The organism is Rhizobium sp. SVR5-2C (assembly GCF_056755115.1).
Genome location: NZ_JBNDHT010000030.1, coordinates 1 through 53,065 on the forward strand (window position 1 = coordinate 1; position 53,065 = coordinate 53,065).

General features: G+C 61.8%; 61 protein-coding genes and 2 tRNA genes (1 of these 63 cut by a window edge). 30 read left to right on the forward strand and 33 right to left on the reverse strand.

The features are described from left to right. Positions 1-763 (forward strand): cytochrome c oxidase subunit 3 (locus tag ACPYOI_RS11125; RefSeq protein WP_481422866.1); only part of this gene is annotated, 763 nt, incomplete at its 5' end. A gap of 55 nt (positions 764-818) precedes the next feature. On the opposite strand, the gene ACPYOI_RS11130 is transcribed toward ACPYOI_RS11125, so the two are convergent. Continuing rightward, positions 819-1,460, reverse strand: a complete 642-nt coding sequence (locus ACPYOI_RS11130; protein ID WP_481417805.1) for a chloramphenicol phosphotransferase CPT family protein — start codon at positions 1,458-1,460, stop codon at positions 819-821. Positions 1,461-1,590: 130 nt separating this feature from the next. On the opposite strand from ACPYOI_RS11130, the gene ACPYOI_RS11135 reads away from it, so the two are divergent. The 6 genes from ACPYOI_RS11135 to ACPYOI_RS11160 all read left to right on the forward strand — a co-directional run bounded on the left by ACPYOI_RS11135 (position 1,591) and on the right by ACPYOI_RS11160 (position 6,318). Next, positions 1,591-1,974, forward strand: coding sequence for a DUF983 domain-containing protein (locus ACPYOI_RS11135; protein WP_481417806.1), 384 nt, complete (start codon positions 1,591-1,593; stop codon positions 1,972-1,974). Beyond that, positions 1,967-2,722 carry an SURF1 family protein gene (locus ACPYOI_RS11140; RefSeq protein WP_481422867.1) on the forward strand — a complete coding sequence of 252 codons (756 nt, stop codon included), beginning with the start codon at positions 1,967-1,969 and terminating at the stop codon, positions 2,720-2,722. Before ACPYOI_RS11135 ends, ACPYOI_RS11140 begins: the two co-directional genes overlap by 8 nt. Positions 2,723-2,784: 62 nt before the next feature. Then, on the forward strand, positions 2,785-3,786 hold the full coding sequence (gene ispH, locus ACPYOI_RS11145; protein WP_481417808.1) for a 4-hydroxy-3-methylbut-2-enyl diphosphate reductase: 1,002 nt from the start codon (positions 2,785-2,787) through the stop codon (positions 3,784-3,786). 230 nt (positions 3,787-4,016) lie between these two features. Beyond that, positions 4,017-4,982: a homoserine kinase gene (locus ACPYOI_RS11150; RefSeq protein WP_481417809.1), complete on the forward strand. Its 966-nt coding sequence runs from the start codon at positions 4,017-4,019 to the stop codon at positions 4,980-4,982. Beyond that, positions 4,979-5,419, forward strand: coding sequence for a ribonuclease HI (gene rnhA / locus ACPYOI_RS11155; protein WP_481417810.1), 441 nt, complete (start codon positions 4,979-4,981; stop codon positions 5,417-5,419). The genes ACPYOI_RS11150 and rnhA overlap by 4 nt, the downstream gene beginning before the upstream one ends. Positions 5,420-5,514: 95 nt before the next feature. After that, entirely contained in the window at positions 5,515-6,318 is an 804-nt protein-coding gene (locus ACPYOI_RS11160) for an endonuclease/exonuclease/phosphatase family protein (protein ID WP_481422879.1), read from the forward strand. Positions 6,319-6,363: 45 nt separating this feature from the next. Here the strand turns inward: ACPYOI_RS11160 and ACPYOI_RS11165 are convergent, their stop codons facing one another. Then, the gene (locus tag ACPYOI_RS11165) at positions 6,364-6,609 is read right to left on the reverse strand and encodes a DUF6894 family protein (RefSeq protein ID WP_168828642.1); all 246 of its coding nucleotides are present in this window, start codon (positions 6,607-6,609) and stop codon (positions 6,364-6,366) included. Positions 6,610-6,811: 202 nt separating this feature from the next. Between ACPYOI_RS11165 and ACPYOI_RS11170 the strand changes: the two genes are divergently transcribed. Next, positions 6,812-7,120 carry a Dabb family protein gene (locus tag ACPYOI_RS11170; RefSeq protein WP_168828643.1) on the forward strand — a complete coding sequence of 103 codons (309 nt, stop codon included), beginning with the start codon at positions 6,812-6,814 and terminating at the stop codon, positions 7,118-7,120. A gap of 34 nt (positions 7,121-7,154) precedes the next feature. Here the strand turns inward: ACPYOI_RS11170 and ACPYOI_RS11175 are convergent, their stop codons facing one another. From ACPYOI_RS11175 to ACPYOI_RS11195, 5 genes are all read right to left on the reverse strand, one after another. Continuing rightward, positions 7,155-8,054: a metal ABC transporter substrate-binding protein gene (locus tag ACPYOI_RS11175; RefSeq protein ID WP_481417811.1), complete on the reverse strand. Its 900-nt coding sequence runs from the start codon at positions 8,052-8,054 to the stop codon at positions 7,155-7,157. 16 nt (positions 8,055-8,070) lie between these two features. Next, positions 8,071-8,943 (reverse strand): metal ABC transporter permease, encoded by an 873-nt coding sequence (locus ACPYOI_RS11180; protein WP_481417812.1) that lies wholly within the window; start codon positions 8,941-8,943, stop codon positions 8,071-8,073. Further along, positions 8,940-9,680 carry a metal ABC transporter ATP-binding protein gene (locus ACPYOI_RS11185; RefSeq protein WP_481417813.1) on the reverse strand — a complete coding sequence of 247 codons (741 nt, stop codon included), beginning with the start codon at positions 9,678-9,680 and terminating at the stop codon, positions 8,940-8,942. The genes ACPYOI_RS11180 and ACPYOI_RS11185 overlap by 4 nt, the downstream gene beginning before the upstream one ends. A 251-nt stretch (positions 9,681-9,931) precedes the next feature. After that, a complete protein-coding gene (locus tag ACPYOI_RS11190) occupies positions 9,932-10,417 on the reverse strand; it encodes a redoxin family protein (protein ID WP_481417814.1) in 486 nt (161 codons plus the stop codon). Positions 10,418-10,486: 69 nt separating this feature from the next. Next, on the reverse strand, positions 10,487-11,329 hold the full coding sequence (locus tag ACPYOI_RS11195) for a protein-disulfide reductase DsbD domain-containing protein (protein WP_481417815.1): 843 nt from the start codon (positions 11,327-11,329) through the stop codon (positions 10,487-10,489). Positions 11,330-11,471: 142 nt separating this feature from the next. Here ACPYOI_RS11195 and ACPYOI_RS11200 point away from each other — a divergent pair, with 142 nt between their 5' ends. Further along, a complete protein-coding gene (locus ACPYOI_RS11200) occupies positions 11,472-12,077 on the forward strand; it encodes a YqgE/AlgH family protein (protein WP_481417816.1) in 606 nt (201 codons plus the stop codon). A gap of 18 nt (positions 12,078-12,095) precedes the next feature. Here ACPYOI_RS11200 and ACPYOI_RS11205 read toward each other — a convergent pair whose 3' ends face one another. Genes ACPYOI_RS11205 through thrC form a run of 4 tightly spaced genes read right to left on the reverse strand, consistent with a single transcriptional unit; the run spans position 12,096 to position 18,361 of the window. Beyond that, the gene (locus ACPYOI_RS11205) at positions 12,096-15,008 is read right to left on the reverse strand and encodes an EAL domain-containing protein (RefSeq protein WP_481417817.1); all 2,913 of its coding nucleotides are present in this window, start codon (positions 15,006-15,008) and stop codon (positions 12,096-12,098) included. Then, a complete protein-coding gene (locus ACPYOI_RS11210) occupies positions 15,005-15,619 on the reverse strand; it encodes a GNAT family N-acetyltransferase (RefSeq protein ID WP_481417818.1) in 615 nt (204 codons plus the stop codon). Before ACPYOI_RS11210 ends, ACPYOI_RS11205 begins: the two co-directional genes overlap by 4 nt. A 26-nt stretch (positions 15,620-15,645) precedes the next feature. Beyond that, positions 15,646-16,944 carry a M16 family metallopeptidase gene (locus ACPYOI_RS11215; RefSeq protein WP_481417819.1) on the reverse strand — a complete coding sequence of 433 codons (1,299 nt, stop codon included), beginning with the start codon at positions 16,942-16,944 and terminating at the stop codon, positions 15,646-15,648. A 25-nt stretch (positions 16,945-16,969) separates the two neighbouring features. Then, on the reverse strand, positions 16,970-18,361 hold the full coding sequence (gene thrC, locus ACPYOI_RS11220; RefSeq protein ID WP_481417820.1) for a threonine synthase: 1,392 nt from the start codon (positions 18,359-18,361) through the stop codon (positions 16,970-16,972). Between the two features lie 205 nt (positions 18,362-18,566). On the opposite strand from thrC, the gene ACPYOI_RS11225 reads away from it, so the two are divergent. Continuing rightward, entirely contained in the window at positions 18,567-19,244 is a 678-nt protein-coding gene (locus ACPYOI_RS11225) for a hypothetical protein (RefSeq protein ID WP_481417844.1), read from the forward strand. Positions 19,245-19,275: 31 nt separating this feature from the next. On the opposite strand, the gene ACPYOI_RS11230 is transcribed toward ACPYOI_RS11225, so the two are convergent. Then, complete coding sequence (locus ACPYOI_RS11230) at positions 19,276-19,965, reverse strand: HAD family hydrolase (RefSeq protein WP_481422868.1); 690 nt, start codon at positions 19,963-19,965, stop codon at positions 19,276-19,278. Positions 19,966-20,145: 180 nt separating this feature from the next. Between ACPYOI_RS11230 and ACPYOI_RS11235 the strand changes: the two genes are divergently transcribed. Genes ACPYOI_RS11235 through ACPYOI_RS11245 form a run of 3 tightly spaced genes read left to right on the forward strand, consistent with a single transcriptional unit; the run spans position 20,146 to position 21,461 of the window. After that, positions 20,146-20,817, forward strand: a complete 672-nt coding sequence (locus tag ACPYOI_RS11235) for a GntR family transcriptional regulator (RefSeq protein WP_481417822.1) — start codon at positions 20,146-20,148, stop codon at positions 20,815-20,817. Between the two features lie 21 nt (positions 20,818-20,838). Beyond that, positions 20,839-21,033 (forward strand): hypothetical protein, encoded by a 195-nt coding sequence (locus ACPYOI_RS11240; protein ID WP_481417823.1) that lies wholly within the window; start codon positions 20,839-20,841, stop codon positions 21,031-21,033. 2 nt (positions 21,034-21,035) lie between these two features. After that, positions 21,036-21,461, forward strand: a complete 426-nt coding sequence (locus ACPYOI_RS11245; protein WP_481417824.1) for a DUF1284 domain-containing protein — start codon at positions 21,036-21,038, stop codon at positions 21,459-21,461. Here the strand turns inward: ACPYOI_RS11245 and ACPYOI_RS11250 are convergent. After that, complete coding sequence (locus ACPYOI_RS11250) at positions 21,458-22,144, reverse strand: ArsR/SmtB family transcription factor (RefSeq protein ID WP_481417825.1); 687 nt, start codon at positions 22,142-22,144, stop codon at positions 21,458-21,460. The genes ACPYOI_RS11245 and ACPYOI_RS11250 overlap by 4 nt on opposite strands. Before the next feature lie 71 nt (positions 22,145-22,215). Here ACPYOI_RS11250 and ACPYOI_RS11255 point away from each other — a divergent pair, with 71 nt between their 5' ends. Next, the gene (locus ACPYOI_RS11255; RefSeq protein ID WP_481417826.1) at positions 22,216-22,545 is read left to right on the forward strand and encodes an NIPSNAP family protein; all 330 of its coding nucleotides are present in this window, start codon (positions 22,216-22,218) and stop codon (positions 22,543-22,545) included. Continuing rightward, positions 22,542-22,889 carry an antibiotic biosynthesis monooxygenase family protein gene (locus tag ACPYOI_RS11260; RefSeq protein ID WP_481417827.1) on the forward strand — a complete coding sequence of 116 codons (348 nt, stop codon included), beginning with the start codon at positions 22,542-22,544 and terminating at the stop codon, positions 22,887-22,889. The genes ACPYOI_RS11255 and ACPYOI_RS11260 overlap by 4 nt, the downstream gene beginning before the upstream one ends. Here ACPYOI_RS11260 and ACPYOI_RS11265 read toward each other — a convergent pair whose 3' ends face one another. Together ACPYOI_RS11265 and ACPYOI_RS11270 are read right to left on the reverse strand one after the other, a co-directional pair. Continuing rightward, entirely contained in the window at positions 22,890-23,237 is a 348-nt protein-coding gene (locus ACPYOI_RS11265) for a HepT-like ribonuclease domain-containing protein (protein WP_481417828.1), read from the reverse strand. Beyond that, a complete protein-coding gene (locus ACPYOI_RS11270; protein WP_481417829.1) occupies positions 23,237-23,533 on the reverse strand; it encodes a nucleotidyltransferase family protein in 297 nt (98 codons plus the stop codon). The genes ACPYOI_RS11265 and ACPYOI_RS11270 overlap by 1 nt, the downstream gene beginning before the upstream one ends. A gap of 141 nt (positions 23,534-23,674) precedes the next feature. On the opposite strand from ACPYOI_RS11270, the gene ACPYOI_RS11275 reads away from it, so the two are divergent. Further along, positions 23,675-24,805, forward strand: coding sequence for a DNA methyltransferase (locus tag ACPYOI_RS11275; RefSeq protein ID WP_481422869.1), 1,131 nt, complete (start codon positions 23,675-23,677; stop codon positions 24,803-24,805). Between the two features lie 118 nt (positions 24,806-24,923). Here ACPYOI_RS11275 and ACPYOI_RS11280 read toward each other — a convergent pair whose 3' ends face one another. The 4 genes from ACPYOI_RS11280 to mutY form a co-directional block, all read right to left on the reverse strand. Then, positions 24,924-25,838, reverse strand: a complete 915-nt coding sequence (locus tag ACPYOI_RS11280; RefSeq protein ID WP_481422870.1) for a hypothetical protein — start codon at positions 25,836-25,838, stop codon at positions 24,924-24,926. Positions 25,839-26,037: 199 nt separating this feature from the next. Further along, complete coding sequence (locus ACPYOI_RS11285; RefSeq protein ID WP_481417832.1) at positions 26,038-26,403, reverse strand: nuclear transport factor 2 family protein; 366 nt, start codon at positions 26,401-26,403, stop codon at positions 26,038-26,040. Between the two features lie 2 nt (positions 26,404-26,405). After that, positions 26,406-27,020 (reverse strand): HAD family hydrolase, encoded by a 615-nt coding sequence (locus tag ACPYOI_RS11290; protein ID WP_481417833.1) that lies wholly within the window; start codon positions 27,018-27,020, stop codon positions 26,406-26,408. Between the two features lie 3 nt (positions 27,021-27,023). Further along, on the reverse strand, positions 27,024-28,115 hold the full coding sequence (gene mutY / locus ACPYOI_RS11295) for an A/G-specific adenine glycosylase (RefSeq protein ID WP_481417834.1): 1,092 nt from the start codon (positions 28,113-28,115) through the stop codon (positions 27,024-27,026). A gap of 97 nt (positions 28,116-28,212) precedes the next feature. Here mutY and ACPYOI_RS11300 point away from each other — a divergent pair, with 97 nt between their 5' ends. After that, positions 28,213-28,701: a DUF721 domain-containing protein gene (locus ACPYOI_RS11300; RefSeq protein ID WP_481417835.1), complete on the forward strand. Its 489-nt coding sequence runs from the start codon at positions 28,213-28,215 to the stop codon at positions 28,699-28,701. Between the two features lie 62 nt (positions 28,702-28,763). On the opposite strand, the gene ACPYOI_RS11305 is transcribed toward ACPYOI_RS11300, so the two are convergent. Further along, positions 28,764-29,504: a class I SAM-dependent methyltransferase gene (locus tag ACPYOI_RS11305; RefSeq protein ID WP_481422871.1), complete on the reverse strand. Its 741-nt coding sequence runs from the start codon at positions 29,502-29,504 to the stop codon at positions 28,764-28,766. A gap of 257 nt (positions 29,505-29,761) precedes the next feature. On the opposite strand from ACPYOI_RS11305, the gene ACPYOI_RS11310 reads away from it, so the two are divergent. The 3 genes from ACPYOI_RS11310 (at position 29,762) to ppdK (ending at position 37,223) form a co-directional block, all read left to right on the forward strand. Beyond that, complete coding sequence (locus tag ACPYOI_RS11310) at positions 29,762-30,454, forward strand: DsbA family protein (RefSeq protein ID WP_168828668.1); 693 nt, start codon at positions 29,762-29,764, stop codon at positions 30,452-30,454. Between the two features lie 234 nt (positions 30,455-30,688). Beyond that, positions 30,689-34,153: a chromosome segregation protein SMC gene (gene smc / locus ACPYOI_RS11315; protein WP_481417837.1), complete on the forward strand. Its 3,465-nt coding sequence runs from the start codon at positions 30,689-30,691 to the stop codon at positions 34,151-34,153. A gap of 397 nt (positions 34,154-34,550) precedes the next feature. Then, positions 34,551-37,223, forward strand: a complete 2,673-nt coding sequence (gene ppdK, locus ACPYOI_RS11320) for a pyruvate, phosphate dikinase (RefSeq protein WP_168828670.1) — start codon at positions 34,551-34,553, stop codon at positions 37,221-37,223. Here ppdK and ACPYOI_RS11325 read toward each other — a convergent pair. Then, positions 37,211-37,468 (reverse strand): hypothetical protein, encoded by a 258-nt coding sequence (locus tag ACPYOI_RS11325; protein WP_481417838.1) that lies wholly within the window; start codon positions 37,466-37,468, stop codon positions 37,211-37,213. The two genes, ppdK and ACPYOI_RS11325, sit on opposite strands and share 13 nt — an antisense overlap. A 90-nt stretch (positions 37,469-37,558) precedes the next feature. Further along, positions 37,559-37,948 (reverse strand): hypothetical protein, encoded by a 390-nt coding sequence (locus tag ACPYOI_RS11330; RefSeq protein WP_481422872.1) that lies wholly within the window; start codon positions 37,946-37,948, stop codon positions 37,559-37,561. 214 nt (positions 37,949-38,162) lie between these two features. Between ACPYOI_RS11330 and ACPYOI_RS11335 the strand changes: the two genes are divergently transcribed. Next, positions 38,163-39,068, forward strand: a complete 906-nt coding sequence (locus tag ACPYOI_RS11335; RefSeq protein WP_481417840.1) for a DUF1499 domain-containing protein — start codon at positions 38,163-38,165, stop codon at positions 39,066-39,068. Positions 39,069-39,094: 26 nt separating this feature from the next. On the opposite strand, the gene ACPYOI_RS11340 is transcribed toward ACPYOI_RS11335, so the two are convergent. Together ACPYOI_RS11340 and ACPYOI_RS11345 are read right to left on the reverse strand one after the other, a co-directional pair. Next, on the reverse strand, positions 39,095-40,003 hold the full coding sequence (locus ACPYOI_RS11340; RefSeq protein ID WP_481417841.1) for an MBL fold metallo-hydrolase: 909 nt from the start codon (positions 40,001-40,003) through the stop codon (positions 39,095-39,097). Positions 40,004-40,006: 3 nt separating this feature from the next. Further along, positions 40,007-40,303 (reverse strand): cupin domain-containing protein, encoded by a 297-nt coding sequence (locus ACPYOI_RS11345; protein WP_481422873.1) that lies wholly within the window; start codon positions 40,301-40,303, stop codon positions 40,007-40,009. 157 nt (positions 40,304-40,460) lie between these two features. Between ACPYOI_RS11345 and ACPYOI_RS11350 the strand changes: the two genes are divergently transcribed. Next, positions 40,461-40,535: transfer RNA gene (locus ACPYOI_RS11350), tRNA-Gln, on the forward strand. On the opposite strand, the gene ACPYOI_RS11355 is transcribed toward ACPYOI_RS11350, so the two are convergent. The 3 genes from ACPYOI_RS11355 to ACPYOI_RS11365 all read right to left on the reverse strand — a co-directional run bounded on the left by ACPYOI_RS11355 (position 40,536) and on the right by ACPYOI_RS11365 (position 41,564). Then, a complete protein-coding gene (locus tag ACPYOI_RS11355) occupies positions 40,536-40,793 on the reverse strand; it encodes a BrnA antitoxin family protein (RefSeq protein WP_481417625.1) in 258 nt (85 codons plus the stop codon). Beyond that, on the reverse strand, positions 40,759-41,046 hold the full coding sequence (locus tag ACPYOI_RS11360; RefSeq protein ID WP_481417626.1) for a BrnT family toxin: 288 nt from the start codon (positions 41,044-41,046) through the stop codon (positions 40,759-40,761). Before ACPYOI_RS11360 ends, ACPYOI_RS11355 begins: the two co-directional genes overlap by 35 nt. Positions 41,047-41,150: 104 nt before the next feature. Beyond that, positions 41,151-41,564: a hypothetical protein gene (locus tag ACPYOI_RS11365; protein WP_168828677.1), complete on the reverse strand. Its 414-nt coding sequence runs from the start codon at positions 41,562-41,564 to the stop codon at positions 41,151-41,153. 268 nt (positions 41,565-41,832) lie between these two features. On the opposite strand from ACPYOI_RS11365, the gene ACPYOI_RS11370 reads away from it, so the two are divergent. Together ACPYOI_RS11370 and ACPYOI_RS11375 are read left to right on the forward strand one after the other, a co-directional pair. Further along, a tRNA-Pro gene (locus ACPYOI_RS11370) sits at positions 41,833-41,909 on the forward strand. 464 nt (positions 41,910-42,373) lie between these two features. Further along, positions 42,374-42,535, forward strand: a complete 162-nt coding sequence (locus tag ACPYOI_RS11375; RefSeq protein WP_481417627.1) for a DUF3309 family protein — start codon at positions 42,374-42,376, stop codon at positions 42,533-42,535. Positions 42,536-42,619: 84 nt separating this feature from the next. On the opposite strand, the gene cysN is transcribed toward ACPYOI_RS11375, so the two are convergent. The 3 genes from cysN to ACPYOI_RS11390 all read right to left on the reverse strand — a co-directional run bounded on the left by cysN (position 42,620) and on the right by ACPYOI_RS11390 (position 45,915). Beyond that, the gene (gene cysN, locus ACPYOI_RS11380) at positions 42,620-44,104 is read right to left on the reverse strand and encodes a sulfate adenylyltransferase subunit CysN (protein ID WP_168828679.1); all 1,485 of its coding nucleotides are present in this window, start codon (positions 44,102-44,104) and stop codon (positions 42,620-42,622) included. A 1-nt stretch (position 44,105) separates the two neighbouring features. Further along, positions 44,106-45,059 carry a sulfate adenylyltransferase subunit CysD gene (gene cysD, locus ACPYOI_RS11385; protein WP_481417628.1) on the reverse strand — a complete coding sequence of 318 codons (954 nt, stop codon included), beginning with the start codon at positions 45,057-45,059 and terminating at the stop codon, positions 44,106-44,108. Between the two features lie 115 nt (positions 45,060-45,174). Continuing rightward, complete coding sequence (locus ACPYOI_RS11390) at positions 45,175-45,915, reverse strand: phosphoadenylyl-sulfate reductase (RefSeq protein WP_481417629.1); 741 nt, start codon at positions 45,913-45,915, stop codon at positions 45,175-45,177. A 16-nt stretch (positions 45,916-45,931) separates the two neighbouring features. Here ACPYOI_RS11390 and ACPYOI_RS11395 point away from each other — a divergent pair, with 16 nt between their 5' ends. Then, entirely contained in the window at positions 45,932-46,132 is a 201-nt protein-coding gene (locus tag ACPYOI_RS11395; protein WP_481422874.1) for a hypothetical protein, read from the forward strand. 210 nt (positions 46,133-46,342) lie between these two features. Then, on the forward strand, positions 46,343-46,792 hold the full coding sequence (locus tag ACPYOI_RS11400; protein ID WP_481417630.1) for an RrF2 family transcriptional regulator: 450 nt from the start codon (positions 46,343-46,345) through the stop codon (positions 46,790-46,792). Here ACPYOI_RS11400 and ACPYOI_RS11405 read toward each other — a convergent pair. Next, complete coding sequence (locus ACPYOI_RS11405) at positions 46,789-48,138, reverse strand: chloride channel protein (RefSeq protein WP_481417631.1); 1,350 nt, start codon at positions 48,136-48,138, stop codon at positions 46,789-46,791. The two genes, ACPYOI_RS11400 and ACPYOI_RS11405, sit on opposite strands and share 4 nt — an antisense overlap. Positions 48,139-48,287: 149 nt before the next feature. On the opposite strand from ACPYOI_RS11405, the gene ACPYOI_RS11410 reads away from it, so the two are divergent. Genes ACPYOI_RS11410 through ACPYOI_RS11425 form a run of 4 tightly spaced genes read left to right on the forward strand, consistent with a single transcriptional unit; the run spans position 48,288 to position 49,802 of the window. Beyond that, positions 48,288-48,692 (forward strand): DUF6152 family protein, encoded by a 405-nt coding sequence (locus ACPYOI_RS11410; RefSeq protein WP_481417632.1) that lies wholly within the window; start codon positions 48,288-48,290, stop codon positions 48,690-48,692. A 4-nt stretch (positions 48,693-48,696) separates the two neighbouring features. Further along, the gene (locus tag ACPYOI_RS11415; protein WP_481422875.1) at positions 48,697-49,173 is read left to right on the forward strand and encodes a DUF6644 family protein; all 477 of its coding nucleotides are present in this window, start codon (positions 48,697-48,699) and stop codon (positions 49,171-49,173) included. A 39-nt stretch (positions 49,174-49,212) separates the two neighbouring features. Beyond that, positions 49,213-49,443 (forward strand): ribbon-helix-helix domain-containing protein, encoded by a 231-nt coding sequence (locus ACPYOI_RS11420; protein ID WP_481417634.1) that lies wholly within the window; start codon positions 49,213-49,215, stop codon positions 49,441-49,443. After that, the gene (locus tag ACPYOI_RS11425) at positions 49,437-49,802 is read left to right on the forward strand and encodes a PIN domain-containing protein (protein WP_481417635.1); all 366 of its coding nucleotides are present in this window, start codon (positions 49,437-49,439) and stop codon (positions 49,800-49,802) included. Before ACPYOI_RS11420 ends, ACPYOI_RS11425 begins: the two co-directional genes overlap by 7 nt. A gap of 1 nt (position 49,803) precedes the next feature. Here ACPYOI_RS11425 and betA read toward each other — a convergent pair whose 3' ends face one another. Further along, positions 49,804-51,453 carry a choline dehydrogenase gene (gene betA, locus ACPYOI_RS11430; RefSeq protein WP_481417636.1) on the reverse strand — a complete coding sequence of 550 codons (1,650 nt, stop codon included), beginning with the start codon at positions 51,451-51,453 and terminating at the stop codon, positions 49,804-49,806. Between the two features lie 159 nt (positions 51,454-51,612). Continuing rightward, positions 51,613-53,065 carry the 3' portion of a betaine-aldehyde dehydrogenase gene (gene betB, locus ACPYOI_RS11435; protein ID WP_481422876.1) on the reverse strand. 11 nt of this gene lie beyond the right edge of the window, so only the last 1,453 of its 1,464 coding nucleotides appear in the window; the start codon falls outside the window, past its right edge; it ends in the stop codon at positions 51,613-51,615.

Genomic DNA, 53,065 nt, shown 5'->3' on the forward strand with positions numbered 1-53,065 from the left:
CTTTCTGAATGGCGGGTCGCTGCACCTTTTCGGCATCGAATGGGCTCAGCCCTGGCTGTTCTTCATCGGCCTCGCGCTGATCCTTTACGTCATGTATGGCTGGTGGGCCGACACCGTGAAGGAAGCCCACGAGGGCGCGCATACCCGCGTCGTGTCGCTGCACCTGCGCTACGGCATGATCATGTTCATCGCTTCGGAAGTGATGTTCTTCGTGGCCTGGTTCTGGGCCTATTTCGACGCGAGCCTCTTTCCGAATGAAGCCATCCAGGCCTCGCGCGTCGCCTTCACCGGTGGCCAGTGGCCGCCGAAGGGCATCGAGGTTCTCGATCCCTGGCACCTGCCGATCTACAACACCGTCATCCTGCTGCTCTCCGGCACGACGGTCACCTGGGCCCACCACGCCCTCCTGCACAACGACCGCAAGGGGCTCATTCAGGGGCTGACGCTCACCGTTCTGCTCGGAGCGCTGTTCTCTGGCGTTCAGGCGTTCGAGTACCTCCATGCGCCGTTTGCCTTCAAGAACTCGATCTACGGCGCCACTTTCTTCATGGCGACTGGCTTCCATGGTTTCCACGTGCAGATCGGCACCATCTTCCTGCTGGTCTGCCTGCTCCGGGCAATCCGTGGCGACTTCACGCCGAAGCAGCATTTCGGCCTCGAAGCCGCCGCCTGGTACTGGCATTTCGTCGACGTGGTCTGGCTCTTCCTGTTCTTCTGCATCTACGTCTGGGGCAGCTGGGGCGCACCGGTCGCAGCAGGCTGATGGATTGAAAGAGAAACAGAAAAGCGGGTGCCATCGGCGCCCGCTTTTTTGTGGCTCACCTTGAAGCGGCGATCCGTTCGAAGGCGGAGGGTTCGGGAATTCCGAGATCGAGCTGCTGCCGGATGGCTTCGGCGCATTCGTGCGGCGTCAGGACCGACGTATCGAGCTCGAGATCGTAGATGCCCGGCTTGTGCACCTCCTCCTGCCAGCGCCGCACAGCGTCCGGAATTGGTTCCTCGCCACTGCCCTTTTCGTATAGATCCTCACGCTCGGGTTCGTCGATGTTGCGGCGCTGCATGATCACGTCCAACGGGCAATGTACGCCGACGAAAAGCACCGGGAAGCCTTCGAGCCGGCGGGCGCAGTCGGTCAGAATGCCGAGCGGCTGCGAATAGGCTTCGTGATGCCCAAGATCGGCGACGATATTCAGTCCCAGTCCGGCATGGATGGCGATCGACTCGTAGAGCGCCGCATAGAAAAACGGCACCCATTCCTCCAGATCGGGACGCTCGCCGCCGGGGCGAAGGCCTATGCCCGGCAGGTAACGTTCCGGCGTCATGCCGTTATAGGTATCGACGCCGAGGTTCATCCACGGCCCGTCGAGCTCCTGCTGAATGGTTCTTGCGATCGTTGTCTTGCCGCTCCGCGGCGCGCCGTTCAGGATCACGATCTGCCCGGCATAGCTATCGGTGTTCATCAGTGTTCTTCTTCTGCTTGGCGCGGAATCGAACAGCGAATCGCGCAGGTAATTTCCTTTCGTCCTGGGGATGCTTTATGGGAGACTTAAGGCACGGTCGAAAAAAGACACTGTGCCCGAAAGGAGTAGCATGAGCGAAGACACAGCCCATTTCCCTCCCGTCGATCCGGTTAAAACCGGCTTCAAAGGCTGCTGCCCGCGCTGCGGACAGGGAAAATTGTTTTCTGGCGTGCTCTCGCTGAAACCGCGCTGCGCCGCCTGCGGTCTCGATTATGGTTTTGCCGATTCGGGCGACGGCCCCGCGGTTTTCGTCATTCTCATCGTCGGCTTCATCATCATCGGCATGGTGCTCTGGCTGGAGGTGAACTATTCGCCGCCGATCTGGCTGCACATTCTGCTTTTCGCCCCGTTGACGATCGTGCTTTCACTGCTGGCGCTGCGCTGGTGCAAGGGCATCCTGATCGCCATGCAGTACCGCCACAATGCTCGTGAAGGACGCATTTCCCGTGACTGACATCCAGACAGCGGCCGCCCGCCGCAAGCTGCCGGTCTTCACCGGCTTTGCGGTGCTGATTGCGCTGGCCATCCTGATTTCGCTCGGCACCTGGCAGGTGGAGCGCCTGCACTGGAAGGAAGGCCTGATCGCCGATATCGCGGCGCGCCGCGGGTCGGCGCCGGTGGCGCTTGCCGATATCGAGCAGATGCTCGCATCGGGGGAAGACATAGAATACCGCCCCGTTACTGTGTCCGGCCACTATGTGCATGACAAGGAGCGCCACTTCTTCGCGACCTGGCACGGCGAGACCGGCTACTTCGTCTATACCCCGCTGCAGCTTGCCGACGGTCGCTACCTTTTCGTCAATCGGGGCTTCGTTCCCTATGAGAGCAAGGCGCCGGAAAAGCGGATGCAGGGGCAGGTGACGGGCGTGCAGACTGTCACCGGCCTGGCGCGCAACAAGCTGCCGGGGAAGCCTTCCTCACTCGTGCCGGAAAACGATGTCGCCAAGAACATCTTCTACTGGAAGGACCTCGATGTGATGGCCGCGAGCACGGCCCTCGACAAAGGAAGTGTCGTGCCGTTCTTCGTAGATGCCGATTCGACGCTAAACCCAGGCGGTTTGCCCGTCGGTGGCGTCACCGAGATCGACTTGCCCAACAACCACCTGCAATATGCCTTCACCTGGTACGGGTTGGCGGCAGCGCTGGTCGCCGTTGTCGCGATCGCGTGGTTCCGCAAAGGCGGCACGCCGGCCTCGCAATAGTATCGCTTCAATTCCCTCTTATATTGGGCTAGACACCCGAGACGATGGATACCGGACGTAAGATGAACATTGCAGCGAAACCTCCTTTGACGATCAGGCTTTGCGGCCCGCGTGGCTTCTGCGCCGGCGTCGACCGAGCGATCCAGATTGTCGTGCTGGCGCTGAAGGCCTACGGCGCGCCCGTCTATGTCCGCCACGAGATCGTGCATAACCGCTATGTGGTCGAGGGATTGGAGGCCAAGGGCGCGGTCTTTGTCGAGGAGCTGGACGAAATTCCGCCGGAGCACCGCGCCCAGCCGGTCGTCTTTTCCGCGCACGGCGTTCCGAAGTCCGTTCCGGAAGATGCAAACGCCCGCAATCTTTTCTATCTCGATGCGACTTGCCCGCTGGTCTCCAAGGTCCACAAGCAGGCGATGCGGCATAACCGCCTTGGCCGTCATGTCGTGCTGATTGGCCATGCCGGCCATCCGGAAGTCGTCGGCACGATGGGACAGCTTCCCGAAGGCTCTGTCTCGCTGATCGAGACGGTTGAAGATGCCGATTCCTACCAGCCCGCCGATCCCGACAACCTCGGCTATGTAACCCAGACCACGCTCTCGGTGGATGACACGGCAGGGGTAATTGCACGCCTCGAACAGCGTTTTCCGAATCTGACGGCGCCTGCCGCCGATTCCATCTGCTACGCGACGACCAATCGCCAGGAAGTCGTGAAGCAGGCAGCACCCGGCTGCGACCTCTTCATCATCGTCGGCGCGCCGAACTCCTCGAATTCCAAGCGCCTTGTCGAGGTCGCGCTGAGGGCAGGGGCAAAGAAGTCGATCCTGGTGCAGCGCGCCGCCGAACTCGACTGGGACGAGATCGGCCCGATTTCGACGCTGGGCCTTTCCGCCGGCGCCTCCGCGCCGGAAGTGATCGTCAACGAGATCATAGAGGCCTTCCGCACGCGTTTTGATGCCAAGGTCGAGCTGGCCGAAACCGTCCAGGAAAACGAGCATTTCCTCGTCAACCGGGAACTGCGCAGCATCGAACTGACGGCGGCCGACATGGCTTTCGTCAACGGTTGAGCTAGAGGAAGAGCGTACATCAGGAACTCCCTCATTCCTGTGCTTGTCACAGGAATCCAGTGTGCCCAAGTCCTTGGGCACGAAAGACTCTTGATTAGCGGGCGCTTATCGCTTTATTCACGGCGCAGACGCGCCGTGGCTGGATTCCTGTGACAAGCACCGGAATGAGGGACAACGGGAAGCCGTCGAGACGCCCACCTTCTAGTGCCCACCGATTGTGAGACCGCACCTTGGCCGTTTACACCGATATTTCCGAAGACGATCTGAAGTGGTTCCTGACGGAATACAATACCGGCGAGCTGCTATCCTACAAGGGGATCGCCGAGGGCGTCGAGAACTCGAATTTCCTGCTGCACACCTCGAAGGATCCGCTGATCCTGACGCTTTACGAAAAGCGCGTTGAAAGAAACGACCTGCCTTTCTTCCTCGGGCTGATGCATCATCTGGCCGACCGCGGCCTGTCCTGTCCGCTGCCGCTGCCGCGCAAGGACGGCGCGCTGCTCGGCAGGCTTTCGGATCGTCCTGCGGCTCTCATTTCCTTTCTCGAGGGCATGTGGCTGAGAAAGCCGGAAGCAAAGCATTGCCGGGAAGTCGGCAAGGCCTTGGCGAAGATGCATGTCGCGGGGGAGGGTTTTGAGCTGAAGCGCCCGAATGCACTTTCACTTGAAGGCTGGAAAGTGCTTTGGGACAAGTCCGAGGCGCGTGCCGACGAGGTCGAGAAGGGTCTGTCCGCCGAAATCCGTGGCGAGATCGATTTCCTGTCCGCCAACTGGCCAAAGGAGCTGCCGGCCGGCGTCATCCACGCCGATCTCTTTCCGGACAACGTCTTTTTCCTCGGCGCCGAACTCTCCGGCCTGATCGATTTCTATTTCGCCTGCAACGATCTGCTCGCCTACGACGTCTCGATCTGCCTCAATGCCTGGTGCTTCGAGAAGGACGGCGCCTATAACATCACCAAGGGCACGGCGATGCTGGAAGGCTATCAGAGCGTGCGGCCGCTCAGCCCTGCCGAGCTTATCGCCCTCCCGATTCTCGCGCGCGGTTCCGCGCTCCGGTTCTTCCTGACCCGCCTGTACGACTGGTTGACGACGCCGGAGGGCGCGATGGTCACCAAGAAGGACCCGCTGGAATATCTGCGGAAGCTGCGCTTCCACCGCCAGATCGCATCGGCCGCCGAATACGGGCTGTCGGCATGAAGCACGTCGATATCTTCACGGACGGCGCCTGCTCTGGCAATCCCGGCCCCGGCGGCTGGGGCGCGATCCTGCGTTACGGCGACGTCGAAAAGGAGCTTTCCGGCGGCGAGCCGGAAACAACCAACAACCGCATGGAACTGATGGCTGCGATTTCCGCGCTGGGGGCATTGAGGCAGCCCTGCGAGGTCGATCTTTATACCGACAGCGCCTATGTCAAGGACGGCATTTCCAAGTGGATTTTCGGCTGGAAGAAGAATGGCTGGAAAACCGCCGACAAGAAGCCAGTGAAGAATGCCGAACTGTGGCAGGCGCTGGAGGAAGAGCGCAACAAGCACAAGGTGACGCTGCACTGGATCAAGGGCCACGCCGGCCATCCGGAAAACGAGCGGGCCGATGAGCTCGCCCGCATGGGAATGGCGCCCTTCAAGAAACGCTAGAACTTCCCTACCAAAATTTCGTAGAAACAAACACATGAGGCGTTTCCATGAATCAGTCGGGAAACGCCTTCGTGCGGAACACGAGAGGGGATGTCGTGCGGATTGTCTCGTTGAATGCCTGGGGCGGCAAGCTGCATCGGCCTTTGATGGACTATCTCAGCACCGTCGAGGCCGATGTACTTTGCCTGCAGGAAGTCACCCGTTCCGTGACCGTGAAGAGCGGCTGGCTGGAATATCGCGACGGCAGCCATATCCTGCCCCAGCGCGCCAACCTCTTCGAGGAGATCAGGGCTGCTCTGCCGATGCATGACGCTTTTTTTGCCCCGACGGCGAGAGGCGAACTTTTCGAGGGCGATGAAAGTGTGCCTTCGGAATTCGGTCTCGCGACCTTCGTGCGCCGGTCCTACGCGGTGATCGGCCACGCAATGGATTTCGTGCATGGCGACTTTTCCGAAGATGGCTACGGCTCCCATCCGCGGGCGCGCAACGCGCACGCCATCCGCCTCTTCGACTATGAGGCGGGGTCTGCGGTCACCATCACCCAGCTGCACGGGCTGCGGGATATGAACGGCAAGGGCGATACGCCTGCCCGCCATGGCCAGGCTGACGCGTTGGTCAAGCTGATTGAGCGCATCTGGCGCAAGAGCGAGCGCCTCGTCGTCTGCGGCGACTTCAATGTCCTGCCGGGAAGCGTCATGTTCGAAGCCCTCGGCAGACTCGGCTTAGCCGACCTGGTCACCTCCCGTGGCTTTACGGATACGCGAACATCGTACTACGCCAAAGAGGGGCGCTTTGCGGACTACATGCTCGTAACACCGGATGTCGGCGTCGTCAGGTTCGATGTGGTCGCGGAACCGGAAGTGTCGGATCATCGTGCGCTTCTGCTGGAAATTGATTAATCGCGGCCAGGGCATGTGTCGGCGGTTCTGGCGATGCATCCGCGCTTACCGGCCGATCAGGCTAAAGATGACGTCATGAAAACGGACCTCGGCCAGCACTGACCCGTCAGCATCGGTCACTTCTATGACGTGTGGCTCGATCATCTCTCCAGCCGCCACTCGCTCTGCGATCAGCGTAAGAGCATCTTCGTTTGCTTCATCAATCGCCGCCACCAGATCGTCTAGTTCCGAACCATCTGGATCATCGATCAGGTCCGCACCTTTACGGATGTGAAAGTAGAATACCGGCATAAGTTCTCAACCAACGGTCGGGCTGAATGTTCCGGTCCGAAAGCGTACACGCGGCACCCCTATATCAGTGTTTTTGGCGGTGATCGCTTGAGGCCGTGGGTACTTCGTCGATTCAGGCAACATACGACCGCTCCGCGATCCTCCCTTGCTCTCGGCCTCATTCCCTCTATTGTGCCGGCAACGAAATTACGGAGACCACAATATGATCCTGCACTGCGTATTGCTGCGGCTCAAGGCCGCGACAACGGGCGAGGAGAAGCAGGCGCTGTTCGAATCGGTGGTCGCGTTGAAGCAGGTGATCCCAGGCATTCTCGATGTCAAACATGGACCCAACATCTCTCCGGAGGGCTTGCATGGCGGCTTCGTCGATGGTTTTGCGGTGACCTTCGAAAGTGCCGAAGCACGCGATGCCTATCTCGTGCATCCCGAGCATGTCGCCGTCGGTGAGCGAATCGTATCCTCGCTCGACGGAGGCCTAGCTGGCCTGCTCGTCTTCGATCTCAGCCTCTGAGAGGGCCGCGGATCTCTCCGCGGCCTCTCGTCGGTCAGCTCGACCTCGCCATGGCCGCGGCGATCTGGTCGACATTGTAGCGAAACATCTTTTCGTAAGTCGGCGCCGGGCCCTTCGCATCCGAAAGGGATTCGACGTAAAGTTCGCCGCCGGGTTCGGCGCCCGTCGCCTTGGCGACCTGCTTGACAAGGCGCGGATCGTTCGAGTTTTCGAAGAAATAGGTCTTCACATGCTCGGCCTTGATCTGCTCGATGAGCTTGGCGACGTCGGCAGCGGAAGCTTCCGTCTCCGTCGAGAGGCCAACGGGTGCGAGGAAGCTGACGTTGTATTCCCGGCCGAAGTAGCCGAAGGCGTCATGACTGGTCAGCACCTTTCGCCGGTCATCCGGAACCGCGTCGAACTTCGAATGCGCATAGGCGTCGAGCTTGTCGAGCGTCTTCGTGTAGCGCTCGGCATTCGCCTTGAAGGCTACGGCATCCGCCGGATCGGCCGCTGAAAGGGCTTTCTCGATATTCGCGACCCAGATTTTTACGTTGACCGGGCTGTTCCAGACGTGAGGATCGGTCACGGTCTGCCCGTCCTCTTCCATCGTGCGGGTATTGACGCTATCGGAAACGGTGACCGGCGTTCCCTTGTAGCCCGAGGCAGCAATCAGCCGGTCCATCCAGCCCTCAAGGCCCTCGCCGCTGACGAAGGTCACCTGCGCCGCCTTCAGGTGCTTGGCGTCGGTGGGCGATGGTTCGAACTCGTGTGGATCGCCATTCGGCCCGACTAGGGTGGTTACCTTCACATGGTCGCCGCCCACTTGGCTGACGACATCGGCGAGGACGGTAAACGAGGCAACGACATTCAGTGTTTCCGCCGAGGCGGGCATGGCCGAGAAGGCGAGCAGCGCGGGAAGGGCCGCGGGCAGAAGCAGTCTGGGGGCAAGCATTGAAGTCTCCTTGAGGTCAGCCCTTGAGATGCGGGCGGGGGAAGATGCGCCAGGCAAGGCCTGATGGCGCGAAGAAGATGGACAGCCCGTAGATCACCGCCGCCGTCATGATGATTGTCGGGCCGGAGGCGAGCTCGAGATGGTAGGAAGCAATCAGGCCGACATAGCCGGAGGCGGTGGCGCTGATCGCGGCGATTGCGATCATCGACGGCAGGCTACGTGACCAGAGCTGGGCGATTGCCGCCGGCAGCATCATCAGGCCGACCGCCATCAGCGTGCCGAGCGCCTGGAAACTGGCGACAAGGTTGAGCACGACCAGCAGCAGGAAAAGCACATGATAGACCGGCCCTCGACCGCCTACGGCCCGCAGGAATCCCGGGTCGAAGCATTCCGCAACTAGCGGCCGGTAGATGACGGCAAGAACGACGAGCGTCACCGAGGAGATCGTGCCGATCTGGAAAAGCGCCGGGGCGTCGATCGCAAGGATGGTGCCGAAGAGCACATGCAGCAGATCGATGTTCGATCCGCGCAGCGACACGATCAGCACGCCGAGAGCAAGCGAGGCGAGATAGAAGCTTGCGAAGCTTGCATCCTCCTGCAGTACCGTCGTCCGGCTGACGAAGCCCGAAAGCAGCGCGACCGAGAGGCCGGCGACAAGGCCACCAATGCCCATGGCGGTGAGCGACAGCGAGCCCGCAACGAGATAGCCGATCGCCGCCCCCGGCAGCACGGCATGGCTCATCGCATCGCCCATCAGGCTCATGCGCCGCAGCATCAGGAAGACGCCGATCGGGCCTGAGCCGAGGCTGAGGCAAAGGCAGGCCACCAGCGCGCGGCGCATGAAGCCGAAATCGGCGAAGGGCGCAAGGAAGATGTCGTAAGCCGTCATGCCGCGGGCTCGCAGGCTTGCGCATCCTCGTCCCAACGCTCGGCCATGGCGCGCGCCTTGAGAAGATTGGCCGGCGACATCACGTCGCCGGTCGGTCCCCAACCGATCAATGTTCGGGCAATCAGCAGCGTCTCGGGGAAGTGCGCCCGCACCTGATCGAAGTCATGAAGCACCGCAACGACGGTCCGCCCGTCGCCGTGCCAGCGGGCGACGATCTCCAGCAGGTCCCTGGTCGTACGGGCGTCGATGGCGTTGAACGGCTCATCGAGCAGTATCACCTTGGCATCTTGCAGCAGCAGCCGGGCAAAAAGCACGCGTTGAAACTGCCCGGCCGACAGCGAGCCGATGTGGCGCTTTTCGAAGCCTTCGAGCCCGACGGCGGAAAGTGCTGCGCGGGCCTTGTCCGTATCCTGGCTCGAGACACGTCCGAAAGCGCCGCTATTTGGCCATGCGCCGAACAGAACCGCGTCGAAGACAGAGATCGGAAAGCGGCGGTTGATCTCCGCAGCCTGCGGCAGGTAGCCGAAATCCGTCCGCTTGAGCTGGTGGGAAATGCGCCCTTCGGCCGGCCGCAGCTCGCCCATGATGGCTTTCAGCAGCGTCGATTTTCCGGCCCCGTTGGGCCCGGCGATCGCCGTCAGGCTGCCGGAATGAATGGTTCCGGAAACATGGTGCACTGCCGGGTGACGCTCATAGGCGACGGTGAGATTGTCGAGCCTGATCAACGGGTCGCTCATGGCAGGACAACCGCCCAATGGATCGCTGCCCAGAGGGCCGCGACGACAACAGCCACGCAAGCGACGCGGAATCCGGCGGAGTGCCGGAGGACACCCGAAGCGAAATGGAATCTGTTCATAATCGACATCACTCTTATAAATGTAATAACATTACAAGTTATGTTATAACGATTACGGCAATTTCGCGGCGGCGTCTAGGGCTGCCGCAACAAAAAAAGGGCGGCTCGACGGCCGCCCTTTGGTAACTCGTCTCAGAGCTGTTCCATCATCGTGGCCGCGCCGGAGACGGTAGCCTGACCGGGGCTTTCCTCGACGTTGAGCGACTTGACCACGCCGTCCTCCACCAGCATCGAATAGCGCTTGGAGCGCACGCCGAGGCCGCCGCCGGAAAGGTCGGCATCCAGGCCGAGCGCCTTGGTGAAGCCCGCATCCCAATCCGCAAGGAAGTGGATCTTGCCCATGCCGCCTGATTGTTGTGCCCAGGCACCCATGACATGCCAGTCGTTGACGGCAAGTACGGCGATATCGTCGACGCCCTTGGCAAGGATGGAATCGCGATTTTCGAGGTAGCCCGGCAGATGGTTCAGCGAGCAGGTGGGCGTGAACGCGCCGGGTACAGCGAAAAGCACGACGCGCTTGCCCTTGAAGAGCTGATCGGTCGTAACCTCGACCGGGCCGTCGGCTGTCTTTTCCTTGAATGTGGCGGCGGGAAGCTTGTCGCCGATCGCGATAGTCATGGGGGCTCTCCTTGGTTTTGATGCAGCGGCGGGGGCTGCCGCGAGGTCGGGACCGACTATAAAAGCCGGTCAGTCAAAGGCAAGCGTCGTCTCCATGGCGCGGTCGCCGTCAATGATGAGAGCGCTCCAGCTATTGCCGCTGATCTCATAGTTCTTCGGCAGCTTGTGGATCGCGACAGCGGTCGAGAAGGTCTTCCCGTCGCGTTTGCTCATCAGCTTCTTGGTGAACACATAACCGGCGGGGCCGGTGAGGATCACCTCCGGCGCGGTATCGCCAGCGGCGGGCAGGGCGATCTGCAGCCAGAGCTGCTTTTTATCCTCCGAAACCTTGTAGGACGTCACCTTGAACTGTGACGAAGGTTTTTCCGGCAGCGATGCCTCGGCGTTCTTCAGGATCGCTTCCTCTTCCGGCCGTGACTGGTTGGCGCTCCCAATGGCGAGCGAGAACTCGCCCTGGAAGGGGATGCAGATATCCTTGCAGATGCCGATGAAGGCGCTTGCTTTTAGGGTGAGCGGGCCGGAGGCGTCTTTTGCCGAAAATGTCAGAGGCAGCGAAACGGCGGCGTCATAGGCGATGTCGTCGATCCTGCCGTCGGAGAGATGCTTCGGCACCGGAAAGCGGATCGCCTTCAGCGTGACGCCGCTCTCCGGCGCAACGGAAATCTGCGGTGGTATGCCGCTGTTGCCGGGCTCGCGCCAATAGGTGATCCAGCCGGGTTTCGGTTCGATCTGCAGCGCTCCCCGCATGGTGCCGTCGCTGTCCGGAGGCAATGCGATCAGGCGCATCCGGCCGCCGGCATTGTCGACCCAGTCGCTCATCTCGGCATGCGCCATCCCGAAGGAGGCGGCCAGGGCGGCGCCGCAGATGGCCGTCTTTAGAAGCAGGCGAAACCTGGAAGAAATAATTGCCATGGAACAAGCATTTATCGAAAATCGCCTTTCGCGGCCAGAAGCCGCGACGACTTAATTCTTCATTTTCAGTTGATTGATATGTGACATTGCCCCATGTTTATTTTGTCGGGGCCATTGGTGCGGTCTGGCAGCAGGAGGCAACATGTCCTTTTCCACGCTGAAAAACAGACGGGAACGCGGCTTTTTTGACGGACAGTTCCTCATTGCCATGCCCGGTATGGAAGACAGCAACTTCTTCCGGACGGTCGTCTATATCTGCGCCCATTCCGATGCCGGCGCCATGGGCTTCGTGATCAACCGGGCCCAGAGCCTCACCTTCACCGATGTGCTGCTGCATCTCGAGATGATCAAGGACCATGAGCCGATCGTCCTGCCGGATCATGCCCTGAATTTCCCGATCCAGACGGGCGGCCCGGTGGAAAGCGGCCGCGGTTTCGTGCTCCATTCCGATGATTATATCAGCGACTCCAGCATCCCGATCAGCGACGATATCTGCCTGACCGCGACGCTGGACATCATCCGCGCGATCTCCAAGGGCACTGGGCCAAAGCGGGCGACTATGATGCTCGGTTACTCCTCCTGGGGCGCCGGCCAGCTGGAAATGGAAGTCGCCGGCAACGGCTGGCTGACCTGCGCGGCCAACGAAGCGCTGATTTTCGACCGCAGCCTCGACGACAAATACGAGCGCGCCCTTGCAGGGATGGGCATTACCGCCGCCATGCTCTCCGCCGAAGCCGGCCACGCCTAGCATCCGCTGTAGAGAGGCCTAAGCCCGCTTCGTCAGCGGAAAGCGTTCCTTCAGCAGGCGCAGAACCGAATCGGCGGCCATCGGCGGGCCGAAAAGGTAGCTCTGGCCATAGCGGCAGCCCATCTTGGCAAGCTCGATGGCGTCCTCGTTGGATTCGATCCCCTCGGCCACGACCTGCATCTCAAGCTCGCGCGCCATGGAAATGACCGACCGGAGGACGATGGCCTTCTTGTCGCTGTTGTCGCGAACCAGCGCCTTGTCGAGCTTGATGGTGTCGAACGGGAAGCGGGTGAGATAGGCAAGCGACGAGTAGCCCGTGCCGAAGTCGTCGAGCGCGAGGCCGAGCCCCGCTTCCTTGAGCTTCTGTAGCACCAGGCGCGCCTGCTCGGGATTTTCCATGACCATGGATTCCGTCAGTTCCAGCTTCAGGCGGGACGGGTCGCAATGTGTCTTGGACAGAACCGAACGCACATCCTCATAGAGTTCGTTGTTGAGAAGCTGCACGCTCGACAGATTGATGGAGACGTAGATCGGCAGATCGCCGGTCTGGTGCTGCCAGGCCATGAAGTCGTTGGTTGCCTGTTCGAGCGCGAACATGCCGAGCGGGCCGATGAGGTCCGAAGCTTCGGCAATTGGAATGAATTCCGAGGGCGGGATGTTGCCGCGCTTCGGGTGCTCCCAGCGCATCAGCGCCTCGAATCCGGCAATCTCGACATCCTCAAGCCGGGCGATGGGCTGATAGACCATCGACAGCTCCTTGCGCTCGATGGCGCGGCGGAGGTCCGATTCGAGCTGCAGCCGGTCGGCGCCGAAATCGCGGAAGGCGGGGCGGAAAGGTTCGACCCGGTTTCCGCCGGCGCGCTTGGCGCGATACATCGCCAGCTCCGCGTCGCTCAGCATGCCCACGGCGTTTTCCTGCTGGTCGACCCAGGAGGCAAGGCCGACCGAGGCCGTCAGTATGATTTCCCGATTGGCGAAGTTGATCGGCACCATGATTGCCTTGCTGACCGCATCGGCAAAATCGGCGATCTTCGCCGGGTCGCGTTCCGAGACGAGGATGAGCCCGAACTGGTCGCCGGCAAGGCGCGCCAGCGTGTCCTGGGGCTTCAGCAAGCGGCGCAGGCGGCGGGTAACCGCGATCAGAATGTTGTCGCCGGCGGCGATTCCCAGCGAATCGTTCACCAATTTGTACCGGTCGATGTCGATCACCATCACGGTCGGCCGCAGCGTATCGCCGCCGGGCGCGAGCGTCAGCACGGACTGCAGGCGGTCGATGAAGAGCTGGCGGTTCGGCAAGCCGGTGAGATTGTCGTGCAAGGCATCATGCAGGAGTCGCTCGACGGAGTTCTTCTGCTCCGTAACATCGACGATCGTGCCGACGCACCGGATGATTTCGCCATTCGAGCCGAGCACCGGCCGGGCGCGGATGAGAAGCCAATGGAAATGACCGTCCTCGGCGCGGACGCGGAACTCGTGGTTCAGCCGTCCGCGGCGATGCTCGAGAAGCACGTCCAGCGTGGCGCGGAACCGGTCGCGATCGTCGGGATGCAGCCAGGGCAGCCAGTTGCGGGCAGCGCCATGCATGGTGCCGGGCGAAAGACCGAGCTTGATGGAAACATCCGGAATGGTGACGACGCGGTCGCGCGCCACGTCCCAATCCCAAACCATGTCGCCTGAACCTGTAAGGGCCAGAGACTGCCGCTCGAGATCGGAAAACAGCCCCTGCTGGAAGGCACCGCCCGCAAAGGCGTGCTGCATGACGGTAAAACCGATCAGCAGCACGATCAGCACGAGACCGCCGCCCAACGCCGGCTGGATGATGTCATTGTCGAGCCGCCCGGTGATCGTTAGCCAAGCGCCGAAGATCCAGACGAGGATCAGCGCCCAGGCGGGCACCAGCAGGATCGCGCGGTCGTAGCGGTTGAAGCCGAGATAGATGATCAGCACGAGACCCATCGTTGCCGTCAGCGCGAAGGAAAGCCGCGCGATACCGGCCGCAATCGACGGGTCGTAGATCGCCACCCCGAAAAGCAGCGCAAGGCCCAGCACCCAGGCAAGGGTCGCGTAGCCGAGATGCGTGTGCCAGCGGTTCAAGTTCAGGTAGGTGAACAGGAAGATCACGAAACTCGAGGCCAGCGCCACCTCCGCGCAGGCGCGCCATATTCGCTGGTCCGCCGAAGCGATGCTGACGAGTTTGCCGAGGAACCCGAAATCGACGCAGATATAGCCGAGCACCGCCCAGGCGAGCGCGGCTGTCGCCGGCAGCATCGATGTTCCCTTGACGACGAAAAGGATCGTCAGGAAGACGGCCAGAAGGCCGGCGATGCCGAGCACGATGCCGCGGTAGAGCGTAAACGCGTTGATCGTATCCTTGTAGGCATCAGGCTCCCACAGGTAGATCTGCGGCAGTTCGGGCGTTGCAAGTTCTGCCACGAAAGTGATGACCGCGCCGGGGTTCAGCGTGATCCGGAAGACGTCGGCCTCGTCGCTCGGCTGGCGGTCGAGCGCAAAACCCTCGCTCGGCGTAATCGCCATGATGCGCTGGGAGCCGAGGTCGGGCCAGAAAAGCTTGGAGTTCACCAGACGGAAATGCGGAGCGACGATGACCCGGTCAAGCTGCTCTTCCGAGACATTGGCGAGCGCAAAGACGGCCCAGTCGCCCTGATGGTTGTCGGAGGTGGCGCGCACCTCGATGCGCCGGCGGATGCCATCGGCCCCCGCTGCCGTCGAAACCTGGAAGGCCTCGCCCTGATTGGTGTAGATTTCCGTCGTCGCGGTAAGGTCGAGCGCGGTATCGTCGCGGGAAATCTTTACCGGTTCCGCAGCCTGAGCGACGCCTGCAGCCAGCGCCAGTACCGACAGGACAAGAGCTGCGATCACCGCGATCAATCGGCCGTACGGCGATGTGGGCAGCATGCGGTTCGTGGTCATCGGCTGTCGGTTTTCCTGCCTGTATCCGCGTCGGTGGCAAGCAGTGAAAACATCACGTGGTCATGCCACTGACCGTTGATTTTCAAGTATCCGCGCAGATAGCCTTCCCGCCGAAACCCGGCTTTTTCGAGCAGGCGAATGCTCCGTGCATTTTCCGGAATACAGGCTGCTTCGATACGGTGCAACTCAAGCCCTGCGAAGATATAGGGTATAACCAACTGAAGTGCGGCGAACATATGGCCCTGACCGGCATGTTTCTCGCCCATCCAGTAGCCGATCATGCAGCTCTGCGCCGCGCCCCGGCGAATATAGCCGATCGTAATGCCGCCAAGCAGTTCCATGTCCGGCTTCGAGAACAGGAAAAGCGGTACTGCCTGGCCCGAGGCATATTCCTGCTTGCCGCGGATCACGCGAGCCCGAAAGGCGCCCTCCGTCAGTTCGTCGCGCCGCCATGTGGGCTCCCAAGGTTCAAGGAACTTGCGGCTGGCCGAGCGCAGCTTGTACCACTGGTTGAAATCCTGATAGCGCGGAAGCCTCAGGGCATAGCGGTCATTCTCAAGCTCCACAGCCTCCGGCTGCCGCGACAGGAAGCGAAAAACCGACTTTGGCATCGATCACTCCCGGCAGGATGCGCGGCTCAGCGGCTTGCGGTCTTGGACTGCGGCAAGGGAGCCGACAGCGAAGAGACGATGTCTTCCATTGGCGCAAGATGCTCGAGCGGGCCGATCGCCGAAAGCGTGGGCACCCTGTCGAAGAACAGACGGCCGGCGAGGTCCGTAAGACGTTCGACGGTGATGCCTTCGAGCCGCTCCATCATCTCCTGATTGGAGATTGGCACGCCGTAGAGCATCATCTGGCGAGCGATCTGGCCGGCGCGGGCGGCCGGGCTTTCCTGCCCCATCATAAGCTGCGCGCGGATCTGCGCGCGGGCGCGCTCGATCTCCTTCTGCTCAATCGTGCTGGCCGACTTGTGCAATTCGTTGATGATGACCGGCACCAGTTCCGGCAGGTTCTCGCCGCCGGTCGCCGCATGGATGCCGAAAATGCCGGTGTCGGAAAAACCCCAGTGGAAAGCGTAGATCGAATAGCAGAGCCCCCGGATTTCGCGCACTTCCTGGAAGAGACGCGAGGACATGCCGCCGCCGAGAATGTTGGCAAGAATCTGCGAACAGTAGAAGTCGCGGGCGTGATAGGCCTTTCCCTCGAAGCCGAGGAGGATCTGCGCGTCCATCAAGTCGCGGGTCTCGCGCACGTTGCCGCCGATATAACGGGCGGTCTCGATGACCGGCGGAGCGCTTGGTGCGGTCGGCAGGCCGGCGAAGCGCGTTTCCACCAGCCGCACGATTTCGTCGTGGTCGATCGCGCCGGCGGCAACGACGAACATGCGATCGGTCGTGTAGTTGCGGCTGAGATAGTTGCGGATCTGCTGCGGCGAGAACGAGACGACGGTTTCATGCGTGCCGAGGATGGGGCGGCCGAGCGTCTGGTTGCGATAGGCGGCTTCGGCAAACTTGTCGAAGACGACATCGTCAGGCGTGTCGTTCGCGGCGTTGATCTCCTGCAGGATAACCTGCTTCTCGCGTTCGAGCTCCTCTTCGTCGAATGCCGACTCGGTCAGGATGTCGGCGAGGATATCGACGGCCAGCGGTACGTGATCCTTCAGCACCCGGGCATAATAGGACGTCGTTTCGGTCGAGGTCGCAGCGTTCACTTCACCGCCGACGTCCTCGATTTCCTCGGCGATGTCGCGGGCCGATCGGCGCGCAGTACCCTTGAAAGCCATGTGTTCGAGCAGGTGGGCAATGCCATGCTCGTCTGCCGTCTCGTTGCGCGAACCCGATTTGATCCAAACTCCCAGCGCGACGCTTTCAAGATGCGGCATGGCTTGGGTCACTACTGTCAGCCCGGATGGGAGCCGGGTGCACTCTACTGTCATTGGTTATCTTTCTGCGCCTGCGGCATCAGGTCCGGGTATGCTTGCCGATAAAGCCCTCAACGGCTTTCAGTTCCGGATCGATGACTTGGAAGCGCTCCTCCTTAAGCATCAGATCAGCAAGCCACGTCGGAAGCGCCGGGTCAATACCGGACGCGGATTTTACGGCTGCGGGGAATTTTGCCGGGTGGGCGGTCGCGAGCGTCACCATCGGCGCGTTCGGCTTCTCGTGCTTCGCGGCAACGAAGACGCCGATCGCCGAATGCGGATCGAGCAGATAACCGGTTTCGGCATAGGTGTTCTTGATCGTCTGCGCCACCTGCTTCTCGCTAGCGCAGCCGGCGCGGAAATCCTTTTTGATGGCGGCAAGCGCCTTTGCGGAAATCTCGAAGCCGTTCGACTGCTTCAGGCTGTCCATCGCATGGCGCACCTTGGAGGCGTCGCGGTCATAGGCCTCGAAAAGCAGGCGTTCGAAGTTCGAGGAAATCTGGATGTCCATGGAGGGCGAGGTGGTCGCCTTCACTTCCTTCATGTCGTAGCGGCCGGTCTTCATCGTGCGGGCGAGAATGTCGTTCTCGTTGGTCGCGATGACAAGCTTGCCGATCGGCAGGCCCATCTTCTTGGCAGCGTAACCGGCAAAAATGTCGCCGAAATTGCCGGTCGGAACGGTGAACGAGATCTTGCGGTCCGGGCCGCCGAGGGCGATCGCCGTCGTAAAGTAATAGACGATCTGGGCCATGATCCGCGCCCAGTTGATCGAGTTGACGCCCGAGAGCCGCACCTTGTCGCGGAACGCGGCGTCGTTGAACATCGCTTTGACGAGGTTCTGGCAATCGTCGAAATTGCCCTTCACCGCCAGCGCATGAACATTGGCCGACGTCGAGGTGGTCATCTGCCGCTGCTGCACGGGCGAGACCTTGCCGTGCGGGAAGAGAATGAAAATGTCGGTGCGGTCGCGGCCGGCAAAGGCGTCGATCGCCGCCCCGCCCGTATCTCCGGACGTCGCGCCGACGATCGTCGCGCGCTCGCCGCGCTTCTCCAGCGCGTAGTCCATCAGGCGTGCCAGAAGCTGCATCGCCACATCCTTGAAGGCGAGCGTCGTGCCGTGGAAAAGCTCCATGACGAAGCTGTTCGGGCCGGTCTGCACCAAAGGCGCGATCGCCGGGTGGCGGAAGGTGCCGTAGGCTTCGTCGATCATCTTCCGGAAGATGTCGGCGGGGATTTCGCCATTGGTGAAGGGGGAGAGGATTGTAAACGCGATCTCCTGGTAGCTCTTGCCGCGCAGCGCGCGGATCTCCTTCTTGGAGAAATGCGGCCATTCGCGCGGAACATAGAGCCCGCCGTCACGTGCAAGACCCGTCAGCAAAGCATCGCAAAAGCCGAGAGAAGGGGCCTCGCCGCGGGTCGAGATGTAATCCACGTTCTTCATCCTTGAGTTAATGCCGGTGGAAATCCGGATAAGTGAGGCAGTCACCGGAATCGCTGCGGATCGAAATGTGCGTCAAAACGGTGCTTACCCAATCGATTTTTGTTCGCGCCGCTGATATAGACCATCGCAAACTGTCACGAAAGGCCCTCCAAACAAGACTTCGGGCCTACCAGAAAACTTTGTAAGAGGTGGAATAATCGTGTTCGGCAAGGTCTCGCGCTTCGTTGTTTCCGTATCCGTCGCGGCTGTTCTTGCAAGCTGCAATTCCTTGGGCGTCGGCGGCGACAGCAACAAGGCCGAAGCCCCCACGCAGCCGAACGGCAACGCGCAGATCATGCCGCTTGCCCCGCAGAACCCGTCTTCGAGCGACAAGTCGATCGGTACCGCCACCAATGCTTCCGGAAGCGTGCAGCCGGTGGTGCAGGGCTCGTGCCCGCAGATCTTCATGCGTGACCAGGACGCGATCTTCCGCACCTATGCCAAGGGCGGCAAGAAGCCGGCTGCCGGCGCCGATGGGCAGCAGCAGCCGACCGACCAGGTCGTCTATCAGGCCGCCTTCGGCGACTACACCCGCCAGTGCACGCTGAACGACCAGAACCTGACAATGACCGTCGTGGCGCAGATCCGCCTGATCGCCGGCCCGGCCGGCGGCCCCGGCCGCGTCACGTTGCCGATCCGGATTACCGCTGTCGACGGCGAGGATGTCGTCAATTCGCAGGTCGTGCCGTTTACCGCGGAAATTCCGGCGGGCCAGACTGCCGCGCAGGTGCTCTTCCGCCAGGATGGCTTCAAGCTGCCGGTCGGTTCCGGCGCGCTGGTCCGCGTCAATATCGGCTTCGATCAGGGCCCGGCCGCAAAGAACAAGAAGAGCTGAGGCGGAAAACTCCGCCCGGACTATTTGCGCCTCAGAGGACGCCTGCCCATTCCGACAGGGCAGCAACGACGCCGGGAAGGTCGCTCATCCGGGAAACAACCGTCTCCGCACCGGCATCCGTCAGCAGATCGGCGTGCGAGGGATAGGTATGCGATGCGCCGGTGAAACCGATGACGCGCATGCCGGCGGCGCGTGAAGCATGGATGCCGTGGACGGAATCTTCGACGACGACGGTTCTCGATGGCGAAACGCCCATTTTTTGCGCGCCGTGCAGGAAGATGTCCGGCTTCGGCTTGACGCGATCCGGCCCGAGATCCTTGGCGGAGAAGATGTTAGGCTCGAAAAGTTTCTTGAGGCCCACCTTGCCGAGCATCATGTCGAGCCGCTGCGTGCTTGAATTCGAGCAGACGCAACGCTTCAGGTTAATGCGGGAAACAGCGAACTCGACGCCGGGAATGGCCTGCACGTCGCGTTCGAGACGAAGGTCGAGCAACTTTTCGGATTTGTCGAGCAGTGAAGCCGAGAGCGGGATACTTGCCTCGCGCTCCACCTGCAGCAGAATGTTCTTCCAGGTCATGCCGGCAAAGCGCTCGGCCATCTCCTCGACGCCGATCGGATAACCTGCATCCGTCAGCAACTTGGATTCCACTTCCGCCGCGATGATTTCGGAATCGACCAGAACGCCGTCACAGTCGAAGATAATGAGGTCGAAGCCGTCCATAGTCTCAAGCCTTGTTGGGGATGCTGCCCTTTACACGATGGGTGCCGAAAGCTCAACCGGCAGGCTGGCATGGCTGGATTGCGCTTTGCGGGCGGCTTTGCCGCTTTCCTGCCGGAATTGGTTGCGGCTGCCCTCGGCTCAAGCCTCGACAAGCCAAATCCAGCCCTCTAATGGATACATATGGCCAAGGAACCTGAAGACACAATCGCAAGCCGCATCAGCCGGGTTCTCGCCGATCGCATCGTCCGCGGCGAATTGACGCCGGGACTGCGGCTTCGCCAGGATCACATCGCCGAGGAATTCGGCACGAGCCATGTGCCCGTGCGCGAGGCCTTTCGCCGGCTGGAGGCGCAGGGCCTTGCAATCAGCGAGCCGCGGCGCGGCGTTCGCGTTGCTTCGTTCGATCTGAAGGAGGTGCGCGAGGTTGCCGAGATGCGGGCGGCCCTCGAAGTACTCGCCTTGCGGCATGCTGCCAAGCATCTGACGCCGGCGATCCTCGATGCCGCCGAAGAGGCAACGCGCGAGGGCGACGCGGCGGCCGACGTTCACGCCTGGGAGGAGGCGAACCGAAGGTTTCATCGGCTGATCCTTGCGCCCTGCAATATGAACCGCCTGCTTGCGTCGATCGATGATCTGCATGCGGCGAGCGCCCGCTTTCTCTTTTCCGCCTGGCGTTCGGGCTGGGAAAAGCGCACCGATCACGACCATCGCGCCATTCTGCTGGCGCTGCGCCAGGGCAAGGCCGAAGAAGCTGCCGCCATTCTCGAAAAACACGTGCAATGGATCGGCCGCGCGCCGCAACCCATGCAGACCGGTGCGACCGCGCGCGACGCGTTTGCCATTGTCGGCTGACAACCTTTCGAAGCCGGCAGCATGCTCGGCTGGCTGGACGAGGCGAGGATCGGCTTTCCGGTGGTCGCCAATGGTTCGGGTGGACCTGCGCGGCTTGCAGAGCCGAAAATGCCTGGATGTTGGGCGTCGCTCCGTTTATCCTTGGTGGCGTTTTTGAAGTCGGCGCTTGCCGCCGCATCAGTCCTGAAGGGCATCCGCATCCACACGGAGTGCTGATTGTGACAGTCCGGCTACGTGGCCACCATCTGCTCTGCATGCTGACATTCGTCGGTGAAGGCTACACCCCGGCCTTCACCGCGAACTACCGGCGGCTCGCCGAGCGTCTTTCGGCCGGCGAGGAAATCGAGATCGTCTCCGGTCCGGACGATATCTGCGCGCCGCTTCTGCCCGAAGGTTTGCCGCACTGCCTTAGCCGGAGCGCGGTCGCGCGCGACGAGACTGCCGCCGAAGAAATCGGCCGATTGCTGCGTATTCCGATAGGCGAGGGAACGAAAATTGTGCCCGACGAGAAATTGCTGCGCAGGCTGCGCAGCAATTTTAAAGCTGGCACCATCCGCAGGGCCTGCGAGGAGTGCGAATGGAGCGAGCTTTGCGGCCATGTCGCCGGCAACGGCTTCAAGGACGCGCTTGTGGGTGCCCGTTAGGTTTCCACCGGGAAGAGCTGAAGGAACTGCCGCTCGCCCTCGGGCGAGAAGATCACCGAGCGGCTTTCGGCGTTCCGTCGAGCCCAGCCCTTATCGAAAAAGCTTGAAAGCAGGGCCTTGCCGAGGCTGCCGGCGAGATGTGCGCGGCGTTCGCTCCAGTCGAGACACGAGCGGCAAAGCGGACGGCGCGACGATTTGAGATCGGAGACATCAATGCCGATGCATCTCAACTGGCTCTCGCCTTCCGAGCTGACAGACAGGCCTTCGCCGACGGCGTTGATCGCGCCCGAGGCCACGAGGCTGTCGAGCATGCGCACGCCATAGTCTCCCGCCAGATGGTCGTAGCAGATGCGTGCCTTGCGCAGCGCCGGTTCCTTTGGTCCGGGGCGGTGGCGCAGGTGTCCGCGCGCGGCGGCAAAACCCATGATGCTTTCCAGCAGCTTGCCGACCCCATCGTCGGCAAGCGCGAAATAGCGATGACGGCCCTGCTTGCGCTGCGCCAACAGGCCGCCGGCTTCGAGCTTGGCAAGATGCGTGCTCGCCGTCTGCAGCGTGATGCCGCCTGCCGCTGCGAGCTCGGTCGCCGTCAGCGCCTTGCCGCCCATCAGCGCGGTCAGCATGTTGGCGCGGGCGGGATCGCCGATCAGCGCCCCGATTTGTGCGATGTCTGGTCCTTCTTTCATACTTCGATCGTAACCGAAGCATCTTCGTTCGGCAATGTGCGAAAACTGTCTCACAGAAAAAGGAGACAACGATGATTACCTGCTTCATCCGCTACGAGATCGATCCCTTCAAGAAGGATGCCTTTGCCAAATATGCCCGCAACTGGGGCCACGTCATTCCGCAAAACGGCGCCGATCTCATCGGCTATTTCGGCCCGCACGAGGGCTCCGCGACCACGGCCTACGGGGTCTACAACATCGAAAGCCTCGCCGCCTACGAGGCCTACCGCGCCCGCCTCGCGGCCGATCCGCTCGGCAGGGAAAACTATGAATTCGCCAAACGCGAGCGTTTCATCCTGAAGGAGGACCGCATCTTCCTGAAGAACGTCTCCGCTCCTCATGCCAAGCTGGTGCTGCCATGATCGCCGTCATCTTCGAAGTCGTCCCCTATATGGGCGAACGACACAAATATCTCGATCTCGCCGGCGATCTGCGCGCCGAACTCGAGAAGATCGACGGCTTCATCTCCATCGAACGCTTCGAGAGCCTGACCTTGCGGGGCAAGCTGCTGTCGCTGTCATTCTGGCGGGACGAAATGGCCGTCAAGGAGTGGCGGAACCTCGAAGCCCACCGCGCGGCGCAAAAGGCAGGCCGAAACGGCATCTTCGCCGACTACCGCCTGCGCATCGGCCACGTCCTCCGCGACTACGGCATGTTCGAAAGGGCGGAAGTGCCGGCGGATAGCAAAGAGGTGCACGCGGCGTAGTCAGGCTTGGTCCACCTGTTTTTGAATGGCTTCGACAGCGATCCGGATCTTCGGAAGTTCATCCACGATGACGCCCCAGATGATCCTGTCGGAAAGGCCATGATACTCGTGCCTCAGGACGTTTCCGATCGCCTTGACGCGCGGCCAGGGTATTTCCGGCCGGACGCTCTTGAGTTCGTCCGGAATTCTGCGGCTGGCTTCCGAGATGATCTCTACGGCTCGCTCCAAAGCGAGGCGCAGGATTATGTCATTCTGGTAGTCCGCGAATGACTTGCCGGCAATTGCTGCCTCGATGATGGCAATCGCCTCTAGAATGTCGCGCAGAAAGTGCCGAACCTCGCGAGGCATCAAAAGACCTGCAACGCTGAATTTTCGATCATGTCCTTCAACATGGGGTGAAGGCTGTCCCGCGTCGTGACGTCCACGGGCAAATGCAACTCGTCTTCCAGAAGGAGCTTGATGCCGATGAGATCGAAGGCGTTGAAGCGGCTCGCCGGATCGTAGTCGATAAAGAGGTCGAGGTCGCTCGCCGGGCCTGCCTCGTCCCTTGCCACGGAGCCGAAAAGGTAAAGCGAAGTCGCACCGAGTGCCCGGATGGCGTCGGCCTGTCGCTTCAGTTGCTCGATGGCGTCACTTCTCTTCATAAAATCAGTTTAGCGTAGCGGAGACTTTTGTTCCACGCCCTCTATTTATTTCCCGAAATCATGCACCGCTTCAGCCTTTGGTAACCAACTTGGGTAACCATAACGGCGAGTAAAGCGTAATGTGTATGAGCGAGTATCCATATGGCGTCAGTTTTTCCGCTTGCCGATCTCAAGACCTCCGCAAAGCCGGGTTCTTGGATCGACACGATCATCAAGGGTGATTGTGTCGCTGCCCTCGAAGCTTTGCCGACCAACTCCGTCGACGTCATTTTTGCCGATCCACCCTATAATCTTCAGCTCGGCGGCACGCTTCATCGTCCGGACCAGTCGCTTGTCGACGCCGTCGATGACGAGTGGGATCAGTTCGCTTCCTTCGAAGCCTATGACGCTTTCACCCGCGCCTGGCTGCTTGCCTGCCGCCGCGTGCTGAAGCCGACCGGCACGATCTGGATCATCGGCTCCTATCATAACATCTTCCGCGTCGGCGCCACGCTGCAGGATCTGAATTTCTGGATCCTCAACGATATCGTCTGGCGCAAGACCAATCCGATGCCGAATTTCAAGGGCCGCCGTTTCCAGAACGCCCATGAGACGATGATCTGGGCAAGCCCCGATGCCAAGGCGAAGGGCTATACCTTCAACTACGATGCCATGAAGGCCGCCAACGACGACGTGCAGATGCGCTCGGATTGGCTGTTTCCGATCTGCAGTGGTGGCGAGCGCCTGAAGGGCGACGACGGCAAGAAGGTCCATCCGACCCAGAAGCCGGAAGCCCTGCTTGCCCGCGTCATCATGGCATCATCGAAGCCCGGCGACGTCATCCTCGACCCGTTCTTCGGCTCCGGAACGACGGGTGCAGTCGCCAAGCGCCTCGGCCGCCACTTCGTCGGGATCGAGCGCGAGCAGGATTACATCGATGCAGCTTCGGCCCGTATCGCCGCCGTCGAGCCGCTCGGCAAGGCCGAACTCACCGTGATGACCGGCAAGAAGCAGGAAGTTCGCGTCGCCTTCAACGTCCTGGTCGAGAGCGGGCTTATCAAGCCAGGCCAGGTGCTGACGGATGCCCGCCGCCGCTACAGTGCCATCGTTCGCGCCGACGGCACGGTAGCCTCCGGTGGCGAAGCGGGTTCAATTCATCGTCTCGGCGCGAAGGTGCAGGGACTTGATGCATGCAATGGATGGACGTTCTGGCATTTCGAAGACGGGCAATCCCTGCGCCCGATCGACGATTTGCGCTCGATCGTCCGCAGTGATCTGGCAAAGGCGGATTGAGCAGCGGCTTGGCCTGATCGAGACTGCCTTCTTCCGTTTTTTGTACCTCCAGTCGCGGAAGAAGGCCCATGGCGCCCGGGGATCAACACCTCCGGGCGCCTTTCGTTTGTGATGCGGTCTAGCGCTTGAGAAGAGCCAGCCGCTCCTCATCCTCGTCCCGCTGTCGGCCGCCGATCGCAGCAGCCACACAGGCGCAGAAAGCGCCGACGAAAAGCGATAACGCGCCGGCAAGCGCGGCGACAGACGCCGCCTTGCGGGCGGTATCGGCTGCCTCCTTCGCGGCTGCCTTGGCATCGTCGATACGCTTCAGTGTCGCATCGACACGAGCCTTGGCATCAGCCTCGGAGAGACCGGTGCGGGATGCCACGACCTGATCCAGGTAAGTACGGTCGTCCGGGGCGATTTCGCCGCTCGTCGCCCCGCTGACCAGGATGCGCGACACCTCGGCGCTCACTTGCTCGTTGCTTTGATTGGCCGGCGGGGTGCGTGGGTCGGCCGGGCGAAGCAGCGCGTCGGTGAAGTAGGATGGCGAAAAACCGCTCGTCATCTCGTCCGTATTGGCAGCGGCGGCTGCCGCACCGGCTGTGCCGGCAGCGCCGACTGCCGACGCAGTCGCCTGCGCGCCCGCGCCGATGATCGAAAAGACCGCCGAACTCAGCAGGGATGCGACGACGAGCGTCGCCAAAGCCCAGGCAAGGAAACCGTGAGCCGTGTCGCGGAAGAAGATTTCATAGGTGTGGAGGCCCGCCCATTTGGTGCGAAGCCTGCCAGTCAGGTAGCCGCCAAGAGCGGCAGAAATCCATTGCACGAGGACCAGCCAGATGGCAGCGGATGTGCCGATCGTCGTCAGCGAACTGCTGTCATTCTCCCAGGGCGAAATCATCGTCAGTCCGAGGCCGGAGCCGATCAGCATGAGAACCAGGGTCATGACCGTCGCGGCAAGCGCTCCGGCGATGATTGGTCCCCAGCTGACGGCGGACGATGAGGATTCGAGCGGTATGTCGTTTGTCGTAGTCGTCTCGATTATCGTCATTGCCGCCTCTCAATGCCAGAACAGCAGGATCAGCAGAATGAGCGGAATCGGAACGCCCAGCAGCCAAAGCAAAATACCTCTACCCATCGTAACCTCCTTCCGGCGCGGCCGGTCTCATTGATTTTTCAACAGCCGGTCCGAAAGCCGGCTGTATTCAAACATCAAAGAGAGGTAATTGTTCCTAAGGAGAGCCGTTCGTTCAAAAAGCCTGGTAATCGGTTACCTCGACATGGGTGACGCGGCCCTCGTCGTCGAAGGTGATTGTTTCCTCGCCTTCGCGGATAAGCGGCTTGCCGCTTCTGCTGTGCGTCGCCCGCACCGACCAAACGGCGCGCCCGGCGTTCGGGCTCACCTTTTCGATCAGCGTATCGACCGCCGTCTGGTCCGGATAATCGTCGAAATACCTCCTGAAGGCAGTCATGATGGCGTGCCGGCCGGCAAGACTTCCGACGCAGTTCGACACATAGGTCGCGTCCTGGGCGAAACAGTTCTCGATCGTTTCGAAATCGAGTGCATTGATCGCGCCGTGAAACAGCTTGATCGCGTCGACTGGATCGAATGCCATCGTCAAACGCTTACGCCATAAGAGGCAAGATCGTTGCGCAGTTTTGCAGCGCCGGTGAAGAGCACAGCCTGCCAGCCCGCCGCCTTGGCGCCTTCGACATTGGGAAGCGAGTCGTCGATGAAGATCGTCGCCGCCGGCTCCAGCCCGAAGCTCTTGGCATGCGTTTCGTAGATCGCCACATCGGGCTTGATCAGCCGGACATCGCCCGAAACGGTGACACCGCGCGGCTTCGTCAGGAAGGGGAAGCGCTCTTGCGCCTCGCGGAAGGTGTCGGATGCGAAGTTCGTCAGCATCGTCACATCGCGGCCCTTTGCAATCAGCCCCTCCATGATCGCCACGCTGTCCTCGTAGGCATGAGGCACCATCTCGTGCCAGTACTTGCGGAATGCGCGGATGTGCTCTTCCCGCGTCGGGTGGGTTTCGATCAGCAGCGCCTCGGCATCCGCCCAGGTGCGTCCGCGGTCCTGCTCGACGTTCCAGTCGTGGGTGCAGACGTTATCGAAGAACCACTTGCGCTCGGTCTCGTCGGGAATAAGGCGGCTGAAGGGAATGTTCGGATCGTAATGGATGAGAACTTTGCCGATATCGAAAACAATGTGATTGATGGATGCAGTCATGTGTCATCTCTTCAGAGTTGTAAACGCGAGAGGAATAGCGGTTGCGATCGCTTTTTTCATGATGGTCGGCAGCGCCTGAGCTTCAAGATTTGTAACCGGCTCCCACCATCCGTCATCCATCTGAACTCGGGATGGGATCGCCGTTCGATAAATCGAGAGCCTCAGTTCGAAATGTGTAAAGACATGGCTGACGGTGCCGCATGCCTCCCATTGTGCGGGGAAGGGGGCTGCGTCCGTGGAAGTCTCGCCGTCGGCCCTCGATGTCCATGCCGTCGTCGGCACCTCCATCATGCCGCCGAGGAGACCGCTTGCGACTCGCCGCCGCAGGAGGATATCGCCTTCCGCCGTGACCGCGATGAAGGCGGCGCCGCGCCGCATTGGCTTTTCCTTCTTGGCCGCCTTCACCGGAAACTGCTCCGGGTCATGCAGCCGAAGCGCCTCGCACGATCCCCTGAACGGACAGAGCGAGCAAGCTGGCCGCTTCGGCGTGCAGATCGTTGCGCCGAGGTCCATCATCGCCTGGGCGAAATCGCCCGGGCGGTCGGCGGGCGTCAGCAGCGCCACCTTCTGCTTCATCAGCGGCTTGCCGGCCGGAAGCGGTGTGGCGATCGCGTAGAGCCTGGAAATCACTCGCTCGACATTACCGTCCATGACGGCGGCGCGCCGGTTGAAAGCGATCGCCGCGACGGCCGCCGCCGTATAGTCGCCGATGCCCGGCAGCGACTTGAGACCGTCCTCCGTATCCGGAAAAACGCCTTTATGCTGCGCGGCGACGGCTTCGGCGCATTTCTTCAGATTGCGGGCGCGCGCGTAATAGCCGAGCCCAGCCCAGGCCGCCATGACGTCCTCGCTCGGTGCCGCCGCGAGATCGAGAACAGTCGGCCAGCGCACAAGGAAATTCGCAAAGTAGGGCTTCACGGCCTGCACGGTCGTCTGCTGCAGCATGACTTCCGACAACCAGACGCGATAGGGATCGGCCCTCACGCCGCGCGCCGCCATCGGCGGTGAAACGCGCCAGGGCAGATCGCGGTGATGCCGGTCGTACCAGTCAAGCAGGGGTTGCGCGGTGGGCGCGTCGAGTGTCGTTGAGGTCATCATTTGCCGCGGGACGGGGAAGTGCCCTATACTTGGCGGAGTAACCGCGGCCGATCAAGGCGGCGGCGCCGAATGGCGACGGCATCCGAAGGTTTCGATGAGTTATCCACGCAAAGGTGAACAGCAGATCTCCGAACTGACGAACGGACTGATCGATCCGGTGCTTGCGCGGCGGGCGGGGATCAATACGGCGCTGCTCGGCTCCTGGGACGAAATCGCCGGTGAGGATTTCGCCGATTGCACTCGGCCGGAAAAGATCGCATGGGCCCGCGGTAGCGAAGACGGCACCTATAGGCCCGGCGTCCTCACGATCGCCTGCGAAGGTGCCCGCGCCCTTTTCCTCACGCATGCGCAGGGCGAGCTGATTCAGCGCATCAACAGCTTCTTCGGCTTCGCCGCAGTTCACCAGATCCGCATCGTGCAGAAACCCGTGTCGCCGGCCCCCAAGCGGTCCCGCACGCCGCCGCCTCTGAAGGGCGAAGCAGCCCGCAGGCTCGACGGCATGATGGAGGGCATCACGGACGACAAGCTGCGCGAGGCGGTCAAGCGGTTGGGCACTGCGGTTCTGGGCAGGAAGGGCAGGTAGAATCAAAAGAGCCGCCTTCGAAAAGGCAGCTCTTGATGATCGGGAACGACGTCCCGGCGGCCTCAGGTATTGAAGAACAGACTGTGGTCCATGCCGGACAGAATGGCGCCCGTGTTGAGAACAGGATTGTCGTTGTAGTGCGCCAGAATCGCGTTCTGATCGTTCGCCATCAGGGCGAATTCAGCAACGATTTCAAGATAGTTGTCCTGCAAGACGGTGGATGTCGGGTCGAGGTTGGTCACGAATACGAGACCGGTGGGCGGCGCGTCGGTCAGTATGATCCGCAGGTCGGGACGATATTTCTTCAGGATCGGGACGATCTTCCATACGTCTCCGGTCCACCAGCCAGGAAACGCCGTTTGGGCGCTCAACTGGTTGGCGGTTTGCAGATCGCGGTTGACCATGGCTTCGCCGAGAGGCAGGCAGTCGTGCATGCAGATCAGCGTATTCCGGGAGCTGATGCGTTCCGTATTGTAGAAGTCGCGGAGGAGATATTCGAAAAGATGCATGCCGTCGAGGAAGCACAGATCCGGACGGCCCCCGAATTCGCCGACGACATCGATATCGCTGAAGAAGCGATCGCTGGTCATATGAAACAGGCTTATCCGCTTCTTGCGGGCCGCTACGTTGGCCGTGATGATGAACTCGGGATCGACTGCAAAAGCGGTTTCGGCCGCTACATGGCTGAACGTAATGCCTCTCTGGACGCCGATCTCCAGGTACCGCTTCACGCTCCGCTTTTCGGAGAGACGCGATAATAGCTCATTATAGGTCGTGCCCGCATGACGGGATGGAAGATCCATAATCTTTGGCCTGCCTGTTTGTGTTGGTATTCGCAGATCGCGGCGATGCTCAGTCACAGAAAGCGCGCGCATCCCGATTAATGAAATTCCGCTTGTGCGAACCTTAAGGCGTCCCGGACCGCCTGGATTTGGCGGATCACTTGCTTTTGGACCCATCAAGGTCACAATTCTTTGAAGAAAGTTGGCGAAGCGTGCCTTGTTCGCGGCGGCATGCCGTTATATCGCACATGCAGCCGCTCTTTTGATTAGGGGAACCCATGCAGATCTCTGAAATGCAACTGACGAAACGCCAGCTTCTTTGCGCAATGGCCGCCGCGACTGCGACCTTGGCAGCCTCCGGAGCTGCCGATGCAGCGCCCGAGATTCCGCAGCCCGATGGCGACGTCGACATGGCGGCAGTGCTCAAGCCCGGTCCCCTGCCGGAAATGGCGCTCGGCAAGGAAGATGCTCCGGTGACCATCGTCGAATACATGTCGATGACCTGCCCGCACTGCGCGCATTTCCACAACACGACCTTTGACGAGATCAAGAAGAAATACGTCGATACCGGCAAGGCGCGCTTCATCATCCGCGAGTTCCCGTTCGATCCGGCCGCTGCCGCCGCCTTCATGCTCGCTCGCTGCAATGCCTCAAACGCGGAAGAATTGAGCACGCCGGAGCAGTATTTCCCGATGGTGGCCATGCTGTTCAAGCAGCAGGAAACGTGGGCGGCAGCCGAAGATCGCCGTGCGGCACTTCTCCAGATGTCCAAACTCGCTGGATTTACTGAGGATAGCTTTACGAAGTGCTTGACGAACCAGAAGCTTCTGGATGAAGTGAATGCGACCCGGGAAAGGGGCGCCAAGGACTTTGGCGTCAACGCCACGCCGACTTTCCTCATTAACGGGAAGCGCTATTCTGGAGACATGCCGGTTGACACCATGTCGGCCCTCATCGATAGCCTGCTCTGATCCGAACCGTTTGAAGACAACGGGCGACGGCAATAGCCGTGCGCCCGTTTTTTATTTTGCGCTATCCCTTCTCCCCCCGGGGGAGAAGGTGCCCGAAGGGCGGATGAGGGGGGCGAGGCGCGGGCGCGCCGGCCACCTCCATCTCCGCATCGTTTCTGATCGCTTGCGCCCGGTACCCCTTCATCCGGCTCTTCGAGCCGCCTTCTCCCCGAGGGGAGAAGGGGAGATCGCGGCATGAAGTTCAACAAGCTCCGCCTTGTCGGCTTCAAGTCCTTCGTCGAGCCGGCGGAATTCATCATCGAGCGCGGCCTGACCGGCGTCGTCGGGCCGAATGGCTGCGGCAAGTCCAACCTGGTCGAGGCGCTGCGCTGGGTAATGGGCGAAAATTCCTACAAGAACATGCGCGCCTCCGGCATGGACGACGTGATCTTTTCCGGTTCGGGAAACCGTCCGGCGCGCAATACGGCCGAAGTCGCCCTCTATCTTGACAATGGCGAGCGTAGGGCGCCTGCCGCCTTCAACGACAGCGACGAAATCCAGGTCACCCGCCGCATCGAGCGCGAGCAGGGCTCGATCTATCGCATCAACGGCAAGGAAAGCCGCGCCAAGGACGTGCAGCTTCTTTTCGCCGATGCCTCGACCGGCGCACGTTCGCCCTCGATGGTCGGGCAGGGGCGCATCGGCGAGCTGATTGCGGCAAAGCCCCAGGCCCGCCGCCAGCTGCTGGAAGAGGCGGCCGGCATTTCCGGCCTGCATTCCCGCCGTCATGAGGCCGAACTGCGGCTGCGCGCCGCCGAAGGCAACCTCGAGCGGCTGGATGACGTGACATCGCAGCTCGAAAGCCAGATCGAGAGCCTGAAGCGGCAAGCGCGCCAGGCAAGCCGTTTCAAGACGCTGTCTGCTGAAATCCGCGCCCGCGAGGCAACGCTCCTGCATATCCGCTGGGTGCAGGCGAAGGAGGCGGAGGCCGAGGCCGACAGCGCGCTTAACCAGGCAACGGTCGTCGTTGCCGAAAAAGCCCAAGTTCAGATGGAGGCCGCAAAGGCCCAGGCGGTCGCCAGCCTGAAGCTGCCGGAACTGCGCGAAAGCGAGGCACGCGCTGCGGCGGCCCTCCAGCGCCTGCAGATCGCCAAGACCCAGCTCGAGGACGATGCAAACCGCATTCTCAGGCGCCGCGACGAGCTCACCCGCAGACTGACGCAGCTTGCCGAGGACATTCGCCGCGAGGAGCGGTTGGTGTCCGACAATGCCGCAATCCTTGCGCGGCTCGATGCCGAAGAGGCCGACATCGTCGAGATCTTGGCAGATTCCGGCCGCCATGCCGATGAACTGCGAGAAGCCTTCGAAGACGCGGCCGCCAGGCTCGCCGACAGCGAACGCGTCTTCGCGGCGCTGACGGCCGAACGCGCCGAGGCTGCGGCCGGGCGCAATCAGCTTGAGCGCGCGATCCGCGATCTGGCCGACCGCAAGATGCGCCTCGAGCGGCAGATGGATGAAGCGAACCGCGAGCTCTCCGGTGTCGCCGGTAAGATCGCCGCGCTGCCCGATCCTGACGAAAAGCGGGCGATGGTCGAGGCGGGCGAGGTAGCCGTTGCCGAGGCCGAAGCGACGATCCAGGCGGTTGAACGGACGCTTGCCGCTGCCCGCGAAGCCGAAGCGCTTGCCCGCGCGCCGGTCGATCAGGCCCGCTCGAAGCTCAATGCGCTTGAAACTGAAGCCCGCACGATTTCGAGCATGCTTGCGGCCGGTGCTGCGGCTGGAGAATTCCCGCCGGTTGCCGATGAGCTTAACGTTGATCGCGGCTTCGAAACGGCTTTGGGTGCGGCCCTCGGCGACGATCTGGAATCACCGCTCGATCCGAAGGCGCCAGCCCATTGGTCGCAGAATGGCGACGGCGCGTCCGACGCTGCGCTGCCGCCCGGTGCCGTGCCGCTGGCGAACCATGTCGCCGCCCCGGCGGCCCTGACGCGCAGCTTGAAGCAGATCGGCCTCGTTGCCAATGCCGACGCCGCGCGGCGTCTGATGAAGGACCTGCAGCCCGGACAGCGGCTGGTAACGAAGGAAGGCGCGGTCTATCGCTGGGATGGTCATGTGACCGGTGCCGACGCCCCAAGCGCCGCCGCTCTGCGCCTGGCCCAAAGGAATCGGCTCGGCGAGCTCGAGAACGAAGTCTCGCTTGCCCGCGATGGTCTCGCCGAAGCGGCGGAGCGGCTTCAGTCGGCGGCTGAGGCCATTCGCAGCGAGGAACGCAAGCTCATCGAGGCGCGTGACATGAGCCGCATTGCGGCCCGGCACCTCGCCGAAGGTCGTGACGCGCTGGCCGCTGCCGAACGCGCCTCCGGCGATCTCATTCGCCGTCGAGACGTGATTGCCGAGGCCGTCAGCCAGCTCCAGTCACAGCTGGAAGACCTTGCCATTCAGGAAGAGAATGCGCGCATCGAGCTCGAAGACGCGCCTGACCTGACGGCGCTCGATGAGCGGCTGCGCATCCAGCAGGCTGCGGTCGCAACCGAGCGCGGCCTTACGGCCGAAGCCCGCGCCCGCCACGACAGCCTCAACCGCGAGAACGAGGCCCGCCAGCGCCGGATCGTGGCGATCGGCCAGGAGCGCGAGACTTGGCGCCATCGCGCCGCCAGCGCCGAGGATCACATCGCGACCCTGCGCGAGCGCGAAGAGGAAGCTCGCGAAGAAGCCGCCGAACTCGAATTGGCTCCGGATGAATTCGACGACAAGCGCCGTGCGCTGCTGAGCGAGCTGCAGAAGGCCGAGGCCGCACGGCGCGAGGCCTCCGATCTCCTGGCTGCCGCCGAGCTCGTGCAGCGCGACGCGGATCACAAGGCTGCCGTCGCCCTTTCCGAACTTGCCGAAAGCCGCGAGCGGCGTGGCCGGGCCGAAGAGCGCCTCGTCTCCGCCCGGGAAAAGCGGCAGGAGAGCGAGGGCCGTATTCGCGAGGCGCTGAATGTTCCGCCGCATGAGGCATTCCGCCTGACGGGCCTGCAGCCCACGCAGTCAATTCCCGATCCGCGTGAGGTCGAGCGCGAGCTGGAACGCCTGAAGATGGAGCGCGAGCGCCTTGGCGCAGTCAACCTGCGCGCAGAGGAAGAGCAGAAGGAACTCACCGAAAAGCTTCAGGCCTTGATCAAGGAGCGCGACGATGTCATCGATGCCATCCGCAAGCTCCGCGGCGCGATCCAGAGCCTCAATCGCGAGGGCCGCGAGCGTCTGATCGCTGCCTTCGACGTCGTCAACGCCCAGTTCCAGCGCCTCTTTACTCACCTTTTCGGTGGCGGGACGGCAGAACTGCAGCTGATCGAATCGGATGATCCTCTGGAAGCCGGGCTGGAAATCCTCGCACGCCCGCCGGGCAAGAAGCCGCAGACCATGACGCTTCTCTCGGGGGGCGAGCAGGCACTGACGGCCATGGCCCTGATCTTCGCAGTCTTCCTCACCAATCCTGCGCCGATCTGCGTGCTCGACGAGGTCGACGCTCCCCTCGACGACCACAATGTCGAGCGCTACTGCAATCTGATGGATGAGATGGCCGCGTCGACGGAGACCCGATTCGTGATCATTACTCATAATCCGATCACCATGGCTCGCATGGATCGACTTTTTGGTGTAACAATGGCTGAGCAAGGCGTATCGCAGCTTGTTTCTGTGGATTTGCAGACCGCCGAACGCCTTCGGGAAACCGGCTGAAAAATAAGGTTTTTTAGAAAACCCCAAAAAAGGTCGCTGTTGCTGCCGCGTACTAACCCACTTGGGTGATGCGCTTTTTATGAAATTGAATTAGAAGTTGTTTTACAAAGGCGGACCTGAACAGTCCATCGCATGTTGGATCTACCGGGTAGCATACCGGATTAGGGTGATCTGGATTTACCTGGTTTTCGAGACCCCCCGTCCGGGTTCCTGGCTGGACGGAAAAAAGGCTTTGCGGGACCGTTGTTGCCGGTCCCGCAAAGCCCTTTTCTTTTTCTCCACCAATTTCCGCGAAAATGGCCGCATTTTTGTGCGATGCAACATTTCGCCATATTTGTCGATTTTCATTTCAGGACCAAGGGAATAAGCTAGGCCTGATTTTACGATCGGGGGAAAGATGACCAAGCTCGTCTATACGTTCGGCGAAGGGCAGGCGGAAGGCCGCGCCCGAAACCATGACGTCTTGGGCGGCAAGGGCGCCAACCTCGCCGAGATGTGCAGCCTTGGCCTGCCGGTGCCGCCGGGCTTCACCATCATCGCGGACGCCTGTAGTGATTACTACGCGGCCGGCAAACGCATCGATACCGTCCTGAAAGAGGAAATTCGACGCGGATTGGAAACGATCGAGGCGTCGACCGGCCGGCGCTTTGGCGCAAAGGACCGGCCGTTGCTTCTGTCCGTCCGCTCGGGTGCCCGCACGTCCATGCCGGGCATGATGGACACGGTTCTCAATCTCGGTCTCAACGACGAAACCGTGCAGGCGCTCGGACATGATGCGGGGGACGCCCGGTTCGCCTGGGACAGTTATCGCCGCTTCATCCAGATGTATGCGGATGTGGTCATGGGCCTCGACCACGAAATCTTCGAGGAAATCCTCGAAGACCAGAAGGCGCGCCTCGGCCATGAGTTTGATACCGAGCTCACTGCCACCGACTGGCAGCATGTGGTTTTGCTCTATAAGGAGCTGATCGAAGAGGAACTCGGCGAGGAGTTCCCGCAAGACCCGGAAGAGCAGCTTTGGGGGGCCGTCGGCGCAGTCTTTTCGAGCTGGATGAGCCCGCGCGCAGTCACCTATCGCCAGTTACACAACATCCCAGGCACCTGGGGCACGGCCGTCAACATCCAGGCCATGGTGTTCGGCAATCTCGGCAATTCGTCGGCAACGGGGGTTGCCTTCACACGCAATCCCTCGACGGGCGAGAAGTCGCTCTACGGCGAATTTCTGGTCAACGCGCAAGGCGAAGACGTGGTCGCCGGCATCCGCACGCCGCAGAGCATCACGGAGGAAGGCCGCATCAATTCCGGCTCCGACCGCCCATCGCTGGAAAAGCTGATGCCGGAAGCGTTTGCCGAGCTCACCCGCATCTGCGCCGAGCTCGAGGCGCATTTCCGCGATATGCAGGACATCGAGTTCACGATCGAGCGCGGCAAGCTCTGGATGCTGCAGACTCGTTCCGGCAAGCGTTCGACGAAGGCAGCGATGAAGATCGCCGTCGACATGGTGGACGAGAAGCTGATCACCGAAGAGCAGGCGGTGCTGCGCATCGAGCCGTCGACGCTCGACCAGCTTCTGCATCCGACGATCGATCCCCGCGTCCAGGGCCAGGTGATCGGATCCGGATTGCCGGCCTCGCCGGGCGCTGCCACGGGCGAAATCGTCTTCACCGCCGAGGAGGCCGTGGAGGCGCAGGAGGAAGGCCGCAAGGTCATTCTGCTGCGCGTCGAAACGAGCCCGGAAGATATCCACGGCATGCATGCTGCCGAAGGCATCCTGACCACGCGCGGCGGCATGACGAGCCATGCGGCTGTCGTTGCTCGCGGCATGGGCATCCCCTGCGTGGTCGGCGCGGGAACCATGCGGATCGATCTCCGCAACGAACGCCTCATCGGCATGGGCGTGACCCTGAAAAAAGGCGACGTCATAACCATCGACGGTTCCTCCGGGCACGTGCTGAAGGGCGAGGTACCGATGATCCAGCCAGAGCTTTCCGGCGATTTCGGCCGCATCATGGGCTGGGCCGACAGGGTTCGTCGCATGAGGGTGCGCACCAATGCCGACACGCCCGCCGATGCGCGCGCCGCGCGCGCCTTCGGGGCCGAAGGGATCGGTCTTTGCCGCACCGAGCATATGTTTTTCGAAGGCGAGCGCATCCACGCGATGCGAGAGATGATCCTTGCCGAAGACGAGACGGGCAGACGGGCGGCGCTCGACAAGCTGTTGCCGATGCAGCGGCTGGATTTCACCGGCCTCTTCACCGTCATGCACGGCCTGCCGGTGACCATCCGCCTGCTCGACCCGCCGCTCCACGAGTTCCTGCCGAAGACGGACGAGGAGATTGCCGATGTAGCGGCCGCCATGGCCATGGAGGCCACCGCGCTTCGCCAACGCGTCGATGCGCTGCACGAGTTCAATCCGATGCTCGGCCACCGCGGCTGCCGCCTTGCCATCTCCTATCCTGAAATCGTCGAGATGCAGGCGCGCGCCATCTTCGAGGCCGCCGTCGCCGCTGCGCAGGAAACCGGTGCAGCCGTGGTGCCGGAAATCATGGTGCCGCTCGTCGGTCTGCGTTCCGAACTGGATTACGTCAAGGAACGGATCGATACGACTGCCAAGGCCGTCATGGCCGAAGGCGGCCTGAAGATCGACTATCTCGTCGGCACAATGATCGAGCTTCCGCGCGCCGCTCTCCGCGCCCACAAGATCGCCGAGGCTGCCGAATTCTTCTCCTTTGGCACCAACGACCTGACGCAGACGACCTTCGGCATTTCCCGCGACGACGCTTCCGCCTTCATTCCGACGTACCAGCGCAAGGGAATCATCGAGCACGATCCCTTCATCTCACTGGACTTCGAGGGAGTCGGCGAGCTGATCAGCCTCGCCGCCGAACGCGGCAGGCGCACGCGCAACGACATGAAACTCGGTATTTGCGGCGAGCATGGCGGTGACCCGGTCTCGATCCATTTTTGCGAAGAGATCGGCCTCGATTACGTCTCCTGTTCGCCATTCCGCGTGCCGATTGCCCGGCTGGCGGCAGCGCAGGCAGCCATCAATGGTAATCAGCGGTCGTAACGCGAACCGGAGATGAGCCGGTCGAAGTTGTCGTCCGCCTGCAAGCGAAAGGCCCGTGCGTCGGCGCGCCGGTCAAGCTCGATGCGCTGCAGGCAGGTGGCAAAGGCATCGGTGCCGCGCCGGAAGCCATAGCTGAGGCATGTCCGGTCATCGATGGCTCGCTGCTCTGCCGGCGTCACACTCTGGCAAGCCGAAAGGCCGATTGCGACCGCAGCGAGAGCGAAGGAAAGGGCGGAAAGACGCATGGTGCACATTCTCCGATGCATGAACCGGTCGCCCGACAAAAGGCGATTTGCCGGCTCGCGTCAACAAGCACCGGAAAAACGCTGAACTCGTCAGATGCGCTCCAGAACCTCGATGAAGGCATCCGCAAAGCGCACGAGATGGGCCGTCTCCTGATCCGGCGCCTGGATCCGGATTTCCGAGCTGTTGCCATCGAGAACGGCAAGCAGGACCCGCATTCCCCCATTGACCGACGGCACACGCAAAACGCCGATGCGCTTGCAGTCCTCGATCAGGCCGGCCGCCGGAAGATCGAAGAGGAATTCGCCCCTGGCATTGCTTGCCGCCGTGCGCACGGCGTCGCAGAAACCTGCTTCGCCGCCGTCATAACCTTCCAGCGAAAGCTCGAGCTGGAGAAGCTCCATCGGCAGGAAGGATGCGGATTGATCGCTTGTGCCTCGCGGGGAAGTCTGCGGCTTTGTGGTCGTCTCTGATGAAAGCATGCCCTCTCTGCTCCTTACAGTTGTGCCAAAACCCAGATCACCCTTTCGACATATCAGATCTTGCTTATGAAAGCCATCTCACCCTTTTGGGTGGATTGCTTGCTCCGTGTGGCGAGACAACAGTTTCAATTTGGACGAATCTTGCCATAAACAAAGGTGCGCTCCTCTCGGGGCTCCCCAGGCGAATGCGCGCTGCGCGTAACCGGTAAGTTTGATGGCCATCCGTTTTGACCGCCCCGTTTCCAATTCGGCCCGCTTTTCGCGGCGCGTCGGGGCGTTTGCGCTGGTGCTGTGGGTGGCGACGCTCATCGCCCATCGCTTCGGCGGGCTGGCAACGCCCTATTTCGTGCTGCTTGTTCTTTTTTCCTTCGGTTGTGCACTGCTTGCCGCCTTGCTGGCGGCTGAGGGTCTCAGAAGCCTCTGGATGACCGGAGCCGAAGGCGGGCTGGATGCGCTGAAAGCGCTGATCTTCGCCGTCTTTCCGCTGGCATTCGGCGGATTTGCCGCCGAGCGCTACTTGACGCTGCCGGCCATCTACGACGTATCGACCGATGTCTCTTCGGCACCCGATTGGCTCTCGCCGCCGCACGCCGATCAGATCTGGATGAAGCGCAACCCGGATGTGTCGTCGCAGGAACGCGAAGAACAGCTTCTTGCCTATCCCGAACTCACCGGCAGGCGCTACGAAGGCGCGATCGACCGCGTTCTGGAAGCGGTCAAGAAGGTGGCAAAGCAAAACCGCATTACCATTACCAAGACTGAAGGCGAAGGCGAGCCGGTCCGTGACCTGGAGGATGTGCCGGCGAAGCCCGCGCCGGGCGGCGATGCCGTTGCCGAAGCGCCCGATCAGGTTCCCGTTCCCATGCCCCGGCCTTTCGAGGATGATGTCGCAAAGCTGATCCGCGGTGCAAACGGCGTGACGCTGCAGGGCGAGACACGCACGCTCATCCTCGGCCTGCGCTTCGATGTCTTGATCCGCCTGCGCGAAGAAGCCGAAACCACCTTCGTCGACATCCGCGTCGCCTCCCGCTACGGCCAGAGCGATCTCGGCCTCAGCGCCGAAATCGCCGGCGAATATCTCGCAGCCCTCGATATGGAGTTGCTGGGGATCGCGGGGTAGGGCGGGCGCGAAGCGCCGCCTTTGCTTTAGCTTGGCCGATAGGCGCCGAGAAGCCGGGGCGGCCCGTCGGTCGTGATCTCGCCGCGCTCCAGCAGATCCTCGATATGCGCGAAGACCGAAAGCGCCGCCGCGCCATGGAGCCTGGGGTCGGTGTCGCGGTAGATCACCTTCACCATGTCGGGGATCAGCCGGTCGCCCGCCTTTATCCGTTGAAGCACGGTACGTTCGCGCATGCGGCGATGGGTTTTCAGCGCGCGCATGAAGGTAACGGGACGCCGCACCGGCCCGCCATGGCCCGGCAGAAGCAGGTGGTCGCGGCGCTCGATCAGCTTGTCGAGCGAGGCCATGTAATCGGCCATCGAACCGTCCGGCGGGGCAACGACGGAGGTCGCCCAGGCCATGACATGGTCGCCGGAAAAGAGAGTGCCGGTTCCTTCGAGTGCGAAGGCGGTGTGGTTTGCGGCGTGGCCCGGCGTCAGGACGGCGGTCAGCGCCCAGCCGTCACCCTCAATGGTCTCGCCGTCGCTGACCGCGATATCCGGCACAAAGCCGGTGTCGGAGCTTTCGGCAAACGGGTTGACCTCGCCGTCATGGAGCGGCCGCGCCGCCCGGTGCGGCCCTTCGCCGACGGTGAGCGCGCCGGTCTCCCGCTTGAGTTTCGCGGCAAGCGGCGAGTGGTCGCGATGCGTATGGGTGATGAAGATATGCGTGACCCTGCGGCCCGCCAGCGCCTCAATCAGCGCCTGGAAATGCTCCTCGTTCTCCGGTCCCGGATCGATGACCGCGACGGAGGACGTGCCGACGATGTAGGTATTCGTTCCGTGGAAGGTGAAGGGGCTCGGATTGTTGGCGGTGATGCGCTGCACCCCCGGCTCAACCTCCACCGCGCGGCCATAGTGAGGCTCGAAGGCCAGATCGAATTTCGGGCTCGCCATAGCTTACTTGTATTCTATCTCGATGAACGACATCGGCTCGCTTCCGGCATTGACGACATTGTGCTCCGTGCCCGCCTCGCGCCGGTAGGCCGCTCCCTTGGCGACGTCGACGCGGCGGCTGCCCTCCGCATCCTCGATCAGGAATTTGCAATCCGTCATCGGCACTACGACATAGCCCAGCCCGTGCGTATGCACGCCGGTATCCGCACCCGGCTCGAAATCCCAGCGCGTGATGCGCACCACGGCATCGTCGAGAAGAAGCGTGGCAAGGGCAGGCGGGCGGGCGCGGTACTGGCTCATTATCTCTCCGTCGGCTTGGATAGCGCAGGCCCAGACCTAGCACGGCCGATAGCGCACAGAAATATGGCTTGAGGCGCAAGTTAGTGATTGTGAGGCAGCCGGACCTTTGCTAATCAGGCGTCGCTTCGGCAAGCGGGATTCCGCTCTCATGCTCTGGTGGGGCGTCGCCAAGCGGTAAGGCACCGGTTTTTGGTACCGGCATTCCCAGGTTCGAATCCTGGCGCCCCAGCCATTACTTCTTCAGCGTCTTGGCATATGATTCCAGCACGGCGTTCATGCGGGTCTGATAACCTTTGCCGAGCGACTTATAGGTATCCAGCACTGATTTCTTCACGCGGATCGTGACCGGCTGCGTGCGGTCCGGCTCGACAAGCCGCGCCTCGCGCCAGAAGTTTTCGTCCAGCTCTGGAATATCGCTGAAGTCGATATCCTCGTCGCGGAGAGCGGCGAGTTCCTCAGCGCTCAGTTCTTTTTTGTATTTCGTCTTCATAACGTTTCCTTTCGGAGCGGCTGGCCGGTCGCGCAGATATAATCTTCTTCCGGCCATCTCGGTCGGTATGGACGACGGTGAGAACGGCCAGATTACCGATTGCGCCGATGCTGATCTCGCGAACTTCGCCGTAATCGAAACGGCTGTCGGTCACCGTGAAGACGAAACCTTCGAAAATCCGGCTGGCTGTCTCGAAGCTCACGCCGTGCTTGCCGATATTGTTGAGGTTTTTGCCTTCATCCCATTCGAACATGCGATTTGGATGTTATAACAAATTGTATGTACGAGAAAGGGGTGGCACAAACAAAAACAGGCGGCCTTTCGGCCGCCCGTCTCAAATCGAAGCTTTAGCCCGGATCACTGCCCCGGCTGCGCCGGCGCCAAAAATTCCCCGCAGTAGGATTTGCTGTTTTCGCCCGGGATGTCGCCCATGGTGCGGATGCTGCGGATCGTATAGCTGGAATCGGTGGTGACCTGGGCCTGGCAGCGCAGGTAGAGCGTGCGGGCGGCACTGACCTGCCTGCCGCGCTTGCCGTTTTCGCCATCCTCATATTTAGCCGGGACGCGAACGGTCTTGTAGCCGCCCTTCCAGGTGTAAACGGTGGCCGAGCCGTCTTCGGTGTCGGCGATCGGCGGGCCGTAGGCGGCGAAGAACTTGCCGGCCGACTGGCCGACCCAGCGGGCTGAAATAGGATCGCTTGCAGAAGGTATGGTCGTGCAGCCGGCAAGCGCAATGGCAAGCCCGGCCGCGGCAATGGTGCGGAGTGTCATTTAATCGTCCCTGAATTTATTGCGCATTGAGGGCGCAAACCATTGCTGGCCAACGGTTTCCGCGTGTCCCGCGAGCCCTTTAGCGCGGAACCCGGCAAAAGAAAATTGCCTCTGCTTCGCAATTGCGAAATTTGCTGCGGGTGTGGCTTTTTGTTGCAGTTTTCACGCGCTCGAGTGCCGTCACGCCACTGTAAAAAAATGCCGCCGGTTTTTGAAATTTGGTGCTTGCGCAACGGGATGGGCCGGTCTATAGAGGCGCCGCTGGTCACGGAGTGTAGCGCAGTCTGGTAGCGCACCACGTTCGGGACGTGGGGGTCGAGTGTTCGAATCACTCCACTCCGACCAGCCGAAAAGCCTTTGTTTTTCAGGGCTTTCATCCCGAAAGAACCTTTCTCCGAAAAAACCATTTCGTGACAACGGACCGATCGCGGACCGTTGGAGCAGTTATAACGCGTTCGCTGCCTGTTGTTGGAGCTCGGACTAGCATGTGCGTATGGGCGGTTTTCAGACTTGAGACCTTATGAATCTTGTCCCGCGCGCTGCCGACGCCGAACACGAAGACTCCACCCAAGATCACTAGGGCGAGTATTCACTCGATCGACGTGAATATCGACTTATAGTAACTCGATATTCGATTGCCCGGAATCCTAGTAAAAATCGCTGTATTGTCGGTACGGCCGCCGCAAGATTGTCTGCACCATGGCGAGCAACGCGGCGCGATGATATAGGCAGTTCATGAGCAAGGCAGCACATCGCCGCTGCCGAGGAACGTGAGTTGAGGCGCATTCAGTTGAACTGAGGAGGATGAAATGCTGCGCACGATCCTGCTTGTTGTCCTGATAGTCGTCATGTTCGGCGCCCTACCATATTGGCCCTACATGGCGACGCGCGGGTTCGGCTATGGCCCATCAAGCGTCGCTCTGCTCCTGCTGGCCATTGTCCTCGTGCTGATCAGTTTGAGGCGGATATAAGTGAAGGCGTTGCTTACTGCGGCGCGCCTCATCGCGCGCGCTGCGACGCGACGAAAAAGGGGCCTTTCGGCCCCTTGATCACATTCAGATATCGCTTGCGGCGTTCTTCCAGAGTTCCGCCGCCTCCGCGGCCGTCATCCGGTGCACGTGGGCTTCGTCGCGGCGGTTGGCGAAGAGTTCGCTGGCCATGATCTGGTCGGCGAGATCGGCGGGCAGCGAGAGGATGACGCGCGCGTCGCCGGCATGAAGACCGCCGAGTTCCGAGCGCTTGCTAGTCACCATGCCGCCGGCGACCGTGTTGTTGGTATCCGGATCGATGAGGATGAAGGAGCCGGTGGAACGGTTCTGATCGTAGGGATCGAAGATCGCGGCTTCGTCAAAGGCAAGGCGCACCTTGCCGATCGCGTTCATGTAAAGCCTCTCGGCCGGGTTCCAGGCACCGGTCTTCAGCTCAAGCTGGCTGAGCGGCTGCACCTGCACGCGCTGGCGGCGGCTGCCGCTCTTCAGCCAGTAGCGCTTTCCCGCCTCGATGCCTTCCGGCTGCAGCGCGACGATGTGCGCGTCGAAGGAGAGACCGGTCTGCGGCTGCGCGTCGATCGAGACGATCATGTCGCCGCGCGCGACGTCGACCTGGCGATCGAGCACCAGGGTGATCGCATCGCCTGCGACCGCCGCGTTGCGCACCAGATCGAAGGTGACGATCTTGGAAACGTTGGCGACCATGCCCGACGGCAGGATCATGACGCTGTCGCCCGGCTTCACCGAGCCGCCGGCAACGGTGCCCTGGTAGCCGCGGAAGCTTTCGCCGGGGCGCGAAACGCGCTGCACGGAGAGGCGGAAGCCGACCGTCTGCGAGGAGCGGACGGTTGCAAGCTCAAGCGTCTCGACCAGCGTCGGACCCGTGTACCAGGGCATGGCGGCCTGACCGGAATAGACGACATTTTCGCCCTTCAGCGCCGACATCGGGATCGCGGTGATCTGCTTGACCCCGAGCGAGAGAGCGAACTCCTTGAACTCGTGGGTGATCTTCTCGAACCCAGCACGGTCGTAGCCGGTCAGGTCGATCTTGTTGACCGCCAGCACGAACTGCTTGATGCCGAGGAGCGAGGCGATCGTCGCGTGGCGGCGCGTCTGCTCCAGAATGCCGGCGCGGGCATCGACCAGGAGCACGGCGAGATCCGCGGTTGAAGCGCCGGTTGCCATGTTGCGGGTGTACTGCTCGTGGCCGGGCGTGTCGGCGACGATGAAGGAGCGCTTGTCGGTCGCGAAGTAGCGGTAGGCGACGTCGATCGTGATCCCCTGTTCGCGCTCGGCCTGCAGGCCGTCGAGGAGAAGCGCGAAGTCGGGCAGGCCGAGATCGTTCTGCTTGCCGGTGGAATCGCGCTGAAGCGTTGCGGCCTGGTCTTCCTTGACGGCTTTCGTGTCCCAGAGCAGGCGGCCGATCAGCGTGGATTTGCCGTCGTCGACGCTGCCGCAGGTGAGGAGGCGCAACGGTCGCGAGTCGCGCGCAGCCTTCAGCGGCTCGGCGGCGGGCAGGGCGACGGCGGTTGCAGGTACTGCTGCGGTCATCTCAGAAATATCCTTCACGCTTCTTCTTTTCCATGGAGCCGGACTGGTCGCGGTCGATGGCGCGGCCCTGGCGTTCGGAAACCGTGGCGATTTCCAGCTCCGCTATGACGTCTTCAAGGGTGGTGGCGGTCGAGCGGATCGCCCCCGTCAGCGGGAAGTCGCCGAGCGTGCGGAAGCGGATCATGCCTTCCTGGCGGACTTCGCCGGGCAACAGTTCGAGGCGCGGATCCTCCGCAAGGATCATCATGCCGTCACGCTCCACGAAGGGGCGCTTCTTTGCGTAGTAGAGCGGCACCAGCGGGATGTCTTCCGCCTGGATGTAGCGCCAGATATCGACCTCGGTCCAGTTGGAGAGCGGGAAGGCGCGCACGCTCTCGCCCTTGCGGATCTGGCCGTTATAGACGTTCCAGAGTTCCGGGCGCTGATTGCGCGGATCCCAGCGATGGTCCGGCGTGCGGAAGGAATAGATCCGCTCCTTGGCGCGGCTTGCCTCCTCGTCGCGGCGCGCCCCGCCGAAGGCGGCGTCGAACTGTCCCGCGTCGAGCGCCTTGCGCAGGCTCTCGGTCTTCATGATGTCGGTAAAGGCCGCGGAGCCGTGCGTGAAGGGGGTGATCCCTTCGGCGGCGCCGCGCGGGTTGATGTGCTCGATCAGGTCCAGATCGTACTTCTTCGCGGTCTCGTCGCGAAATGCGATCATCTCCCGGAATTTCCAGCCGGTGTTCACATGCAGCAGCGGGAAGGGCACGCGGCCCGGATAGAAAGCCTTGCGCGCGAGATGCAGCAGCACGGACGAATCCTTGCCGATCGAATAGAGCATCACCGGACGTTCGAATTCGGCCGCTACCTCGCGGAAGATATGGATCGACTCGTTTTCAAGAGCCTTCAGGTGCGGATCGAGCGGCGGTTTGGCGCTCTGTGGATTGTTGAGTTCCGTATCCGGACGGGTGTCGGGCATTTCCTACTCCAATGTCGTCATTCGCGGCGGCAGGCATCCGGAATGAATTTGTCTCGCCTCGGTTCCCGAAGCTGGCCGCAAGATCGCGCTTTTTGCTGATCCGGAAACCGGCGGGTTACTGTTGAGCGGGCTGCACGGCCTCTTCGGCAACGTGCAGGCCACATTCACGCTTTTCATCCTGTTCCCACCACCAACGGCCGGCACGTTCCGGCTCGCCGGGCTTGATGGCGCGGGTGCAGGGCTCGCAGCCGATCGAAGGATAGCCGCGGGCATGCAATGGGTTCACCGGCACGCTGTTGTCTGCGGCGTAGGACTTGATATTGGCGATGTCCCAGTCGGCAAGCGGGTTGATCTTCAGGAGATGGCGCTCGGCGTCGTATTCGGCAAACGGCGTTTCGGCGCGGTTCGCCGACTGGCCGCGGCGAAGGCCGGTGATCCAGATCGTTGCGCCTGCCAGCGCCTGCGCAAGCGGCTTCAGCTTGCGCACGGCACAACAGGCATGCCTGGCTTCGACGCTCTCGTAAAAGCCGTTCAGCCCATATTTCGCAGCGTAGGCGTCGATATCGGCCTGTTCCGGCTCGTAGCGGCGGATGCGAATGTCGTACTGGGTTTCGGTCTCGTCGATCAGCGCCAGCGTCTCCGGGAAGAGGCGGCCGGTCTGCAAGGTCACGACTTCGATCGGCAGGCGATGATTGCCGATTTCAGCCGAGATCACCTGGTCCTCGATACCGAGTGAAGTCGTGAAAACGGCGCGGCCACCAAGACCCGCGACGAGCGACAGTCGTCCGGCAAGGTCGAGGGCGGCGAGCTTGGCATTCAGCGCCTCGGCTTCTTCGATGATATTCACAACAGTCATGGGGGATCCTGTCTCGATGTTGGCCGGAGTATCGCAGCTTGAGGAGGGATCGGACAGAAAAACGGATTTCGAAAGCGGCGCATGCGGGAGCAAATATCTCTCCGAAGCCGCTGCAATGCAGAAAAGCAGCAGCGCCGCACCGACCATCCGCTGGCGCAGCCTTAATCTCTATAAATTTAGTAGGGTTACACACGCGGCCTGTCAATTCGAAATCTGAAGTGATGGCGAAAAAGATGCGGATGGCGCAATTTTGACGTAGAATTCCATCTATTGGCCTCGAGGGGAAAACAAGGCCAAAAACGCTTGTGTCTCAAAGACTTTCGCCGGCGCGTTCAAATTCCGTTCATGCTGGTTGTGCAATAGAGTGCAGGCAAGCTCGAGAAGCGGTGCGGCGAGTCGCATCGCTCGTGTGTGTAACGAGTCCAAAATGATTACGCAGAAGGCAAAATACGCGCTCCGGGCGCTCACGGCATTGGCCGAAGCCGATGCCGGCGAACCCGTCATGATTTCGGACATCGCAGCGCAGCAAAAGATTCCGAAGAAGTTTCTCGAGCAGATCCTGCTCGATCTCAAGCATCAGGGCATCGTGGCGAGCCGCCGCGGCAAGGCGGGAGGCTACCTGCTGCTGAAACCGGCCGACATGATCACCTTCGGCGAAGTCCTTCGCATCATCGACGGCCCGATCGCGCCGCTGCCGTGCCTGTCGATCACCGCTTACCGCAAATGCGACGATTGCGACGGCGAGCAGAATTGCGAAATCCGCCACGTCTTCGCCAAGGTCGCTGATGCGACGCGCAAGGTGCTGTTCTCGACGACAATCGCCGATGCGGTCGCCGCGCCCACCAAGGTCGTGGAAGTCGCCCGGCTTCTCGCCTAGCCTGCCGCCTCTTCCTTCTCCACGGCTCGCCGGGCCCTGATGGCCGCGGCAATGAAGACCCGCGAAAGCCCGTGATACAAGGGTTCTCTGGACAGGACACGCGACGTCACGTAGCCGATCATCGAGACGGCCATGATTGGGATGACGGCCTGATGGTCACCCGTCATTTCTAGGATGATGACGAAAGCCGTCATCGGCGCCTGCACCACGCCCGAGAAATAGCCGGCCATGCCGAGGATTGCCGCAAGCGCGATGCTCGTTCCGAGCAGCGAACCGACCGTGCTGCCGAAACCCGCGCCGACCGCCAGCGACGGTGCGAAGATACCGCCCGGAATGCCGGACATCATGGATAGGAAACTGGCGGCGAGCTTTTCGATGAAGAAGAGCAAAGGGAGCGCTTGCCCTTCGACGGCGCCCTTGGCCTGCACGTAGCCGGTGCCGAAGGTTGCGCCGCCGGATGCGATGCCGATGACCGCAACCGCAAGCCCGCAGATGCCCGCAAGCGCCAGCATGCGCTTAAGAGGCTGGGGGTGCGCCCAGCGGCGGATGCGCTGGCCGAAATGCAGCGCAAAGCCGCTGAAGCCCGCACCGAGCGCACCCCCACCGATGCCGCAAACGAAAATAAGGCCCCAGTCGCGCAGGTCCGCGGGCGCCGCAGATGCTTCGCCGAAATAATTGTAGCTGCCTGCAAGCCCGAGCGCGGCAAGCCCGGAGAGGATGACGGCGGTCAGCACGAGGCCGTTCGCTCGCGACTCGTAGGTGCGGCCCATCTCTTCGATGGCGAAGACGATACCGGCAAGCGGTGTGTTGAAGGCCGCCGCAATGCCCGCCGCCGAACCAGCAAGGATGAGGCCCCGCGCCTGCGCCATGCCGCCGAAGCGGGCAACCGCCAGCATGATAGAAGCGCCGACCTGCACCGTCGGCCCTTCACGGCCGATCGAAGCGCCGCAGAACAACCCGAGCACGGTCAGCAGGATCTTGCCGAAAGCGATCCGCAGGGAAAGCAGCCGGGTGCGATCCTCCTCATCCCTCAAGTGCCGGGCGGCGATCGCCTGCGGAATGCCGCTGCCCTGCGAATTGGGAAAGAGCGTTGCCGCAAGATAGGCGGACAGCATGAAGCCGAACGGCGAGAGAACGAGCGGCAAAAGGTAAGTCCATTTGCCTGCAGATGTGATCCCGGTGAACGCATTCTGTGCCAAGTCTGCGAGCTCGGCAAAGCCAACGCTGATCACGCCGATCGCCAGCGCGCCGCACCAGAAGACCAGCCGCGGGCGCCAGAGCGAAAACGAGCCCCAGAAAACGCGGGAGCGGCGGAAAAGCTTGGACTTTCGATAGGAGGCGGGCATTTCGACACTTCAATGAGCGAGACTACGCATGAGTTCTAACGCCATTGCGCACATGAAATCACCCCTCGCTTCAAGATTTGGTGAAATACCCTTGAAAGCAGTTGCCGCGCGCCAATTCGGACCTGTTCACCAGGGTAGGGAGAATGGAAATGCGTGTCGTATCCACGAGGCAGATCATATCCACAAAGCAGATAGTGTTCGGCGCAATCCTGGCGGCGGCCTTCGCAACCGGTGCTGCAGCTCATCACGGCTGGTCATGGGCGGAGGCCGAGCAGATTGAGTTGAGAGGGACGGTTGAGACGGTCTCCATGGGCGGTCCGCATCCGTCACTTGACGTTGCGACCGCCAACGACGGCCTCTGGCGCGTCGAACTCGCCAATCCGCGCCAGACAGAGCGCTCCGGCTTCGTCGAGGGCTCCGCGAAAAAGGGCGATCCGATCATTGCCATCGGAAACCGCTCGCTGGATGCCAATGAAAAACGCATGAAAGCGGTGCGGATCACCGTCGCCGGGAAGCGCTACGATATCTATCCCGAGCGAATCCAGACGAATTGACCGCATGGCGATCGACCTTCTGGAATGGCTGACGGCTACGCCGCTCGCGGTCGCATTGCGGCGCTCGGCGATCCTCTACATGTTCGTCAACGCCGCCCATATTCTGTCCATCGGCTTGCTGATCGGCGCGATCCTGCCGCTCGATCTGAGGCTGGTGGGCTTTTTTCCGTCGGTGCCGCTTGCGGTGATCGGTCCCTTCCTGTCGCGCGCGGCGGCAATCGGCCTCGCCGCCGCGATGGTCACAGGCTTCTGCCTCTTCAGCGTCCGGCCGATGGAATATGCTCAAAACCCGGCGTTTCTTGCGAAGCTCGGGCTGCTCGCCCTCGGTGTTTTGAACGCCGGCATCGTGCACGCCGGACATGCATGGCGAAAGGCGGTTGCCGGAGCCGTCACGGCGGCGCGCTTGCGTATCGGCGCCCTGATATCGGCCGTGACGTGGCTCGCAGCCGTCGTCGCCGGGCGCTGGATCGGCTTTATCTAGACTTGTTTTTGCGTCATGATATACATATCATATATCAGAATGACGGTGATCCTCATGCGAACTCTGATTGACATTGGTGAGTCTGAACTGAAAGCTCTGGATGAAATGGCCAAGAGCGAGAACGTTTCTCGCGCTTCGCTTATCCGTAAGGCTTTGAGCGACTTCCTGAATCGCCATGATCGTATCAAAGAGGCAGAGGCGTTCGGGCTCTGGGGCAACAGAACGGTCGATGGGCTCGAGTACCAGGATAAAATACGAAGCGAATGGTGAAAGCACTCTTCGATACGAACATCCTTATCGATTACCTGAACGCCATCCCGGAGGCCCGCGACGAGCTTAGCCGCTATGAACGTCGCGCAATCAGCATCATCTCGTGGATGGAGGTCTTGATTGGCGCTGCTCCTGAGGTCGAGGCGGCGACGCGGGGCTTCCTGAACGGCTTCAAGATCATTGCGGTTGACAATGCCGTTGCAGAAGGTGCTGTCCGCTTAAGGCAGCTTCATCGGATCAAGTTGCCGGACGCGATCATCTGGTCCACCGCCGATACCCATTCTCTGCTCCTGGTGACGCGTAACACCAAGGACTTTCCGGCGACCCATCCCGGCATCCGCGTCCCCTATCTGCGTTGAACTACCGGTCGCTCACCGCCCAGCGCGGATTGATCCATGGCTCCTGGTTGGAGCGCGGCAGCGGCTGCCTGCCGAGGATATGGTCGGCCGCCTTCTCGCCGGTCATGATCGAGGGACCATTGAGATTACCGTAGGTCACGTGCGGGAAGATCGAGCTGTCGGCGACACGCAAGCCGTCGACGCCGATGACACGCGTCTGGGGATCGACAACCGCCGTCGGATCGTCCTTGGCACCCATCTTGCAGGTGCCGCAGGGGTGGTAGGCGCTTTCCAGGTGCTCGCGCAGGAAGGCGTCGATCTGCTCGTCGGTCTGCACGTTCTCGCCCGGCTGGATCTCCGGTCCGCGATACTGGTCGAAGGCCTTCTGGCCGAAGATTTCGCGGGTGAGGCGCACACAGTGACGGAACTTCTCCCAGTCTTCCGGGTGGCTCATATAGTTGAAGCGAATGACCGGGTCGGCCTTCGGGTCCGAGGAGCGCAGTGTGACGTTGCCGCGCGACTTCGAGAGATTGTAGCCGACATGCACCTGGAAGCCGTGGCTCTTGGCCGCCGCCTTGCCGTCATAGCTGATTGCGACCGGCAGGAAGTGATACTGGATGTCAGGCTGCTTGACGCCGGCCGCTGAGCGCAGGAAGGCGCAGGCCTCGAACTGGTTCGAGGTGCCGAGCCCGGACTTTGTGAACATCCATTGCGCGCCCGCAACACCCTGCCAGAACCACGGCAGCCAGGAATAGAGCGAGACGGGCTTGGTCGAAACCTGCTGGAAATAGAATTCCATGTGGTCCTGCAGATTGGCGCCGACGCCCGGCCGGTCAGCCTTCACGTCGATGCCGTGTTCCTGAAGATGCGCGCCCGGGCCGATGCCTGACAGCATCAAGAGCTTCGGTGAGTTGAAGGAGGAGGCGGAGACGATCACCTCGCGGTTCGCCTTGATCACCTCGACCTTGCCGCCGCGCTCGATCTCGACGCCAACAGCCCGGCCATTCTCGATCACCACCTTGTGGGCGTGACCATAGACGACCTCCACATTCGGACGCTTCAGCGCCGGTTTCAGATAGGCGCTGGCTGCAGACCAGCGACGGCCGCCGAAGATGGTCTGCTCCATCAGCCCGAAGCCTTCCTGCTTCGAGCCGTTATAATCCTCCGTCGCCTCGAAACCTGCCTGCTTGCCGGCCTCGATGAAGGCGCGGAACAGCGGATTGCGGAAGCCGCCACGCTGCACATGCAGCGGGCCGTCGGTGCCGCGCCAGCCGTCCTCGCCACCGCGAGAATGTTCCATGCGCTTGAAATAGGGCAGCACGTCCGCATAGGCCCAGCCGTTGGCCCCCAGTTCCTCCCAGCGGTTGTAGTCGTCGGCGTGGCCGCGCACGTAGACCATGCCGTTGATCGATGAGGAGCCGCCGATCACCTTGCCGCGCGGCGCGGTGATGCGCCGGTTGTTGAGGTTCGGCTCGGGCTCGGAGAGATAGCCCCAGTTGTAGCGCTTCATGCTCATCGGCCAGGCAAGGGCGGCCGGCATCTGGATGAACGGCCCGAAATCGGAGCCGCCCGCCTCGATGACGATCACGGTGTTCTTGCCGTCTTCCGAGAGACGGTAGGCGAGGGCGGAACCTGCCGATCCGGAGCCGATGATGACGAAATCTGCTTGCATAGGTCTCTCTTTTAGGTTCGTCCGGGCGGCCCACTCATCCGGCTGCCGCCACCTTCTCCCCGAGGGGCGAAGGGATTTGCCGCGCCCGCCTCATGTCCCCTTCTCCCCTCGGGGAGAAGGTGCCCAAAGGGCGGATGAGGGGGTCTTCATCTCAAAGCTTCAATACGGCGCCTCTACCTTCCCCATGCCGACATAGACCGTCTTCAGCTCCGAATAGTGCTCCAGTGCGGCTGCCGAATTCTCGCGTCCGAAGCCCGATTGCTTGGAGCCGCCGAAGGGGATTTCCACCGGGCAGAGATTGTAGGTGTTGATCCACAGTGTCCCGGCCTCCAGTTGATCGACGACGCGGTGAGCGCGGGTGAGGTCGGCAGTAAAGACGCCGCCCGAAAGGCCGAATTCGGTGGCATTCGCGCGGTCGATCACCTCCGCCTCGTCCTCGAAATCGAGCACGCACATGACCGGCCCGAAAATCTCCTCGCGAGCGATGGTCATATTGTCGGTGACATCCGCGAAAACGGTGGGCTGCACATAGTAGCCCTCGCCGGAGACGTTGTTCGGAAGGCCGCCGCCGGTAATCAACCGCGCGCCCTCCGCCTTGCCCTTCTCGATGTAGGTCAGCACCTTCTGGCGCTGCGCCCAGGAAACCATCGGCCCGAGCTGCGTGGCCTCGTCCATCGGATCGCCGATGACGATCGCCTCGGTGCGGCTCTTCAGCCGTTTCAGGAATGCGTCCTTGACTTTCTTCTGCACGAAGACGCGCGTGCCGTTCGAGCAGACCTGGCCGGTCGAATAGAAGTTGCCGAGCATCGCCCCGCCAATGGCGCTTTCGAGATCGGCGTCGTCGAAGACGATCAGCGGTGACTTGCCGCCGAGCTCCATCGTCACATGCTTGAGGTTGGCGGCGGCGGCGGCAGCGACCTTGCGGCCTGTCGGCACAGAGCCGGTGAGTGATATCTTCGCCACGTCCGGATGGTTGACGAGCAGCGGCCCGGTGTCGCGATCGCCCTGGATGACGTTGAAGAGCCCCTTCGGCAGGCCCGCCTCATGCAGGATTTCGGCGATGGCAAGCGCGCCGAGCGGCGTGTTTTCCGAAGGCTTGAAGACCATGGCGTTGCCGGCGGCGAGCGCCGGCGCGCCCTTCCAGCAGGCGATCTGCTGCGGATAGTTCCAGGCGCCGATGCCGACGCAGACGCCGAGCGGCACGCGCTTCGTATAGGCGAAATCGCCGCCGAGCGGGATATAGGAGCCGTTCAGCGCCGTCGCCGCAATGCCGCCAAAGAACTCGAAACTGTCGGCGCCCGATGTCGGGTCGGCGACGATGGTTTCCTGGATCGGCTTGCCGGTGTCGAGCGTCTCAAGCTCCGAAAGCTCGCGGTTCTTCTCGCGCATGATGTCGGCGGCACGCTTCAGGATCCGGCCGCGTGCGGTCGGGCTCATGGCCGCCCATTCCGGCTGAGCCCGCTTGGCCGCGGCGATCGCCTTCTCGACGATCGCGGGCGTTGCGGCATGCAGCCTGGCGATTACCTCGCCGGTCGCCGGATAGATGCTCTCGATGACGCTGCCCGCTTCATCCTCGACATATTCGCCGTCGATGAAGTGCGATGCTTTCGGC

What these genes read in the sequence shown, in the direction of transcription:
- ACPYOI_RS11130 (WP_481417805.1), bottom strand. Translation starts at nt 1,460, where the DNA reads ATGAACACCGATAGCTATGCCGGGCAGATCGTGATCCTGAACGGCGCG.
- ACPYOI_RS11135 (WP_481417806.1), top strand. Translation starts at nt 1,591, where the DNA reads ATGAGCGAAGACACAGCCCATTTCCCTCCCGTCGATCCGGTTAAAACC.
- ispH (WP_481417808.1), top strand. Translation starts at nt 2,785, where the DNA reads ATGAACATTGCAGCGAAACCTCCTTTGACGATCAGGCTTTGCGGCCCG.
- rnhA (WP_481417810.1), top strand. Translation starts at nt 4,979, where the DNA reads ATGAAGCACGTCGATATCTTCACGGACGGCGCCTGCTCTGGCAATCCC.
- ACPYOI_RS11165 (WP_168828642.1), bottom strand. Translation starts at nt 6,609, where the DNA reads ATGCCGGTATTCTACTTTCACATCCGTAAAGGTGCGGACCTGATCGAT.
- ACPYOI_RS11170 (WP_168828643.1), top strand. Translation starts at nt 6,812, where the DNA reads ATGATCCTGCACTGCGTATTGCTGCGGCTCAAGGCCGCGACAACGGGC.
- ACPYOI_RS11175 (WP_481417811.1), bottom strand. Translation starts at nt 8,054, where the DNA reads ATGCTTGCCCCCAGACTGCTTCTGCCCGCGGCCCTTCCCGCGCTGCTC.
- ACPYOI_RS11180 (WP_481417812.1), bottom strand. Translation starts at nt 8,943, where the DNA reads ATGACGGCTTACGACATCTTCCTTGCGCCCTTCGCCGATTTCGGCTTC.
- ACPYOI_RS11185 (WP_481417813.1), bottom strand. Translation starts at nt 9,680, where the DNA reads ATGAGCGACCCGTTGATCAGGCTCGACAATCTCACCGTCGCCTATGAG.
- ACPYOI_RS11190 (WP_481417814.1), bottom strand. Translation starts at nt 10,417, where the DNA reads ATGACTATCGCGATCGGCGACAAGCTTCCCGCCGCCACATTCAAGGAA.
- ACPYOI_RS11195 (WP_481417815.1), bottom strand. Translation starts at nt 11,329, where the DNA reads ATGGCAATTATTTCTTCCAGGTTTCGCCTGCTTCTAAAGACGGCCATC.
- ACPYOI_RS11200 (WP_481417816.1), top strand. Translation starts at nt 11,472, where the DNA reads ATGTCCTTTTCCACGCTGAAAAACAGACGGGAACGCGGCTTTTTTGAC.
- ACPYOI_RS11205 (WP_481417817.1), bottom strand. Translation starts at nt 15,008, where the DNA reads ATGACCACGAACCGCATGCTGCCCACATCGCCGTACGGCCGATTGATC.
- ACPYOI_RS11210 (WP_481417818.1), bottom strand. Translation starts at nt 15,619, where the DNA reads ATGCCAAAGTCGGTTTTTCGCTTCCTGTCGCGGCAGCCGGAGGCTGTG.
- ACPYOI_RS11215 (WP_481417819.1), bottom strand. Translation starts at nt 16,944, where the DNA reads ATGACAGTAGAGTGCACCCGGCTCCCATCCGGGCTGACAGTAGTGACC.
- ACPYOI_RS11230 (WP_481422868.1), bottom strand. Translation starts at nt 19,965, where the DNA reads ATGGACGGCTTCGACCTCATTATCTTCGACTGTGACGGCGTTCTGGTC.
- ACPYOI_RS11235 (WP_481417822.1), top strand. Translation starts at nt 20,146, where the DNA reads ATGGCCAAGGAACCTGAAGACACAATCGCAAGCCGCATCAGCCGGGTT.
- ACPYOI_RS11240 (WP_481417823.1), top strand. Translation starts at nt 20,839, where the DNA reads ATGCTCGGCTGGCTGGACGAGGCGAGGATCGGCTTTCCGGTGGTCGCC.
- ACPYOI_RS11250 (WP_481417825.1), bottom strand. Translation starts at nt 22,144, where the DNA reads ATGAAAGAAGGACCAGACATCGCACAAATCGGGGCGCTGATCGGCGAT.
- ACPYOI_RS11255 (WP_481417826.1), top strand. Translation starts at nt 22,216, where the DNA reads ATGATTACCTGCTTCATCCGCTACGAGATCGATCCCTTCAAGAAGGAT.
- ACPYOI_RS11260 (WP_481417827.1), top strand. Translation starts at nt 22,542, where the DNA reads ATGATCGCCGTCATCTTCGAAGTCGTCCCCTATATGGGCGAACGACAC.
- ACPYOI_RS11265 (WP_481417828.1), bottom strand. Translation starts at nt 23,237, where the DNA reads ATGCCTCGCGAGGTTCGGCACTTTCTGCGCGACATTCTAGAGGCGATT.
- ACPYOI_RS11270 (WP_481417829.1), bottom strand. Translation starts at nt 23,533, where the DNA reads ATGAAGAGAAGTGACGCCATCGAGCAACTGAAGCGACAGGCCGACGCC.
- ACPYOI_RS11275 (WP_481422869.1), top strand. Translation starts at nt 23,675, where the DNA reads ATGGCGTCAGTTTTTCCGCTTGCCGATCTCAAGACCTCCGCAAAGCCG.
- ACPYOI_RS11280 (WP_481422870.1), bottom strand. Translation starts at nt 25,838, where the DNA reads ATGACGATAATCGAGACGACTACGACAAACGACATACCGCTCGAATCC.
- ACPYOI_RS11285 (WP_481417832.1), bottom strand. Translation starts at nt 26,403, where the DNA reads ATGGCATTCGATCCAGTCGACGCGATCAAGCTGTTTCACGGCGCGATC.
- ACPYOI_RS11290 (WP_481417833.1), bottom strand. Translation starts at nt 27,020, where the DNA reads ATGACTGCATCCATCAATCACATTGTTTTCGATATCGGCAAAGTTCTC.
- mutY (WP_481417834.1), bottom strand. Translation starts at nt 28,115, where the DNA reads ATGACCTCAACGACACTCGACGCGCCCACCGCGCAACCCCTGCTTGAC.
- ACPYOI_RS11300 (WP_481417835.1), top strand. Translation starts at nt 28,213, where the DNA reads ATGAGTTATCCACGCAAAGGTGAACAGCAGATCTCCGAACTGACGAAC.
- ACPYOI_RS11305 (WP_481422871.1), bottom strand. Translation starts at nt 29,504, where the DNA reads ATGGATCTTCCATCCCGTCATGCGGGCACGACCTATAATGAGCTATTA.
- ACPYOI_RS11310 (WP_168828668.1), top strand. Translation starts at nt 29,762, where the DNA reads ATGCAGATCTCTGAAATGCAACTGACGAAACGCCAGCTTCTTTGCGCA.
- smc (WP_481417837.1), top strand. Translation starts at nt 30,689, where the DNA reads ATGAAGTTCAACAAGCTCCGCCTTGTCGGCTTCAAGTCCTTCGTCGAG.
- ppdK (WP_168828670.1), top strand. Translation starts at nt 34,551, where the DNA reads ATGACCAAGCTCGTCTATACGTTCGGCGAAGGGCAGGCGGAAGGCCGC.
- ACPYOI_RS11325 (WP_481417838.1), bottom strand. Translation starts at nt 37,468, where the DNA reads ATGCGTCTTTCCGCCCTTTCCTTCGCTCTCGCTGCGGTCGCAATCGGC.
- ACPYOI_RS11330 (WP_481422872.1), bottom strand. Translation starts at nt 37,948, where the DNA reads ATGCTTTCATCAGAGACGACCACAAAGCCGCAGACTTCCCCGCGAGGC.
- ACPYOI_RS11335 (WP_481417840.1), top strand. Translation starts at nt 38,163, where the DNA reads ATGGCCATCCGTTTTGACCGCCCCGTTTCCAATTCGGCCCGCTTTTCG.
- ACPYOI_RS11340 (WP_481417841.1), bottom strand. Translation starts at nt 40,003, where the DNA reads ATGGCGAGCCCGAAATTCGATCTGGCCTTCGAGCCTCACTATGGCCGC.
- ACPYOI_RS11345 (WP_481422873.1), bottom strand. Translation starts at nt 40,303, where the DNA reads ATGAGCCAGTACCGCGCCCGCCCGCCTGCCCTTGCCACGCTTCTTCTC.
- ACPYOI_RS11355 (WP_481417625.1), bottom strand. Translation starts at nt 40,793, where the DNA reads ATGAAGACGAAATACAAAAAAGAACTGAGCGCTGAGGAACTCGCCGCT.
- ACPYOI_RS11360 (WP_481417626.1), bottom strand. Translation starts at nt 41,046, where the DNA reads ATGTTCGAATGGGATGAAGGCAAAAACCTCAACAATATCGGCAAGCAC.
- ACPYOI_RS11365 (WP_168828677.1), bottom strand. Translation starts at nt 41,564, where the DNA reads ATGACACTCCGCACCATTGCCGCGGCCGGGCTTGCCATTGCGCTTGCC.
- ACPYOI_RS11375 (WP_481417627.1), top strand. Translation starts at nt 42,374, where the DNA reads ATGCTGCGCACGATCCTGCTTGTTGTCCTGATAGTCGTCATGTTCGGC.
- cysN (WP_168828679.1), bottom strand. Translation starts at nt 44,104, where the DNA reads ATGACCGCAGCAGTACCTGCAACCGCCGTCGCCCTGCCCGCCGCCGAG.
- cysD (WP_481417628.1), bottom strand. Translation starts at nt 45,059, where the DNA reads ATGCCCGACACCCGTCCGGATACGGAACTCAACAATCCACAGAGCGCC.
- ACPYOI_RS11390 (WP_481417629.1), bottom strand. Translation starts at nt 45,915, where the DNA reads ATGACTGTTGTGAATATCATCGAAGAAGCCGAGGCGCTGAATGCCAAG.
- ACPYOI_RS11395 (WP_481422874.1), top strand. Translation starts at nt 45,932, where the DNA reads ATGTTGGCCGGAGTATCGCAGCTTGAGGAGGGATCGGACAGAAAAACG.
- ACPYOI_RS11400 (WP_481417630.1), top strand. Translation starts at nt 46,343, where the DNA reads ATGATTACGCAGAAGGCAAAATACGCGCTCCGGGCGCTCACGGCATTG.
- ACPYOI_RS11405 (WP_481417631.1), bottom strand. Translation starts at nt 48,138, where the DNA reads ATGCCCGCCTCCTATCGAAAGTCCAAGCTTTTCCGCCGCTCCCGCGTT.
- ACPYOI_RS11410 (WP_481417632.1), top strand. Translation starts at nt 48,288, where the DNA reads ATGCGTGTCGTATCCACGAGGCAGATCATATCCACAAAGCAGATAGTG.
- ACPYOI_RS11415 (WP_481422875.1), top strand. Translation starts at nt 48,697, where the DNA reads ATGGCGATCGACCTTCTGGAATGGCTGACGGCTACGCCGCTCGCGGTC.
- ACPYOI_RS11420 (WP_481417634.1), top strand. Translation starts at nt 49,213, where the DNA reads ATGACGGTGATCCTCATGCGAACTCTGATTGACATTGGTGAGTCTGAA.
- ACPYOI_RS11425 (WP_481417635.1), top strand. Translation starts at nt 49,437, where the DNA reads ATGGTGAAAGCACTCTTCGATACGAACATCCTTATCGATTACCTGAAC.
- betA (WP_481417636.1), bottom strand. Translation starts at nt 51,453, where the DNA reads ATGCAAGCAGATTTCGTCATCATCGGCTCCGGATCGGCAGGTTCCGCC.